Annotated in this window: 36 protein-coding genes (1 of these 36 running past the window's edge); 14 read left to right on the forward strand and 22 right to left on the reverse strand. The window is 52.5% G+C overall.

Features of this window, described 5'->3' with window-relative positions:
• Positions 1-291 precede the first annotated feature (291 nt).
• Entirely contained in the window at positions 292-447 is a 156-nt protein-coding gene (locus Q31b_RS26650; RefSeq protein ID WP_146602726.1) for a BlaI/MecI/CopY family transcriptional regulator, read from the forward strand.
• Between the two features lie 42 nt (positions 448-489).
• Here the strand turns inward: Q31b_RS26650 and Q31b_RS26655 are convergent, their stop codons facing one another.
• The 4 genes from Q31b_RS26655 to Q31b_RS26670 form a co-directional block, all read right to left on the reverse strand.
• The gene (locus tag Q31b_RS26655; protein ID WP_146602727.1) at positions 490-2,349 is read right to left on the reverse strand and encodes a glycoside hydrolase family 97 protein; all 1,860 of its coding nucleotides are present in this window, start codon (positions 2,347-2,349) and stop codon (positions 490-492) included.
• 104 nt (positions 2,350-2,453) lie between these two features.
• A complete protein-coding gene (locus tag Q31b_RS26660) occupies positions 2,454-2,822 on the reverse strand; it encodes a hypothetical protein (protein ID WP_146602728.1) in 369 nt (122 codons plus the stop codon).
• 146 nt (positions 2,823-2,968) lie between these two features.
• Positions 2,969-5,119: an alpha-L-fucosidase gene (locus tag Q31b_RS26665; protein WP_231617878.1), complete on the reverse strand. Its 2,151-nt coding sequence runs from the start codon at positions 5,117-5,119 to the stop codon at positions 2,969-2,971.
• A 1,254-nt stretch (positions 5,120-6,373) separates the two neighbouring features.
• Positions 6,374-6,700 carry a hypothetical protein gene (locus Q31b_RS26670; protein WP_146602730.1) on the reverse strand — a complete coding sequence of 109 codons (327 nt, stop codon included), beginning with the start codon at positions 6,698-6,700 and terminating at the stop codon, positions 6,374-6,376.
• 234 nt (positions 6,701-6,934) lie between these two features.
• On the opposite strand from Q31b_RS26670, the gene Q31b_RS26675 reads away from it, so the two are divergent.
• Complete coding sequence (locus Q31b_RS26675) at positions 6,935-8,542, forward strand: hypothetical protein (RefSeq protein WP_146602731.1); 1,608 nt, start codon at positions 6,935-6,937, stop codon at positions 8,540-8,542.
• A gap of 41 nt (positions 8,543-8,583) precedes the next feature.
• Here the strand turns inward: Q31b_RS26675 and Q31b_RS26680 are convergent, their stop codons facing one another.
• The 3 genes from Q31b_RS26680 to Q31b_RS26685 all read right to left on the reverse strand — a co-directional run bounded on the left by Q31b_RS26680 (position 8,584) and on the right by Q31b_RS26685 (position 13,562).
• Positions 8,584-10,065 (reverse strand): DUF1501 domain-containing protein, encoded by a 1,482-nt coding sequence (locus tag Q31b_RS26680; RefSeq protein ID WP_231617879.1) that lies wholly within the window; start codon positions 10,063-10,065, stop codon positions 8,584-8,586.
• A 178-nt stretch (positions 10,066-10,243) separates the two neighbouring features.
• A complete protein-coding gene (locus Q31b_RS29450) occupies positions 10,244-10,372 on the reverse strand; it encodes a hypothetical protein (protein WP_261343889.1) in 129 nt (42 codons plus the stop codon).
• A gap of 178 nt (positions 10,373-10,550) precedes the next feature.
• On the reverse strand, positions 10,551-13,562 hold the full coding sequence (locus Q31b_RS26685; protein WP_146602732.1) for a DUF1553 domain-containing protein: 3,012 nt from the start codon (positions 13,560-13,562) through the stop codon (positions 10,551-10,553).
• A gap of 252 nt (positions 13,563-13,814) precedes the next feature.
• On the opposite strand from Q31b_RS26685, the gene Q31b_RS26690 reads away from it, so the two are divergent.
• Together Q31b_RS26690 and Q31b_RS26695 are read left to right on the forward strand one after the other, a co-directional pair.
• Positions 13,815-14,537 (forward strand): Bax inhibitor-1/YccA family protein, encoded by a 723-nt coding sequence (locus Q31b_RS26690; RefSeq protein ID WP_146602733.1) that lies wholly within the window; start codon positions 13,815-13,817, stop codon positions 14,535-14,537.
• A gap of 362 nt (positions 14,538-14,899) precedes the next feature.
• On the forward strand, positions 14,900-15,928 hold the full coding sequence (locus Q31b_RS26695) for an aldo/keto reductase (RefSeq protein WP_146602734.1): 1,029 nt from the start codon (positions 14,900-14,902) through the stop codon (positions 15,926-15,928).
• A 195-nt stretch (positions 15,929-16,123) separates the two neighbouring features.
• Here Q31b_RS26695 and Q31b_RS26700 read toward each other — a convergent pair whose 3' ends face one another.
• Both Q31b_RS26700 and Q31b_RS28735 read right to left on the reverse strand, forming a co-directional pair.
• Complete coding sequence (locus Q31b_RS26700; protein ID WP_197172450.1) at positions 16,124-17,950, reverse strand: sulfatase-like hydrolase/transferase; 1,827 nt, start codon at positions 17,948-17,950, stop codon at positions 16,124-16,126.
• Positions 17,951-18,181: 231 nt separating this feature from the next.
• Positions 18,182-19,537, reverse strand: coding sequence for a S26 family signal peptidase (locus tag Q31b_RS28735; protein WP_197172453.1), 1,356 nt, complete (start codon positions 19,535-19,537; stop codon positions 18,182-18,184).
• Positions 19,538-19,818: 281 nt separating this feature from the next.
• Between Q31b_RS28735 and Q31b_RS26710 the strand changes: the two genes are divergently transcribed.
• A complete protein-coding gene (locus Q31b_RS26710; RefSeq protein WP_146602735.1) occupies positions 19,819-21,120 on the forward strand; it encodes a DUF1501 domain-containing protein in 1,302 nt (433 codons plus the stop codon).
• Positions 21,121-21,199: 79 nt separating this feature from the next.
• On the opposite strand, the gene Q31b_RS26715 is transcribed toward Q31b_RS26710, so the two are convergent.
• A complete protein-coding gene (locus tag Q31b_RS26715) occupies positions 21,200-21,391 on the reverse strand; it encodes a hypothetical protein (protein WP_146602736.1) in 192 nt (63 codons plus the stop codon).
• A 33-nt stretch (positions 21,392-21,424) separates the two neighbouring features.
• On the opposite strand from Q31b_RS26715, the gene Q31b_RS26720 reads away from it, so the two are divergent.
• The 3 genes from Q31b_RS26720 (at position 21,425) to Q31b_RS26730 (ending at position 28,030) form a co-directional block, all read left to right on the forward strand.
• Positions 21,425-23,935, forward strand: a complete 2,511-nt coding sequence (locus Q31b_RS26720) for a PPC domain-containing protein (protein WP_146602737.1) — start codon at positions 21,425-21,427, stop codon at positions 23,933-23,935.
• 83 nt (positions 23,936-24,018) lie between these two features.
• The gene (locus Q31b_RS26725; RefSeq protein WP_231617891.1) at positions 24,019-26,475 is read left to right on the forward strand and encodes a DUF1549 and DUF1553 domain-containing protein; all 2,457 of its coding nucleotides are present in this window, start codon (positions 24,019-24,021) and stop codon (positions 26,473-26,475) included.
• Positions 26,476-26,521: 46 nt separating this feature from the next.
• Entirely contained in the window at positions 26,522-28,030 is a 1,509-nt protein-coding gene (locus Q31b_RS26730; protein WP_146602739.1) for a c-type cytochrome domain-containing protein, read from the forward strand.
• 66 nt (positions 28,031-28,096) lie between these two features.
• Here the strand turns inward: Q31b_RS26730 and pyk are convergent, their stop codons facing one another.
• Positions 28,097-29,530, reverse strand: coding sequence for a pyruvate kinase (gene pyk, locus Q31b_RS26735; protein ID WP_146602740.1), 1,434 nt, complete (start codon positions 29,528-29,530; stop codon positions 28,097-28,099).
• 46 nt (positions 29,531-29,576) lie between these two features.
• Here pyk and Q31b_RS26740 point away from each other — a divergent pair, with 46 nt between their 5' ends.
• Positions 29,577-30,506, forward strand: coding sequence for an SDR family NAD(P)-dependent oxidoreductase (locus tag Q31b_RS26740; protein ID WP_146602741.1), 930 nt, complete (start codon positions 29,577-29,579; stop codon positions 30,504-30,506).
• 153 nt (positions 30,507-30,659) lie between these two features.
• Positions 30,660-31,145: a GxxExxY protein gene (locus Q31b_RS29205; protein ID WP_231617880.1), complete on the forward strand. Its 486-nt coding sequence runs from the start codon at positions 30,660-30,662 to the stop codon at positions 31,143-31,145.
• A gap of 157 nt (positions 31,146-31,302) precedes the next feature.
• On the opposite strand, the gene Q31b_RS26750 is transcribed toward Q31b_RS29205, so the two are convergent.
• Positions 31,303-32,286, reverse strand: a complete 984-nt coding sequence (locus Q31b_RS26750) for an ROK family protein (RefSeq protein WP_146602742.1) — start codon at positions 32,284-32,286, stop codon at positions 31,303-31,305.
• Between the two features lie 249 nt (positions 32,287-32,535).
• A complete protein-coding gene (gpmI, locus tag Q31b_RS26755) occupies positions 32,536-34,140 on the reverse strand; it encodes a 2,3-bisphosphoglycerate-independent phosphoglycerate mutase (protein ID WP_146602743.1) in 1,605 nt (534 codons plus the stop codon).
• Between the two features lie 185 nt (positions 34,141-34,325).
• Here gpmI and Q31b_RS26760 point away from each other — a divergent pair, with 185 nt between their 5' ends.
• Entirely contained in the window at positions 34,326-35,699 is a 1,374-nt protein-coding gene (locus Q31b_RS26760) for a glucose-6-phosphate isomerase (RefSeq protein ID WP_197172460.1), read from the forward strand.
• Here the strand turns inward: Q31b_RS26760 and Q31b_RS26765 are convergent.
• From Q31b_RS26765 to Q31b_RS26790, 6 genes are all read right to left on the reverse strand, one after another.
• A complete protein-coding gene (locus tag Q31b_RS26765) occupies positions 35,634-36,701 on the reverse strand; it encodes an SAM-dependent methyltransferase (protein ID WP_231617881.1) in 1,068 nt (355 codons plus the stop codon). The two genes, Q31b_RS26760 and Q31b_RS26765, sit on opposite strands and share 66 nt — an antisense overlap.
• Before the next feature lie 220 nt (positions 36,702-36,921).
• Positions 36,922-38,763 carry a PEP-CTERM sorting domain-containing protein gene (locus tag Q31b_RS26770; protein WP_146602745.1) on the reverse strand — a complete coding sequence of 614 codons (1,842 nt, stop codon included), beginning with the start codon at positions 38,761-38,763 and terminating at the stop codon, positions 36,922-36,924.
• Between the two features lie 199 nt (positions 38,764-38,962).
• Positions 38,963-40,126 carry a DUF1559 domain-containing protein gene (locus Q31b_RS26775; protein WP_146602746.1) on the reverse strand — a complete coding sequence of 388 codons (1,164 nt, stop codon included), beginning with the start codon at positions 40,124-40,126 and terminating at the stop codon, positions 38,963-38,965.
• Between the two features lie 459 nt (positions 40,127-40,585).
• Positions 40,586-43,819 (reverse strand): PAS domain-containing protein, encoded by a 3,234-nt coding sequence (locus tag Q31b_RS26780; protein WP_231617882.1) that lies wholly within the window; start codon positions 43,817-43,819, stop codon positions 40,586-40,588.
• Positions 43,820-44,424: 605 nt separating this feature from the next.
• Complete coding sequence (gene radC, locus Q31b_RS26785; protein ID WP_146602747.1) at positions 44,425-45,363, reverse strand: RadC family protein; 939 nt, start codon at positions 45,361-45,363, stop codon at positions 44,425-44,427.
• Positions 45,364-45,401: 38 nt separating this feature from the next.
• A complete protein-coding gene (locus Q31b_RS26790) occupies positions 45,402-46,001 on the reverse strand; it encodes a hypothetical protein (protein ID WP_146602748.1) in 600 nt (199 codons plus the stop codon).
• 111 nt (positions 46,002-46,112) lie between these two features.
• On the opposite strand from Q31b_RS26790, the gene aroB reads away from it, so the two are divergent.
• The 3 genes from aroB (at position 46,113) to Q31b_RS26800 (ending at position 48,248) form a co-directional block, all read left to right on the forward strand.
• Positions 46,113-47,249 (forward strand): 3-dehydroquinate synthase, encoded by a 1,137-nt coding sequence (gene aroB / locus Q31b_RS26795; RefSeq protein ID WP_146602749.1) that lies wholly within the window; start codon positions 46,113-46,115, stop codon positions 47,247-47,249.
• Positions 47,250-47,738: 489 nt separating this feature from the next.
• The gene (locus Q31b_RS29210) at positions 47,739-47,954 is read left to right on the forward strand and encodes a hypothetical protein (RefSeq protein ID WP_231617883.1); all 216 of its coding nucleotides are present in this window, start codon (positions 47,739-47,741) and stop codon (positions 47,952-47,954) included.
• Between the two features lie 12 nt (positions 47,955-47,966).
• Positions 47,967-48,248: a hypothetical protein gene (locus Q31b_RS26800; RefSeq protein ID WP_231617884.1), complete on the forward strand. Its 282-nt coding sequence runs from the start codon at positions 47,967-47,969 to the stop codon at positions 48,246-48,248.
• Between the two features lie 125 nt (positions 48,249-48,373).
• Here Q31b_RS26800 and Q31b_RS26805 read toward each other — a convergent pair whose 3' ends face one another.
• The 3 genes in view from Q31b_RS26805 to Q31b_RS26815 are tightly spaced (at most 49 nt apart) and all read right to left on the reverse strand, a layout consistent with a single transcriptional unit that may run on beyond the window.
• On the reverse strand, positions 48,374-49,138 hold the full coding sequence (locus Q31b_RS26805; protein WP_146602750.1) for an SDR family oxidoreductase: 765 nt from the start codon (positions 49,136-49,138) through the stop codon (positions 48,374-48,376).
• A gap of 49 nt (positions 49,139-49,187) precedes the next feature.
• A complete protein-coding gene (locus Q31b_RS26810; RefSeq protein ID WP_146602751.1) occupies positions 49,188-49,913 on the reverse strand; it encodes a 4'-phosphopantetheinyl transferase family protein in 726 nt (241 codons plus the stop codon).
• Positions 49,910-57,671, reverse strand: the 3' portion of a protein-coding gene (locus tag Q31b_RS26815) for a type I polyketide synthase (protein WP_197172463.1). It continues 2,375 nt past the right edge of the window; only the last 7,762 of its 10,137 coding nucleotides appear in the window; the start codon falls outside the window, past its right edge; it ends in the stop codon at positions 49,910-49,912. Before Q31b_RS26815 ends, Q31b_RS26810 begins: the two co-directional genes overlap by 4 nt.

Here is a 57,671-nt window from a genome sequence, read left to right on the forward strand (position 1 = left end):
ACGACTTGAGCGAAACGCACGATCGAGACGCTTTCTGGAAACGCCGAGGCCAAAGAAACGATGGTTTCCGCCACCGCTGCCGCAAGACCAAAATCAAGGATTCCTAACAAACCCGGTCATGCACCCACAAAGCAAAGCTAAAAATGATCTAAAACACTATTCCAGTTTTTTGTGTCTTCTTGTGTTTTTCGTGGCCATCAATCCATCGTCATCAGAAACTTTTTCACGTACAGCTTCGTGGCTTTCTCAAAATGCATGTTGACATGGGCATCTTCTTGACGGAGTTTACCGATGGCTAGACCTGTTTCTTCGCAACCGACCGAGGCCGAGTTGGCAATATTGAAGATTTTGTGGAAACAGGGGCAGGCAACCACTCGGGAGATTTACAATGGACTTTCGGCCGATCGCGAGACGAACGACTCGACGACGGTCCATCATTGCGGTTGAGTACCTGCTAACCTTTTCGTATCACCCCGGAACCGTCTCGGGCTATTTCAACGGTCGCAGGATCATGGCGTGTCCGCCGCCGACGGCCATTTTTGCGTGAATCACGTCGCCGCTTTTGACGGTCACGGTTTTGATTTCATAGGCTTCGGAGTTGGAAAGACCGTGCGTATCGGGTGCGTCCTGGTAAAGAGTGGCCTGATAGGTTTTTCCTGGCTCGAGAAAATCGAGTGGGACATCCAAGGTCCGGCTGGTTTGATCGCTGACCGATCCGACAAACCAGACATCAGCGGATCGGCGGGCGGTTGTGATGTATTCTCCGATCTTTGAGTTCAGCACGAGAGTATCGTCCCACGTTGCAGGCATCAATTTAAGGAATTCAAACAGGTCGGCCTTCTTCAGATACTCTTCCGGCGCATCGGGTAGTGTGACAAGACCGGTATAGATCACCAGCGTCCGAGCCACCTCGCTAACAACCGTTGAAACATAGGAGTTCCGTTTTCTCGGGCCTTTCATTCGCTCGCCCGCATTGATGCTGTTGAGGCCGAAGTTGCCATTGGACATATCAAGTGGCCCCGTCAATCCACTCACCATCGCCATCCTGAGAAAGGTTTCCGGTGTGAAAGCGCTTCGGCTATCCTGTTGGCCGTGGCAATATTCTCGCGAGATCAAGTTGGGCATCGTTCTCTCGACGCCCGTCATCGGTACAGGTCCGTCATGAAAATTAATCAGCAAATGGTTTTCCGCGGCTGCATGGATGGAATCGCGAGTGAAATCGGCCTTGTTGCCCATGAAGCCATATTTCATGCCCGAGGCACCGAGTTTCGCATAGTGGCGGAACAGTGTTCTATCACCGAAGTTGCCCTTCTTGCGATCGTAGTAGAGCATGATCTTGACGCCCTTATCTTTGGCGTAGGCCATCACCTTTTCGATGTCAACTTCGGGCGCGACGACCATTTCCCCATCCTCCGCACTCGTGAACCAGAAATCGTCCACGGTAAAGTATTCAATTCCCTGCTCAGCGCAGAAGTCGATGTAGCGTAGGTAACTACGTGTATCGATGTTGTAAACAAATTCGCCGTTGTCGTAGCCGTGAACGCGCCAATCCCACAGTCCCTTGCCCGGCTTGATCCAGCTCGTATCGTCCAATTTGCAAGGGGCGGCTAGGTTTAACGCCACGGTATTGACGCATAAATCTCCTGCCGTTTCGCCGAGCAGGATGACCCGCCATGGGGTCATCTGTCCCTCACCGCTTGAAACCGCTGACTGCGTGGCCGCTAGCGTCTTGGTCGCCGGATTAGCGCCCAGGGCCATGCTCTCGAATCCTGTTGACGAATAGAGATCGGATTCAAGCAATGCCAAATGCAACCCGTCAGTACGTTCTGTTACCAGAGGAACGGCTATCTTCTTCGCCGTTGCCGGATCCCCAACGGTGCCGCCACGCTGTCCTGCGTAATGGGCCGCGCCGTTGAGCACGTTGTAGCCGCTGGTAAATGTCATTCTTTTCCCTTCGGACGCCTCTGTCAGCACAAAGCGGAAGCCGATGCCGGTATCGAAGACCCGGCAAAGCAGGTTGACCGGGATGCCGTCGGCCGTGAGCGAAAGCGACAACTCACGATGGTGGTCACGGATCGTGGCGAACTGTCCCCATACCGGTTCCCAGCTTGTGTCGTTTTCGCGTATCGACTGATCGACCACTGCTATTTCCGCGCCTGCAAAAATCCCCAGCTTGGAGGAACCGATAACCGGCTTGCCGTCTCTCGAAACCGAGTAGAACAACTCCCCATTGGTCACTTCAAAGGCGGCCGCGGTTTGACCATCCGGCGATTGAACCACAACCGGTGCGGCAAACAGATTCGGCACTGCCAAGACAGTTACCAATACAATTGCAAAACATCTCTTCATCTCAGTTCCATTCCTAGACAGGGACTTCTTTCGTATCGATCTGCAAGACTAGTTTAATTCCAGTTACTTGCGGTGAGTCGTTTTTTTGGATTCCTGCTTCGCATTCACTTTTCCCGCTCGCATGGCCGCATCGACCGTTTCCCAATCCTTCCCATTGCTGATGATCGGGGCGTTGGGAATGGCCGATCCCGTTGGCCGCTGGGCAGTGCCTGTATTCGCCGAGTTCGGAGCGCGTCTGTTTCCCCGTTTTCAACATCTGTTTCACAATCTCGGGATGGGATTCCCGCTTCGCCAAACGCCTTGATCATCTCGCCGAACCCCCAATCAAGTTCCGCGATGACGTCGCCACGCACCCCACCTTTGGAGACGCCCGCAAACGCCTTCCCGGCTATAGATGGGGTGTGCGGATCGTTGCGGGCGATAGAGAGGAAGAAGGGTTTGTTGCCGATTCGCTTTGAGCGTTTGGGGTTCATGATTCAGCTTTTTTCGTTGCGTTTGTTCTTGCGCGCCGTAGCGCAGCAGGACCTTCGGCTCGCCTTCACGGGAGCGAAGTTTTCCGGATCGACGCCGTACAACTCTTCGTAAAAGGCATGCCAATGCCACAAGCGGTCATCGCTACTCAAGTAGACGGCGCCAGTTCAACAGCGAGCTCCTGAAAGGCGGTATTTTCACCGCCTCCGCTTTCAGTGACTGGCGAAACCGCCCAGACGATCCATCGGAATTTGCCAAGCGAATGACCTTCGGTGGCACGTAAGGAAGCCGCAGTATAGTTGGCCTCGGCCTTCCCCGTATCGATTGTGCCTAGCGGTGTGTAATCGCTGAGATCCCAGCCGGGATCGGTCGCCGCGTCGCTGGCGTACAGAGCTATCTTTTGAGCCCCACGCTTTCCTTTGTAATCAACGGACCAACTGGTAATCGCTGAGACAGATTGTGTCGTGCCTAAGTCCAGTCTGTAGGATCCGTTCTGGACACCATTCGCGAACACCGGGCCGATGCCTGTAGAAAGTTTTCCGTCGCAGAGTGATCGAAGGGGATCGTTCTTGGTCTGCGGATTTGCGGTAACGGTCCAGGTGGAGGCCTCTGCGAGCGGCAGCTTGGCGAAGCCAGTGGCGCTCGAGGCGGTTTCGATGACCACCGTTGCGCCTGATAGGGTGAAAGGTTTCATGGGCGGATGCCTAGGATCGGACTGGTCGGCTCGTCCTTCCAAATCAACCTCCTTCGTTCCCGTCAGCGCCTGATCCGCATCGTGAACGATGACATTGGGATGGTGCTGGTTCTCGTCGGTCACAATTTCAAAGGACCAGGCATGTTCACTTTGGCCAAGATCCGTTGGGGGGGTAATTTTCAATCCCTGCGGCGTCATTTGATAACTCACCGGGGCATCGGATCCGAGCAAGCGGACGGATGCCACCTTCTCTGCGTCCCAGCCTGCCATACCTGTGATCACAAACGGTGCATCTGGCTTGCTAAGTTTGATCGCATAAAGTTTTTTACCGTTGGTCGTGAAAGCCAATTGCTCATCTTGCTGCTCGCTCTCTTTCCAATAGCGGGAACCGTAGATCGCGTCTCCGTTAATCGACAGCCAACTCTTCATCGCCATCAGACGTTCCATCTGAGGTTCTGGAATGGTGCCATCTGGCTTCGGCCCGATGTTTACTAGGAAATTTCCGTTACGGCTGATTACTTCAACCATCTCGTGAATCACGCGTTCGATGGACTTGTATCGGTCTCCTTCTAGATATCCGAACGAGGTTCCAAAGGTTGTGCAACTTTCCCATTTGGGCCCAATCACTTTGAGTTTGAGATTGTCCTTTTCCAAACATCCAACTCCCGCAGGCCAGTTGCGATTGCCGCCCTTGTTGTTGACGTAGACTTCTGCACCGCGCGCTGCTCCATCGTTCATGAAATCAGTGATCATATTCCGAAAACTATCGTAGAAGTATTGGACCTCCGGTTTGAAGTCGGGAGGAACCGTTCGCGAGTTGTTACCGTTTCGGGTGAAGATCGGTACGTCATCGATCCAGAGGAAGTCAGGCTGGTACTTTGTCTGAATCTCTTTCCAACGCGCCACATAGTCGTCGACAAACTCTTTGCTCAATCCGAAGGGGCCATACAAAGAAGCCGCCTCGGGAACACGTCGGATCTCTTCGGCAATATCATCTTGAGGCACCGCATCGACTTGATAAAGCTTCTTCGCGAAAAAGGTCTGATGGCGCTCACGGTGGTAGGAAGGTGCGAACTTCAGACCATGCGTTTTCAAGGCTTTTCCAAGATCGCCGACGAGGTCCCGTTTCGGACCCATGTCCATCGCGTTCCAGGGAGTGAGATCCGAATCCCAGTTCGCCCAGCCATCATGATGCTCGGCCGTCATGACACAGTATTTGAAGCCGACATCCGCAAAGAGCTTTGCCCATGCCTCGGGATCCCAGTTCTCGGCTTTGAATTCAGGAATGATATCCTTGTAGCCGAAGTCTGGTGGTGTCGCTCCCCACCGATCTTGCATGTAGGGGTAGTAGTGCTCTCGCCCTGAATAGAGCAGCTTGGGGACGTGCTCGGCATAGCCTCGACCTCCTTGGCGGTAGCCAATCACACTGTAGGGACCCCAGTGAATGAAGATACCAATCTTTCCATCATCAAACCAAGCAGGAACAGGCATCTTTTGCAGTGATTCCCAGCTGCCGTCATACGGTTGCTTTTCCTGTGCTCCGAGAGTACGAGCGGCCAGTAAAACGAGGCCGATTATTAAACCGCCGAGCCATTTGTTTTTCATTGTCATGATCTGTGATCTCAATTTACAAGAAGTCTTCTAAGGAATGGATGTTGTTTCTGGATGTTTGGCAAATATAACAATCTGAGCTTTTGACACTGTCGAGTTAACGCTGTGGGACTGTTAAAACGATGGGTTTGACCACAGCCGAAGTTGCCAGACTTGGGACGTCGCTTATCGCGTCGATCCAATCTCTGGCGAGATTGACTAGGCTCCATATGAAAAGGTGCAGGACCACGAGTGCTTTGTCACCGCTTGATTTTAGGCTTGGCATAGAATGGCTGGGGTATCTCGCCCCCGTAAACTGCGACGGGAAGCCACAGCCACCAAAGATGCTTACCCTGATTGATTCTTCGTTGTGACAAAGGACTCGTCTGTCTTTACTGGGGGTGGAATGCGGTTGCGTGAGTATAAAATTCGTTGGTGGGTTGAGCTGAAAGTGTGCGTATCACTCTATCAGATCTCTACGACTCGATGGCATTCTCACGTGTCGCCAGGTGGGAAACCGAGGACGCTGTGGTGGGCAAGCAGGCCGGCCGTGCACAACACGACGTCCTGCAACACATTGTAGTTTCTACTTTTGACGTAGTAAACCGGAGAAACGCTTTTCCGACGAGAGTCGGAGCGAGCTAGGCGGATAGCATGGCGCAAACTCCAATTCGATAACTCGCGTACCATCGAGATCGATGCAGCGATGAGCGTCGCGGTGGTCGCGAGTTTCAGAAAGACTCACCTACGTGAACGCTCCAAGATTTAGAAGTACGAATTTGCAAGTCCCGATAGGAGAAGGAGGACCGGTATACCATATTGGAAGTAGCGGGAAGAACCGTATGGCTATCGCTTTCTACCGGGGCTTGCCGCACTCGCTTTGGCATTCGGAGGACCACAAAGTTCACGATTCGGCGCTAGCCCGGATGATTCATTAGCCGTTTTGGCAATAGCGGCCTGTCGATTTAATCGTTTAACGCTTAGCCGAAGGCGTCAGCTTTTCCAAAAGCGGTCGCCTATGGCTTGGCGTTAAACAATCAGTCGAGTCAAACCGATTATATCGACAGGCCGCTAACGCCAAAACGGCTAATACGCAGACTGTTTTTCGAGCAATGAACGTAAACGCTTGAAGGCGTAGACGTTAGCAAAACAATTTGCAAGCCCATGAATCATCCGGGCTAGGCAGACGAGCGTTTTAATCAAGGCCAAGCAAGACATTCTTCCCGCCCTGACCCCCGTTGTCCCTAGGCAAGTTGCTCCTCAGCAGAGCTAGGCCTCCGGCCTGAAAACAATGCGACGGTGGTCGAGAAGTGATGGATGATGTTCACGAATCGGCCCGTCGTCGGCACCGAGCAAAGAGGCAGAGGGAGGAGTCCAGTATCGCGTACAGTTGCCGCCGTCATTTCGGCGAAACACAAACTCCCCATCGGGCTGATTAATCCAAGTCTGAATCTCAATCTCCGCTGCGATGAATTCCCAATAAAGATAGCGAACCCGCGGATCCTCTCGCATCGACATGTTGAGCCATGCCAACTCCTGTTTGGTGGCCACTTGGTCGCAGACACGTGAAAAGAGGCAAAGCAATTCAGTTTGCATGGTTGGCGATCGAAACGTACGCTTTGCAAGACCTTCGAATATACCTAACTTCTGTCACAACGGAAATTCTGTGATTCTCGTTAGCGAGTTCCTCGGGTTGCGTTATGTTTTGGTATCCTTTGAACTTGGAACACCCGGGGCATGCCCAAAAATCCTCCTTCCACATTGTACTCGTCCCCATTTAAGTTGAACGATCCCCTCCAATACCCTTACCCCGAAATTCACGACACGAAGATGATCAAGCAACCACGCCGAAATCGCTTTCACTACCAAGACAATCGATTCGTATGGAGATCGGTTTGCTACACGCTGTTGATCAGTCTGTTGGGCGGCATCTCACCAATCGCAGCGATGGAAATTGAAAACGATGCGAATCGCAATGCCGACTACGTCGATTATGAATCGTTTGGGGCTGTAGGGGATGGAATCGCTGATGATTTGCCAGCGATTTGTAAAGCGCATGCCCATGCAAACAAGCATGCTTTGAGTGTCAGGTCAAAACCCAACGCAACCTACCATCTGGGGCACCAGGCGATAACCGCCATCATTGCTACCGACACCGATTGGAATACTTCGAAGTTTATTATTGACGATACATCGGTCGACAATCACAAGAAATCACTTTTTGAGGTGCGATCGTTGTTAAACAGCGAGCCGTTAAAGATCACACGTCTGAAGCGAGATCAGAAGCAATTGGACGTGCATCCGGTGCGAGATTGCTATCTCACCGTATTCGACGACAATACCAAACGATATCGACGCAAAGGAAATAACCAAAACTCGGGCGTAGCACAGAGCGATTGCTTTATTTTGCACCGCGACGGAACCATCGAAGGTGACATCGATTGGGATTACGAAGATGTGACTCGCGTCACTGTGCGGCCAATCGATAGTGATCGGCTCGTTCTTCGCGGAGGCGTCTTTACGACGATTGCAAATCGCATGAAGCAAGAGACCGGCTACAACTACTGGTCCAGAAATATCAAGATTTCGCGATCCAATACGGAGGTGATTGGATTAACACATCACGTCGTGGGTGAAACCGAGGTGGGGCATCCTTACTCAGGTTTTATTTCTGTTCGAGATTGTGCGAACGTGACTCTCCGAGATTGTTTTGCAACAGGACATAAAACGTACCAAACCATCGGATCGGCCAATAAGCCGGTTAGCATGGGGTCGTATGATTTCCAAGCGAGCAGCGTCGTCAACTTTTGCATGATCGGCTGCACGATGGACAATATCTTGGACCGTTCCTTGTGGGGCGTCATCGGCACCAACCACTGCAAGAACATTTTGCTGGAGGACTGCGTTTTATCCCGAATGGATACACACATGGGAGTTTCCGGTACTTATACCATTCGCCGCTGTACGCTGGGACACGCTGGACTCAACGCGATCGGACGCGGACGGTTGACGGTGGAAGACTCCACCTTGCATGGACGTTCTCTGATTAGCTTGCGAAGCGATTATGGAAGTACTTGGGAAGGTGATGTCGTCATTCGTAACTGCCGATGGATACCATCCGGCGGCAGACAAACTTGGCCGATATTGATGCAAGTCCGTAACGATTCAACTCATGACTTTGGCTATCAATGTTTCATGCCGACCCGTGTGACCATCGACGGGTTGTTCGTTGACGATTCGAATGTTCCTGCCAACTATCAAGGCATGTACTTGTTTGATGATCCAGATCGAGGAAGAGAGATACCTGAGTCGAAGCGATCTTTTCCTTACACACTGACCAAGGAAGTCGTGATTCAAGGCTTGAAAACGGCCAGCGGTAAAGCGCCCGTTGTTTCGCAGAACAAGCGTCTGAGAGCAAACGTTACGGTCGTACCATAACGAACTCCATTGATCACACTGGCGTTGGGCACGCGGTCTAACTATAGCAAAATCTCGCGAACCACTCGGCTTGATTCGACGCCCGTTAGCTTTTGGTCGAGTCCCTGGAACGGATAGGTGAAGCGATCCGAGTCGATTCCCATTACGTGCATGATGGTTGCATTGAGATCGCGGATGTGAACAGGATCTTTGACGATGTTGTAACTGAACTCGTCCGTTTCACCATGAACGACACCCTCCCGAACACCGGCACCAGCCATCCAAACGGTAAAGCACTTGGAATGATGGTCCCGACCATAGTTGTTCAGCGTCAGTTTGCCTTGACAATAGATCGTTCGCCCAAATTCTCCTCCCCAAACCACAAGCGTATCGTCAAGCAATCCGCGTTGGCGGAGATCGGCTAGCAATCCCGAGGAAGCCTGATCGACATCGCGGCATTGATTCGGTAGATCTTTGGGGAGCACGTCATGCTGATCCCATCCTCGATGAAAAATTTGAGAAAAACGTACCCCTCGCTCTGCCATCCGGCGAGCCATCAAGCAACAATTGGCAAACGTGCCTGGCGTCCGCACATCGGGACCGTAAAGATCGAGAACATGTTGTGGCTCATCGCTAATGTCGGTCAAATCAGGGACGCTGGTTTGCATCCGAAACGCCATTTCATATTGAGCAATTCTCGCATTGGTTTCGGGATCGCCGATACGTTCGGCAGTATTTTTGTTGATCGCCGATAGCGAATCGAGCATCCTGCGACGGACGACAGGATCGATCCCAGCGTGGTTCGATAAGTAAAGCACCGGATCGCCGCTGCTCCGCAACGCTACACCTTGATGTTTGCTCGGCAAGAATCCGCTGCCCCATAACCGGTTGTAGAGAGCTTGGGCTTCTTGGCGTCCTGTCCAGGAAGCCGTCATGACGACAAAGCCTGGCAAGTTTTCGTTGACACTGCCGAGTCCATAGTTTAGCCATGCCCCCAAACTGGCTTTGCCCGGCAATTGATTTCCGGTGCAGATAGCCGTGATGGCTGGATCATGATTGATCGCGTCGGTGTACATTGATTTGATCAATGCGATGTCATCCACTTTGCTCGCCATGTGCGGAATCAATTCACTGGCCATCGTGCCGTTTGCCCCGTGCGGCGAAAATTTGTAGATGCTCGGTGCGATTGGAAACCGATCTTGGCCGCTAGTCATCGTCGTCAAACGCTGCCCCATACGAATCGATTCAGGCAAATCTTTGTCAAACCAATCGGCCATTGCAGGTTTGTGATCCCACATGTCCATTTGGCTCGGGGCTCCCGCCATAAACAGATAAATCGCACGTTTGGCTTTCGGTGGATGATGCGGCAAACCCGGCAATCCACCGTGCCCTTCCATTTCAGTTGCTTTTGCGTTGCCTATCCCGTTTGAGGCATCAAGCGAAGCCAATGCAACCGCTCCAAGGCCGGCGGAAGTACGAGAAAAGAACGCTCGTCTGGTCAACTGCTCTCGTGCGGATTGCCCGGGTTCCATTGCGTATGACATCGATAGAATTCCTAGTGTCTGTTAACATCTATTCTTAGCGTAGTGGATCTTGTTAAAGATCCTTCCGCTCCATCTATTCTTAGTGTAGTGGATCTTGTTAAAGATCCTTCCGCTTGGGGATCTTTAACAAGATCCACTACGGCCATCGCTCGTCCTTTTGCCGAACAAGCACGAGCGTCTATTTGCACAAGACTTCATCGAGGTTGAGTAGCGTACTGGCGGCGACGATCCAAGCAGCAAACTCCGCCGACGAATCACCACTGAGCTGACTCGCCAATTCTAGATGAGGTTCCATTGCGTATGACATCGATAGAATTCCTAGTGTCCGTTAACATCTATTCTTAGCGTAGTGGATCTTGTTAAAGATCCTTCCGCTCCATCTATTCTTAGTGTAGTGGATCTTGTTAAAGATCCTTCCGCTTGGGGATCTTTAACAAGATCCACTACGGCCATCGCTCGTCCTTTTGCCGAAAAAGCACGAGCGTCTATTTGCATAAGACTTCATCGAGGTTGAGTAGCGTACTGGCGGCGACGATCCAAGCAGCTAACTCCGCCGACGAATCACCACTGAGCTGACTCGCCAATTCTAGATGATTTTCGTAATACACCGTCAAATCAGCGATCAACGATTCAATCTCCTGTCGTTCTTCCATCGTGGGTGGCCGCATCGTGATGGTTTCAAATGCCCAATCAATCTTTTTCGTCGTCGTTGAAAGGCCAGGCACAGCGAACACCCTATTCGCGAACTGCTTCGCTGCTTCCATGTATTGCGTCTCATTCAATAGTACCAACGCTTGCAGCGGAGTGTTGGTTCGTTCTCGCCGAGCTGTACACGACTCACGACTGGGGGCATCGAACGTGGTCATTTGTGGTGGTGGACTGGTTCGCTTCCAAAACATGTAAACACTCCGGCGGTAGACGTTGTCACCGGAATCGGCAACGAAGACGGCTGTGTTGCTGGAGGAATACCCCACCGCTTTCCAAAGTCCCGCTGGTTGCGGCGGCCTGACACTCGGTCCCCCCACTTGGTCGACGAGTAAACATGACAAGGCCAACGCTTGATCTCGGAGCACTTCCGCATCGAGACGGAATCGAGGTCCACGGGCAAGCAGCCGATTGTTTGGGTCGATTCTCAATTGGTCCGCATCGGTTTCTGCGGATCGACGGTAGGCGTTACTCATCACGATCGCCTTGAATAGCTGTTTTACGTTCCAACCGCTTTCGCGAAAGTCGACCGACAACCAATCGAGCAGCTCGGGGTGGCTTGGCAGAGAACCTTGGCTTCCAAAGTCCTCGCTTGTTTTCACAAGTCCGGTACCAAATATCTGCTGCCAATACCGGTTCACTGCGACTCGACTCGTCAGTGGATGTGTTTCGGAAACCAGCCACTTTGCCAATCCCAACCGATCATTAGGCCACCCTTTTAACATGCCAGGCAAAAACGATGGCGTTCGCCGCTCGACCGACTCGCCAAGCGAATCATACTGGCCACGATCTAGGACGTAGGCTTGTTTGGGTTCCGCAAGCTCTTTCCAAACCAAGGTCGTTGTTATGCTTTCGCGGATGGAACGGATCGCCTGTTGTAGACCCCTCTTTAGATTGACAAGCAAAGTCCAATCGGGATGCGTGCAATAGACGCTGCGGTAATACCGTTGTATTGCAGCGCTTTGTTGCTCCGATCGGTCCAGCTTCGGAATTCGCAACAGCTCGATCAATTGCGGAGGAACTTCGATGGAGGGCGATCGGAACGCATAGCTAAATTGATTGACGCCTTGATGGTGAACCAATTTGATGTAGAGATCATTGTTGCCCTTCGCGAGTGGTAGATCGATTTTATCCGACAGCGGTTGCGTTCCATCAGGCCCTTCGTGTTTGCTGATTTGGTCTCCGTTTAGATAGACCACATATCCGCCGCAAGCTCCAATCAACAGGGTGGCGATTTCGGGTGACGGTGCGGTGATACGCTTGTGCAGAACCGTTACGCTCGGGCGATCCTCAACGATACCGAGTGAATGGACATCCAAGCAACGCAAGTCGTTTCGCTCGGTCCATGCGAACGTTTCACCATCAAACTCGAAGCTTTGCTTCGGATCAAACGCGGATTGCTGTGAGGCGAACACTTGATCGTAGCTCAGCAGCGTGGTCGGTTGTGGGAAGGGGCCGATAAGATGAGTCGCCCCTAGCGTTACGATTGGCGTATCAGGAAGATTCGATACAGACTGCTCCCATTCGAGCTGAGCCGCGTCGACGGTGTCGATCGGCCCATTCATCTCGTCTTCTAAAGCAGCAAGTTGCTGTTGGGCATCCTCCATTGCGGCGGCCTGCTCGGCGGTGGGAATGAGAATGGACGGCGCATGATTTTTCATGTCGTCGTCCATTGCTCGACCATCGAGGCTATTGAAGTATGCCGACATTGAATAGTAGTCGCGGATGGTGATCGGATCGAACTTGTGGTCATGACACGAGCTGCATCCGACCGTCATCCCCAGGAAAACGGTTCCGAACGCATCCGTTCGGTCGATCACGTTTCTTGCGAAGATTTCATCATAAATCGAGCCCGCTTCATTCGTCGTCACGTTAAGCCGATTAAAACCACTCGCGATTTTCTGATCCACCGTCGCATCGGGTAGCAAATCGCCTGCAAGTTGCTCCGTAATAAACTGATCCAGCGGCATGTTGTCATTGATGGCATTGATTACCCAATCTCGGTAGGGCCACATTTCGCGATAGTTGTCGAGATGCAAGCCGTGTGTATCGCCAAAACGCACCAAGTCAAGCCAATAGCGTCCGACATGTTCGCCAAAATGATGCGAAGCAAGTAAGGAATCAACGAGCCGCTCATAAGCCGAATCTGCAGTGGCTCGATTGGATCGATCACGCAAATAGTTTTCGAGTTGCCCGCGTGATGGCGGAAGCCCGGTCAGATCCAAACAAACTCGCCGCAGAATCGCTCGATCGTCTGCCGGTCCGTTCGCTGTCAGCCCCGCCCGTTCGATCTCACGATCGACGAAGAAGTCGATCGCGGCAGTTGCATCCGCCAGCGGCGTGTTGGAGAACGATTCTTTTTGTGGGGCAATAAACGACCAATGGGTTTCGTAAACCGCTCCCTCCGCAAGCCACTGTCTAATTTTGGCAACCTCTTCGCGAGACAATCGTTTGCCGTCGTCAGGAGGCGGCATGACGAAGCCCGGGTCATCACTCGTGATGCGGGCAACAAGCTCACTGCTGTCAAGATTCTCGCCCGAAACGACATCGTCGAGCCCCACGGCGAGATCAAGACGAAGATCGGCACGACGAGCGGCCTCGTCCGGTCCATGGCAGGCGAAACAGCGATCGGACAAAAGGGGCCGTATTTCTTGAGCAAAGTCGATTGTCTCAGCGGCACAGGGAATCGCACAGAGTCCCCATGCGACCAGCAACAAGAGAGCGGAAACAGCGGAAACAGCGGGAAACCGCCGGGCAAGTGTGAGGCGAAATCGACAATCGATGAATGGCATGAGAGGCGGTTGGTGGGAAACCCTGAGAAGGATGGGATGTTTGTCGCCGATTGCTACCATGATAACATGAGACGCAAGAGATTGCTAAAGCGTGTTTCAGATATTCAATACATAACCCGCCCTGCGTAGTGGATCTTGCCGCTCGCCCAACGTCTGTATCAAGACACGAACATTTGTTTGCGATATACTGTGCGATTCTTGGGTTTCGAATTCAATTAACGCCCAAATTACACTCAAACGACGAGGAACAAGATGAGCCAGTACAGTCCTTACGCTCCTACAGGCGAGATGGCGGCATTTGCAAGCGAATCGGCTCGAGCAACCTTTATCCGTCGCACCTACGCCCATCTGGGCGGAGCCGTGTTGGCTCTAATCGCGATCGAAGTCGTATTGTTTTCGATCGTGCCCGCTGCCACGATGGATCGCTTGGTCGGATGGATGCTCGGTGGGTACGGGTGGCTGCTTGTCCTCGGAGCGTTCATGGCCGTCAGCTGGATGGCAAGAAGCTGGGCCAACAGTGACTCGTCGGTAGGACTACAATATGCAGGCTTGGGGCTTTACACCTTTGCCGAAGCCATCTTGTTGCTTCCGCTATTGTACATCGCAATGCGATTGGACCCGCAAATCCCAGTGATGGCGGCAGTCGTGACAGCGGTCGTCTTTGCAGGCTTGACCGCGTTCGTCTTTACCACCCGTGTCGACTTGGCCCCTTGGGGTAAATACTTGGCCGTCGCCGGATTGGTCGCACTTGGGGCCATCGTCGCCGGGATTATCTTCAATTTCTCGTTAGGCATTCTCTTTAGTGCCCTGATGGTCGCTTTAGCATCGGGGTACATTTTGTACGACACCTCCAACATCTTGCACCACTATCGAACGGACCAGCATGTTGCAGCATCGTTAGCGTTGTTCGCGTCGGTCGCTTTGCTGTTTTGGTACATTCTGCGGATCATGATGATGTTTTCAAGCCGCGATTAAGGACGACGTCCACCGGGCTTTTTGCCGATCCGATCGTGCGGGCCTCGATTCGGTTTCTCGCTGCTCGGGAAGCGACAGAAACGCGCGCATTTTCAATACGCGCGCATACAGAACGCGCGCATACGATACGCGCACGTACAAAAAATGGGCACCCCCAAGTCGATTTGGGGGGCGATGGCACCCGCCACGTTTTTTAGGGCGTCGGCTGAATCGCCCCGTTTTTGTGGGTGAGATGAACGGAAACTTTATTTTATTGGCGCGTTAAGTAAGTGGTACGCGATTTTCACTGGTTGGATTTCAGATCGTGCTCACAAAGTCCGAAGCTGGACTATTTTCGTAAAATGCCTAACAGGAAACAAAACATGAAGAAGCGACCACTTGGATTATCAAATATCGACGCGTCCGTCGTCGGATTCGGAGCTTGGGCAGCTGGCGGCTGGACGTGGGGCGGCCAGGACGACAGGGAATCGATTCGCGCCATTCATGCCTTCTTGGACGCTGGAGGCAATTTGATTGATACCGCTCCGATCTACGGGTTCGGGCACAGTGAAGAGGTTGTAGGAAAAGCGATCACCGACCGTCGTGATCGTGTCGTTCTGGCCACCAAATGTACGATGAGATGGGATCTGAATGATGAACAGAAAAAACGAGCGACAAGGAAATTCTCGACCACCGAAAAAATTTATGATATGCCCGGTGAAAAGTCGGCGAAAAGTTTTGACGTCTTTATCTACGGTGGAGCCGATGGGATTCGTCAAGAAGTTGAACAAAGTCTGAAACGATTGCAGACCGATGTGATCGATTTGTATCAGACCCATTGGCAAGATGACAAAGTCCCAATCGAAGAAAAGATGGGGGTACTGCAAGAACTCAAACGAGAAGGAAAGATTCGAGCAATCGGTGTATCGAACGCGACCGTCGATCAAATCGATCAGTATCAGAGTTTTGGGCAACTCGATACCGATCAAGAGAAGTACTCGATGCTGGATCGCGACCTGGAGTCCTCCAACTTGGCGAAATGTGACCAAGCTGGAATAGCGTTTCTAGCCTACAGCCCCCTCGGTCAAGGATTGTTGACAGGAAAAATTGATCCTGATCGTCAATATCCTGACGGTGATCAGCGAGCAAGCAAAGAGCGTTTCAAGCCACAGAACGTTCGCCGCGTCAACAGCATGCTCGATACCATGCGTTCGGTCGCCGATCAGCATCAGATTTCAATCGCCCAATTGACGATGGCCTGGACACTGGCTCAAACAGGATGTTCGCACGTTTTATGCGGAGCCCGAAATGAGACTCAAGCAACCGATAACGCTGGAGCAGGCGCGGTCTCGCTCAGTGTCGATGACTTGGCGTTGGTCACGCAAGCGGTCGAAAGCTATCACGGAGTTTAGTGAATGGATGGTGCGACCCACTAACCGCGTCCTATCCTCTCGCTAACGCAGCCGTTAGCACAAGTGCAGCTCGGCTTCCGATCGAGCATGGAGACTCGATCACACGCAGCATCGAACGACGGCGAAAGTACAAAAACTTTAACCGATCGGCTGCAACTAGCCAGTTGGTGGGAGCTAAAGTCGACATCGATTGTCTTACATCTCTCCATTCAGAATACATTTTCGGATTCGCTCGACGTTCCCACCCATATCGGTTTTGCATGCTTTAATGGACTCGATATGAGGATCAAAACCATCGCCGGTCCAATCGAGTACATTGAGCACCATTAAAGCCGCGTACGAGTCGTTTTCAAGTAGATCATTCCAACATGCTTGTGCCGCTGCCTTGTCACCTTCTTTGTACACCGTCCAGGCAGCCATGATGCGGACGTGGTGCGAAGGATCGCGAAGTGCCGAGTGCAAGATGACAGGATCAAGTGGAGTGCGTCCTTGAAGATTGAAACAACCAACGATTGCCCAATAGCGAACGCCCGCGTCTTCATCATTCAAGTTGTTATAAAAAACGGACAGGTTCGCCGGATCTTGTTCAAGCGCCAAGGCGGCAGCGTTTTGGTAGGCAGCGATGTCGTACAATGACGGGTCACGCACCATTTCATAGATCGTTTTTCCACAATCGAGCGATCGCCGCACGACCTCGCTTTCGGGAAGCAATCCCGCGTCAAAGATCTCGAGTTGCCATTGGTCGAGTTGTGCACTCAACCGCTTTACCTCTTCACCGTACTCGGGATCTGCAATCAAATTGTCGACATTGTCAGGGTCGGCGACCATGTCGTAAAGCTCTTCCATCGGCTTGGTTTGAAAGAAGCGACCGGTCACGGCATCGGTCTTCCCTTCACGATGATAGGCTTCCCAAGCTTGGGTTGCTTTCATGTTCCAAAGGTAATCTTGATGATGTCCCCAAGGAGCGTAGGGCATGTAGTTACGAATGTACAAGAAGCGTTTGTCACGAACGGACCGGATGTTGTCGATCCGCTCATCCATCCGGCCTCGGAAACTAAACTGGTAATCGCGTGGTTCCTTTTTATCGCCCAGAAAAACCTTTCCCTGCATTGCTCTGGGAGGGTCAATTCCGCATATTTGCAGCCAGGTTTTTGGCATGTCGATAAAACTGACTAAATCCTCGATTTTCGTTCCCGGCTCCGCTGGCCGAAGATGCTTGAACTTTTCAGGAACGCGGATGATGAGCGGGCAATGAATTCCGCTGTTGTAAAGAAAACGCTTACTACGAGGTAGAACACCTCCGTGATCGGAGTTGTAAATGACGATCGTATTATCTGCCATCCCGCTTTGCTCAAGCTTCGCAAGTGCATCGCCGATATCGGCATCCATCTTTTTTACTTGATCGTGATAGTGAGCGTAGTTTTTGCGGATATCGGCAATGTCAGGATGGTATTTGGCAAGTCGGACTTGCTGCGGATCGTGTTCGGTTTGATCGATATCACCAAACGCCTTCGATTCATGTGACTTGGTTGTATTGATAACCATCATGAACGGCTGGTTGTTCTTTAGCGATTGCCAATCAACTTTCTTTGTATCCCAAGGACTGCTGTCTTTGCGGCCTCCAATGTTGTAGTCCGTCTTGGTGGAATTTCCGACGAAATAGCCTGCCGCCTTTAAGTGGTCTGGATAGTACTTGATCGATTCATGAGGTATCGGATAACGGCTGCGCATGGGATGGGTTCCCAACGAAAGCGCATAAACTCCAGTGATCCAAGTACAACGCTGTGGCGCACAAACGGGCGTATCAGAATAGCAATTCATATACTGAAAACCCTCTCGAGCAAGTTCGTCGATATGAGGGGTCTCCGCATAGGGGTTTCCGTAACATCCCACCCAATTCACATTGTTGTCTTCGCTGGTCAACCACAAAATATTTGGTCGATCGCCTGCGACCGCAATAGCCGTCGTGGTAATGAGTAGCAGGGAAGCAAGGTGCATTCTAATCATGAGCTGGCGAAACATGATGCGGACTCTCTTTGGGTTGATATCGGTTAGTGTTTTGTCGCAACGAACGAATGAGGGAAAGCATCTTTCGTGGCTGTGGCTTCCCGCCGCAGTTTACGGAGGCAAGATGCCTCAGCCACTCTTTTGCTAACCCTGAAATCAAGCGTTGGCAATGCACGAAGCAAAATCCAGCACTCTTCGAAGGCTGGAAAGGCTGTGAGTTATTCTGATCCTACACCATTTCCATGTTCATTGGACGGTGCTTATCGGCTCAACTTTGCCAATGAGTTGGTTTTCGTCGATGGGGCCGAACGTCCGACTGTCGACCGATACCGGGACATTGTCTCCTACGACAAAGTACTGATCCTCCGCCAAGCGGAGCGGAAAGCCAGACATATCGTCTTGGGGGCGAACCCGGTACTCTATTTCGCGAAATACGTTCAGCTCCAATCGGAGCCCCTGATACCCTTGACCGTCTTCCCATGCAAACCGAATGGCGATCGGGTGCGTCGGAGCCACCAAGCGACTGACATCATCCATCGCCACATTTGATGGACGATCACTTTCATTGTCGTTCCGCTCCTCGAGCCCAATGCGTCTGTTCCGGGGGGCGATCGGTGACGCGTGCCTGTCGTTGGACGCTGTCGACTCGGTGAGCTGACCGAGATTGGCTTTCGATGATTCCGATGAGCGGACAATCGTCGATGCTCCACGAATGAGCGATGATTTCATGACTCTGACACCGTCCGGATTCCAAAAGAGTGTCTCCAGTACAATCGGCCGTTCTGAATGGATTTTGTTGTCATCATGAACGATCACTTCAACGGCCAAATGCTCGGCACGATTCAAACGCCGGACGATCGATGAGTTGATCGGGTAATCGTCCATCACGGGCGATGCCTGGTTTTGGCGGTATACCGCAAAGTGGTGGTAACACAACCAATCGTTGATTTGCTTCGAGGGCCCGTGCTCCCAGGTACGGTTCACGCGTTTCCAATGCGATGCATCGCCACCCGCACCTGGTAGCCACCGCGATTGGCTGCGGTATCGATCCGAGTCGACACGAACAAGCGGTGCCAATGTTGGAAAAGATTTCTCTTGAACTCGCAAACGCGTTCCATCGAGAACGATAATATCTCCTGGCAATCCGAGGATACGTTTGACTCGCATGCGACCATCGACATTGATAGCCACCATATCGCCAAGTTCGAAGGATCTGGTTTCGTCATTGATGCGAACTTGATCGCCTGGGATCAAGTTCCCGGACAATTTGACTTGCTCCGCCGAAACCGACGCACCGCAGTGCCAACATACGATTCCGCTTTTGGGAATCGCGGGGGTCGCACCATGGAGGGGAACGAGTATTTGGATTTGGCAATTTGGGCAATGAGAACTGAAGTGTGCCCCCATCAATGAGGGGGCCATTGATTCGCCGACCACTTGGCTGATTTTTTGATGGTGCTGTGGAAGTGGTTCCATAAATTGGAAGTGTCCAACAGAGAAACCCACCACTCCGACAAGTAGGCCGACCGCAGCGATAAACCAAGCGATTTTCGGCCTTTTTGCTTGTGCTGGGCACGCTGATTGGGAGGTTTGAATCGTCATTCCGTCGTCGAAAGCGTTTGACTCGAGTTTTTGGGTGCGGTAAAATGTCACAATCCAGCCCGTCAGTTCAGTAACACCCTTTCGCAGCATATTGTGAAAGACCCGCCTTGTCAGGTTGAAAGTTGATTGAAATTCTACCAATTCAACCTGATTATTAACCCACCTTCCAATCAATTCTTTTACAGCTCTGCCAAAATTCCACCGCGAGAATTTCGGGCGGTCTGTTGATGCTACAAAGCTCCGTACTCAAAGAAACCGTACTCAAACAAGAAGGTTTTCACATGCGTTGTCACGGAAATCCCTTTAGTCGCCGCGGCTTTCTTGCCGCGGGAACGCTTGGTGGACTCGGGTTATCGCTACCCGATTTGCTTATGCGACAAGCGGCTGCAGAACAAAAACACTATGACTTTATTGAAGCGAAAGCCAAGAGTGTCATTCATATTTTTCTGCCGGGCGGATTGGCTCAGCAAGAATCGTTCGATCCGAAACCCTACAGTCCTCTCGAGTACCGAGGCGAGATGGGGACGGTCAAGACGAATACGGGGGAAGTGTTCTGCGAATCGATTCCCCAATTGGCAAAGCGTGCGGACAAATTTAGCGTGATCCGGTCGATGTCCCACGGTGAAGCGGCACATGAACGGGGAACGCATAATATGTTCACCGGCTATAAACCAAGCCCCGCACTGAGTTACCCCAGTTTTGGGGCTGTGGTCAGCCATGAATATGGGCCTCGAAATAATTTACCCCCTTACATTTGCATCCCCAAAGTGCCCAATGAATATGCGGGAACGGGCTACTTGCCGAGTAGCTATGGGGCTTTCGCTTTGGGCGCCGATCCCGCACGCGATGATTTCAAAGTTCGTGACTTGGACTTGGCGGGGGGAGTCGACCAAGAGCGTTTCATTCGACGAAAATCGGCACTCGAAATCGTGAATCAACGTTTTGCCGAACGTGGTTCATGCGATAGTGTTGATGCGATGAACACGTTCTATCAGCGCGCTTACGATTTGCTCGATACCCCTGCTGCAAAAGAAGCGTTCGACTTGTCGAAAGAAAATGCAAAGATGCGAGACCGATATGGTCGCAACGAAGCGGGCCAACGCATGCTGATGGCTCGCCGCTTGGTCGAAGCAGGATCGCGGTTGGTAACACTTACCTATGGCGGATGGGATATGCATGCCAACATTACCGCAGGCGTTCGAAATTTGATGCCCCGTTTGGATGTTGCCCTGTCAGCGTTGCTCGATGATTTGTCCGAACGTGGTTTGCTGGATGAAACGTTGGTGATGCTAACAAGTGAATTCGGTCGGACCCCGAAAGTCAATGCGGACGCTGGTCGTGACCACTGGCCGAAGGTGTTCAGTGTCATGTTGGCTGGCGGTGGTATCCAAGCAGGGTTGATCCATGGTGCTTCGGACTCAACCGCATCGGAGCCGGAACTCGACCCGGTCTCACCTGCAGACCTAGCGACCACGATGTATCGGTTGCTTGGTATTGTCGCCGACAAAGAATTAATGGCGCCCGGTGACCGTCCGATCGAGATTGTGAATGGCGGAAAACTGATTACGCCGTTGTTGGCTTGATATCTCTTGTAAGAAATGAGTCTTCCAGTAGTGGATCTTGTTAAAGATCCTCAAGCGTCAGGATCTTTAACAAGATCCACTACCTGAGAATTTGTGCAGGATCTTTAACAAGATCCACTACCTGAGAATTTGCGTCAGGATCTTTAACAAGATCCACTACCTGAGAATTTGCGTCAGGATCTTTAACAAGATCCACTACCTGAGAATTTGCGTCAGGATCTTTAACAAGATCCACTACCTGAGAATTTGTGCAGAAGAGCAAATCAGCCACTGTTTGATTCGATCCTCTCAACCGAACCGACTTATGATACACAGCCGATTAAAAACCACGTTGGCGTTCTTGGCTTTGGTGTACTTGCCGATAACGGCGATCGCATCACTTCCGGTCGTCGAGAGGCTCGAACCACGCGGCGTCGTCCGAGGTGAGGAAACGACGATCTCGCTAGTTGGCAATCGACTGAAGGACGCTCATCAAGTTCTTTCCGATGTCGATGGTCTAACCATTCTCGACGTCAAGCCTATCGATAACAAGAAGGTCGAGATAACGATCAAGACCGACCCCACAATCGCTCCTGGCCTCTACCCAATTCGCTTGGTCACGAAATCAGGAATTGCCAACCTACGCTTGCTAGGCGTGGGAGCGATGCCAATCGTCAAAGAGGTCGAACCGAACAATGGGATTGAAACTCAGCAACCGATTGAGCTCAACACGACAATCGAAGGCGTGATCGAACGCGAAGATGTGGATCACTATGCGGTCAAACTTGCGGCGGGGCAAAGTCTTCAGGTCGAGATCGAAGGTATCCGGTTGGCCTATTCTTTGAACAATCAGAACATCCTCGATCCTTACATTGCCATTCTCGACCAAGGGCGATTTGAATTGGCGACCAGCGATGATTCAGCGTTTCTTGGGCAAGACGGTGTTTGTTCTTATACGGCCGAGTCCGATGGGGTTTATACCGTTTTAGTGCGAGACAGCTCGTTTGGTGGTCATCCAAGCTGCAGCTATCGGTTACATGTCGGAACTTTCCCACGTCCGGTCGCGGCCATTCCAGGTGGCGGTGTGCCAGGATCGACATTGAATGCCAAGTTGATTCACTTGAGCGGTGAGACCGAAGAAGGATCCGTTGTCTTGCCCAGTGAGTCCAGGAGTCGCTACGCCGTTGTTACCGAGAACGAGGATGGTATTTCACCATCGCCCAATTGGATTCGTGTCAATACGCTACCTGTGGTCATGGAGGATGAACCGCAGAATAACAATCATCGCAAGGCACCATCCGTGACGGTGCCTGCTGCACTTTGTGGCGTGATTGGTCAACCGGGTGATTTCGATGCCTTTCAGTTCGAGTGCAAAAAGGGGGAACGGTACCGTGTCAACGTTTTCGCTCGCAACTGTCTGCGTTCGCCACTCGATGCGGTATTGAACGTGTTTGGTCCCGACTACAAAACGATCGTCTCCTCGGACGACGTGAATGGCAGCGTTGATCCGTCGCTTGAGTTTGCAACGAAAGTCGACGGCGCACATACGATTCGCATCTACGACCACCTGCGCGGCGGAAGTCCCCTACATCAATACCGGATCGAAGTCGAGAAAGCGAATCCGACGTTTGCGCTAACTCTCAAAGAAGGACGCCGTGATCAAGCGGAAGTCATCTCGGTCCCCATCGGGGGGCAAACCGCTACCGTCATCACGGCTTCGCGCCAAGGTTACAACGATGCAATCGAGCCCCACGTGCTCGGCCTACCCGAAGGAGTGACCGCAACAACGTACCCGATCCCCAAAGGACGCTCAGAGATACCCATCTTGTTTACGGCGTCATCCGAAGCCAAGCACGACGCTTCACTTTTTAATATCGAAGCAACCGGGGATTCGAAGCATGCCGATGTTCAGGGAAACTTCGCTCAAACACATAAATTAGTCCTTGGCCAGAACCGTCGTGGTATGTGGAGTTACGATTCCGATCGAGCTGCAATTGCGGTCACCGATGCGGCGCCGTTTTCGATCGAGTTGGTCCAACCTAAAACGCCGATCGTTCGCAGCGGCAGCAAGGATCTGATCGTTCGCATCGTTCGTGATAAAGGTTTTAATGGCGCTGTTTCGCTCCGCACGCTTTACAATCCGCCTGGCATTGGCATCAACAATAGCCGAAAGATTGAAAAGGGAAAGTCGGAAGTGAATATCCCGATTACGGCCAATGGAAACGCCGCAATCGGCGTTTGGCCACTCATCATGATTGCAACCTATCCGACAAGTAACGGCAACGCCGAAATCGCATCGCCGCCGATCGAATTGGAAGTTCAAGATTCGTTGTTCAAGTATAGCTTCCCAAGAACGACCGCAGAGCTTGGAACCGAAGCAACCGTCGCCGTCGAAGTCGAAGTGTTGCGTGATCTACCGTCCACGACCGTTGTCGATGAAAATGAGGTAGCAGCCGATGCGAATGCTGAGGGTACGGGATCGGACGCAGCGGATGCGGAGGTCGAATTGGTCGGCATCCCCAATGGTGTGACATGTGCCGAGCCCATCCAAAAGGTTTCCAAGGATACAACGATGCTAACCTTTCGCATCGTGGTTGCTGCTGACGCAAAGCCAGGCAAACACAAGACGCTCGTTTGCCAATCCAGAGTGAAGGTGGGTGACGAAATCATTCACCAAACCAACGGAACGGGTGAATTGCGATTGGATAAGCCGTTGCCCGTGAAAAAAGTGGAACAGCCAAAGCCAAAAACGGAAGAGAAAAAAGCCGAACCGAAGAAAGCAGAGCCGAAACCGCTCAGCCGACTCGAACAACTCCGACAAATGAAGCAGAATTAATCATGGACTATCGAATTCAAGCTCGACCGCGCGGGTCTATTTTCGCTGCAATCGTTTGCACCGCATTGCTGCAAGCTGCTTGCATGACGCCAGGGGCGGTTGCCGCATCGGCATCGGTCACAGGAGCGACTTCGGAAAAGCCTAAGCTTTCGGTCTACCCGCCGGAGATCAAACTCAACTCGGCTCGAGACTTTCAATCTTTTGTGGCCGTACTTTTGCGGCCTGATGGAATTACCGAAGATGCCAGCGATCGAGTCGACTGGTCAATCGATGACCCGAAAATTGCCAAGCTTGATGGTTATCAGTTGTATCCACTCGCGGACGGCGAAACCGATTTGGTCGCCCGCTATGCTGGTTCGAGCGTGCGTGTGCATGTTACCGTTGCGGGGGCATCGAATCGACCTGAAATCAGCTTTAAGAACGATGTGATGCCCGTTTTGACTCGATCGGGTTGCAATACAGGTTCTTGCCACGGAGCGGCCAGCGGTAAGGATGGTTTCAACTTGAGTTTGTTCGGGTTCGATCCCCAAGGCGACTATTTCAGGATCACTCGCGAGATTGGATTTCGGCGAGTCAACCTGGCCGTTCCCGAAGAGAGTTTGCTGCTAAAGAAGGCAACCGGGGCGGTTCCGCACACCGGTGGCAAACTCTTTGATGCCGAGTCCGATTACTACGCGACGATCTTAGAGTGGCTGGAAAAGGGTGCCAAGAATGATCCCGCCGATGCAGAGCCGCCAGCCGTCGAGTCGGTTTCAATCTTGCCCCCGCAAGCGGTCTTGGAAGGGGAGGGGACGAGCCAGCGTTTTGTTGCCGTTGCAACCTATAGCGATGGCTCGACTCGCGATGTGACTCGTCTGGCTGCCTTTAACTCCAACAATTCGTCGACGGCTGCAATTGATGACGCGGGAATCGTGACCGCGGGACAACGGGGGGAAGCATTCGTGATGGCTCGCTTCGATACCCACACCGTCGGCAGCCAAGTGTTGGCATTGCCAGCCGATTTACAATACACGCCGCCCGAGATTGCGGGTGATGAAATCGACCAATTGGTTGGCAAGAAACTGAAGCAACTACGGATTCTACCAAGTGAGCGATGCAGTGATGAAGAGTTTATTCGACGAGTGACAATTGATATCACCGGCTTGCTACCCACTCAACAAGAATTCGATCACTTTGTCGCGGATTCGAGTGAAAACAAGCGAGCCGAGCTGATCGACCGATTGCTTGAGCGAAAAGAGTTCAGTGAAATTTGGGCGATGAAATTTGCTCAATTACTGATGATTAAAAGTAGTAACGACGTGAGCTACAAGTCGGCGTTTTTATACGCCAACTGGCTAACAGACAAATTTGCTCGAAAAGTACCGATCGACGAGATGGTGCGTGAGTTGTTGACAGCGACCGGGGGCACGTTCACTTCGCCCGCAACGAATTTTTACGAGGTCGAACGCGATACGCTAAAGACGGCCGAGAATGTCGCCCAAGTGTTCATGGGAATTCGAACCCAATGTGCACAATGCCACAATCATCCCTTTGATCGTTGGACCCAAAACGATTATTACGGCTTCGCCTCCTTCTTTTCGCAAGTCGGCCGCAAGCAAGCCGAAGACTATCGTGAAAAAATTGTGTTCAACCGCTTTAGTGGCGAAGTCAATCATCCACTGACCGGGAAACCCCTTCCTCCAAAGTTCCTCGGAGGCGAGACGCCCGAAACGAAGGGGAAGGATCGACGTGTAATCCTTGCGGACTGGTTGACCGATGCCGAAAACCCATTCTTCGCATCCTCGATTGCCAATCGTGTTTGGGCCCATTTCATGGGCGTCGGCCTCGTTGACCAAGTCGATGATATTCGGGTTAGCAATCCGCCGAGCAATCCCGAGTTGTTTGACGCGCTTGGCAAAAAACTGGTCGCCTATGATTTTGAATTGAGTGCGCTGGTGCGTGACATCTGTAATAGCGATGCCTATCAACGATCCAGTGTGGCCAATGAATCAAATGCCCACGATACTCGGAACTACGCCCATGCGGTTGTCCGACGAATTCCGGCGGAAAGTTTGCTAGACTGCATCGTCCAAGTCACCGAATCGCCCGACAAGTTCCGTGGGTTGCCAATCGGGGCCAGTGCGGTGCAGATCGCGGACGGGGCGACCTCGAACTATTTTCTCGATGCGTTTGGTCGCTCGCCCAGAACGACCGTTTGCGAATGCGAAGCCTCGACCTCACCCTCCCTGTCACAAGCCTTGCACCTGTTAAATGGAAACTCGATTAGCAACAAAATCAATCAGGGAAAAGTGATTCAGCGGTGGGTCAAGGAAGATAACTTAAGCTCCGAGCAAGTGATCGATCGAATTTATGCTCGTTGCTTGTCGAGATACCCGACACCTGAGGAACGTGAAAAATTGATCGCGAACGGACTCGATCTACCGACTGGGAAGTCAGCCGGCAGTAACGGGAAAAAGAATCAAGCGGATAGTAGGATCCCGCAATTGACCGACATCTTTTGGGCTGTCCTCAACAGCCGCGAATTTGCATTTAACCACTGATTGATCGTAATCCCGGCCAAGTCTCCATGTTTCACCATCAACAATCATGAACCGTCATTTACTCACTCTCGTTGTTTCGGTCAGCTGTTTGCTATCGAGCCAAGCGGACGACAAAATCACCTACGAAGATCATGTCAAACCGATCTTCCGCCAACACTGTTTGAGCTGTCACAACCAAAGCGATCAAAAGGGTGGTTTGGCGCTCGATTCGTACCTGTCGCTCGTTGAAGGGGGCGGTAGCGGCGAGGTGGTCTACGATGATGGTGACGCGTCGGCGAGTCGGCTTTGGCAATTGATCAACCATGACGACACCCCCGTCATGCCGCCCAATCAAGATAAGATCCCCGCCGAACAGTTGACGACGGTGCTGAAATGGATCGAAGGAGGGATCCTTGAAAATTCGGGTTCAACAGCCAAGAAGAAAAAGCAGAATGCGTTGTCGTTCGTCGCATCGGGGGGCGGTAAGCCAGACGGACCGGCGGCGATGCCCGAATCGATTCCGCAAACCGTACCCGTCGTTACCAAACGCGCGGCGGCAATCACGGCAATTGCATGCAGTCCCTGGGCTCCGCTCGTCGCTATCGCGGGCCAGAAACAGATTGTTTTGTATAACACCGATACGGCGGAACTTCTCGGAATCTTGCCGTTCGAAGAAGGGATTGCCCAATCATTGCGGTTCAGCGGTGACGGGCAGTTCTTGATTGCTGGCGGTGGCGAGCATTCGTTTTTAGGCATTGCTGCCATTTACAACGTCACGACTGGTGAAAGAGAAGCCACAATCGGCGATGAGCTAGATGTCGTCCTTGATGCCGATGTCAACTCGTCCATGAGTCGGGTTGCGATGGGCGGTCCACAAAAAATGTTGCGTATCTACGACGCGTCGAGCGGCGAATTGGTGTTCGATCTTAAAAAACATACCGATTGGATCTACGCGGTCGCGTTTAGTCCCGATGGAGTCCTCGTCGCTTCCGGGGATCGCTCGGCAGGTCTCGTTTTATGGGAGGCCGATACAGGCCGCATCTACCTGGATTTAACCGATCACAAAGCAGCCATCAACGCAGTCGCCTGGCGTGACGACTCGAACGTCTTTGCCAGTGCTTCGGATGATGGAACCGTCAAAATTTGGGATGTCGTTAGCGGCAAAGTCATTAAGTCTATCGGAGCACACGCTGGAGGCGTTACCGATGTTGCATTTGACCATCAAGGACGTTTGATTACCGCGGGCAAAGACAAACGTGTCAAACTATGGGACACGAGTGGCAACCCTATTCGAGATTTCGAACCAATGAGTGAAGCCGTATTGGATGCATCGGTTAGCTATGACGGGAAGCGGATCGTGTATGGAGATTGGTCCGGGAAAGTTTTCGTAGCCGAAACAGAAACACCAAAGTCGAAACAGACTCTCGCGGCGAACCCACCACCGCTCTCAAAGCGAATTGAGCAACTCGAAAGCCAGATCGCCGATCTCGAAAGTGAAGATCCGACGACGGACGAAACGGCAACTCGGATTGACCAGCTGATAGCCAAATTGAAATCGCTCCAGCAAGCGGAGTAGGCAGTTGTTTACGGTTTCTGTACCTCTTCGCTCGGGAGAGAAACGAACTCGTTCGCCAAGTTACTTCTACTCCACACTATGCACGATTAGCATGTTGTGTGCTTTTTGAATGACGCCCGTACCGGTGACAAAGACGATTTGATCACCCCTTTTGATGTCCGTACTCGCCTTTGCCCAATCGCAAATCTCGTCAATGAACTCGGGCGTGTGATCGATCAAGTCGGAACCGATTGGCTTGATGCCCCAGAGCAGTGACATTCGACGAAGGGTCGCCGCACAATCACTAACACCCAACGTCGCAATGCGGCTTCGACTTTGGCTTTTGATCCACGCGGTGTTGCCGCTCTTGGTTGCGATCACGATCAATTTGGCATGGATGGCCTCGGCGATGTAGGTCGCTGCGACGGTCACGGCAGTCGTTGTTTGTTGAACTCGGCTATTGTTGACGACTTCGTGCGAAGATTGCCGTAGCAATTCTCGTTCGGTACACAACATAATCCGATTCATCATTTCCACCGACTTTACCGGATAGTTTCCAATGGCGGTTTCCCCGCTCAACATACAGGCGTCCGTTCCATCGAGGATCGCATTGGCGACGTCACTCGCCTCCGCACGCGTTGGGCGGCTGCTGGTGTGCATTGACTCGAGCATCTGAGTGGCCACGATGACCGGTTTCATCTTTTCTTTGCAAACCGAAATAATTCGCTTTTGAGCAACAGGCGTTTCGGCGACATCAATTTCGACGCCTAGATCACCACGTGCAACCATGATGCCGTCGGCAACGTCGACAATCTCTTCAAGGTGGTCGAGCGCTTCTGGTTTTTCGATCTTTGCGATCACGACCGCGTTCGATTCATAGCTTAACAACAAATTCTTTAGCGTCTGGACGTCGCCCGGTTTACGGACAAACGAGAGGCTGATGAAATCAATCCCATTCTTTGCGGCCCAAATGGCGTTGTCGACATCTTGTTGTCGCATCGCAGAAACGGATAAATTGACACCTGGAAGATTGATTCCTTGGCGACTGCGCGTGATGCCACTCGCGGTCACAACACATTCGGCTCGATCCGCCGTCGACTTGGTGACTTTTAGAGAGACCAGCCCATCGGCTAACATGACACGGTCGCCAACGTTCAGCTCATCGACTAGCTTTGCATAGGTGCTCGTCAATTCATGGTCCGTCTTGGGGTTGTCGCCTCGTATAAAAGTAAAGGTTGCACCGATTTCACAGTTCATTGGGTCGGTGACAAGCTGGCCAAGACGAATTTTGGGGCCAGCCAAATCGAGCAGGATACCAGGATCATAGCCCGTCTTCGTTGCAGCTTTGCGAATGTTTGCTACGACTTGCTCGTGTTGTTGCCGATCACCATGGGCGGTATTGATACGGAACACGTCCGCTCCCGCTTCGATCAACTCAACCAATTTGTCGACGCTATCGCAAGCGGGACCAACGGTTGCCACAATTTTCGTCGATGCATCTTCGATTCGGGGACGAGTCATTCAGAATTTCCTTTAGAGTTCAAGATGCCGACAACGGCTTCATTTGATGGTAATTTATCGTTTGACCGTTTCCCGCCCAGTAGGCTTGGAGACAAGATGCTTAACGCCTAACCTGTTTTATTCAAACTTCACACATTCTTTATTTGGGAATCGATCGACCTTGTCAACTGCAAAGACGAATCCTGTAGTTCTAGTTACTGGAGGCTCCGCGGGGCTAGGGCGGGTGATTGCCACAACGTTTGCCTCCGCCGGGTATCGCGTCGCCATTGTGGGCCGGAACCAAGAACGTTTAGAATCCGCGAGAAGTGCGATCGGAACGACCGAACAAACGCTTTGTTGTGCCGCCGACCTTACAATCGAAGCGGACGCCGTTCGAACCATTCGTCAGGTCGGTGATCACTTTGGACGACTCGATGTGTTGGTTAATTGCGTCGGGACGAGCGACCGAGGAGCGATCGAGAATCTGACGAGCGAGCGAATGATCGATTTGGTTGAGCAGAACGTTTGTACGACCCTTCATTGCTCCAAAGCCGCATTGCCGCTGCTGGAAGAATCGAGTGGCGTCATCATCAACATCGGCTCCCTGGCGGCCAAAGTGGGCACTCGCTACCTCGGCGGTTACTGTATTGCCAAACATGCACTGGCAGGCATGACCCAGCAAATGCGACTCGAGTGGCTATCTCGTGGTGTCCATGTCGGGCTAATCAACCCTGGACCAATCCGTCGCGACGACGAAGGTAGCCGTTATCAATCAAAGCTCGATGGCAACATCCCCGTTGAAGCAAGTCGTCCAGGCGGTGGAACCAAGGTCAAAGGCCTCGCCGCCGATGAAGTGGCTGCCATCGTTCTCGATTGTGTACGCCGCCGCCGCCCCGATGTGATTTTGCCGCGTTACCTTCGGCTCTTGATCACGCTCGGTAATCTATCCCCAAGACTAGGCGATTGGTTGCTACTAAAGTTTTCCTCATCGAAGTAGCTAGTAGACGCAAGCTGCCATCGAGGCGGATCTTGCCGCGTTGGAACTTCCATTTGCGTGGGCCGCCGTCGGTCCAGTAGAGCGTGATATCCTCGATCACGGTCGCCAGGGCGGCCCTCAGCGTCGCGGGATCAGCCTTGGCGTCGTTTGTAGGTGGACCAGTTCCGCCGCGACAGGGGCGGCCTCGCGGTCGGGTGCGGCGTTGTCGATCCACTGATCGTCCAGGTCCTTTCACGCTTGACTGAACGCCTTAATGCGGTCACGCAAGTTGTCGTTGAGCTTAAAGCAAAGTCTGCTATCCATCCGATCGACAAAGCGCAAACGCTCTCCCAATTGAGATTGACGGGGTTGCAAGTTGGGCTGCTGATCAATTTCCATGAAGTGAAGTTGATCGACGGGCTCAAATCGCTCTCCGGCGGTGCCGACAAGATCGCGGGCCTGATCCCCATGGTCTTCGATAACGCCTGCAACGCCTCGAAGCCGTCGTCGCTAACGTCACGACCGCCTAAAACTCCGTGCCTTCGTGCCTCTGTGAGAGCCCCGCCGTCCGGCAATGAATCGCTCACAGAGGCACGGAGTCACAGAGATAGTCAAGAGACCACTCAAGCAGATACGGCATCGTTTTGCTCTCAGAACTAGCGATGGTTTGAGCGTCGGTCTGCTTTCCGTAAGATTCTTTTCGCCGAAGGCGTTAAATGATCGTGAGTGCGTTACGCGCCCGCGGCTAATGGCTAGAAATCACGATCGGGTTAGAAACAGCATTGGCAATGACCAAGCCTTGAGTCGCGGAATCGGATCAACCCTCGGTTAGTTTTCGGTGAGCCCATGCGGCAGCCCCCATGGCGCCAGCATCGTCTCCCAGTTTCGCAGCGACGACTTCGAAGACGTCTTTGTAGACCGACATCACGTTTGCTCGAGCGGTTTCGCGGACGGTTTTGACGATCAAATCTTCCATCGCTTCGACCATGCCGCCGCCAAGGACAAACCGATCGGGTGCCAACAAATGGACGAGGTTTGCAACGGAGACCCCAATGCTTCGCGCGGCCTCTTCCACTAATTGACGGACAACCTTGTCGCCATTCTTGATCGAATCAGACAATGCTCCACTGCGAATCTCGCTAATGTCGGTTCCTACGGCGTCGTATAAATGAGGTGCTTCACCACGCAATGCCGCCTTGGCCGCTTCCGCTGCGATCGTCAATCGACTTGCCTCCGCTTCAAGGGTTCCGGTGATTGCTGAACCCGTCACTCTGGTGTCGCCCGAAATTCGCATATGACCGATTTCCATACAACTGAACTTTGCACCTTGCAGGATTTGACCGTCGTAAACACAGCCCCCGCCGACGCCTGTCCCCGGGAAAATGCCGACCGCACAACGGGCACCTTTGGCAGCACCGAATTGGTACTCACCATAAATCCCAGCATCAACGTCGTTCACGACGACGACGCCGCAATCGAATCGCTTTTTCAGAAAGTTGCCGATTTCAACGTCGTCCCAACCAAGGTTAGGAGTCATCAAGATCCTGCCCTTTGCGAGGTCAATCGGTCCCGGGCAACCGATGCCGATCCCCGCGATCTTCTCCTTCTTCAATTGCGCTTCTTCGAGCAATTGTTCGATCGTCGTGGCGATGCGCTCGCAGCCACTATCCGAACCACTGCGGCTCTTCGTTTTCCGGCGTCTCCGACCAAGAATCTTCCAGTCTTGGTCGTAGGCTATCGCAAGCATTTTGGTACCGCCAAGATCAAAGCCAATCCACACCGATTTTTCATCCGCTGCCATGCGACTCACCTCGTTAGAGAACAACTGAAAAGAATTCCGTAGTGGTTCTTGTTGGGATCTTTGACAAGATCCACTACGGGATAGATGGGATCTTTAACAAGATCCACTACGGTTTTGTTGGGATCTTTAACAAGATCCACTACGGTTTTGTTGGGATCTTTGACAAGATCCACTACGGTTTTGTTGGGATCTTTAACAAGATCCACTACGGTTTTGTTGGGATCTTTAACAAGATCCACTACGGTTGGCTTAAACCTTTAACAGCGGTTCGCCCGTCATCTCTTTTGGAATTGGCAACCCCATGAGTTCCAAAAGTGTCGGGGCGATGTCAGCCAAACGACCGCCACTGCGTAGGGTTTTTCCCTCCAGTCCGGGTTCGACCACAATCAATGGTACCGTGTAAGTTGTATGCGCCGTGTGCGGTCCGCCCGTCTCGGGGTCAATCATTTGTTCGCAGTTCCCATGATCGGCAGTAACGATTAAGGAACCTCCCTTGGCGAGCACGGCATCAACGACTTGGCCAACACATTCGTCGACCGTTTCAACCGCCTTGATCGCTGCTTCGAGAACACCGGTATGGCCGACCATATCGCCATTAGCATAGTTGACGATCAGCAATTCAGCGTGCCCGGACTCGATTTCGGCCAACACTTTTTCGGTAATCTCATGAGCCGACATCTCAGGTGCTTGATCGTAGGTCGAGACGGTTCGGGTCGAAGGAGCCATTTCGCGATCCTCATGAGCAAACGGGGCGTCACGGTAATCGTTAAAAAAGAACGTTACGTGAGGATACTTTTCCGTTTCGGCACAGCGGAATTGGTTCAACCCCAGCGACTCGACGTACTCACCGAGGATGTTTGGCATCTTGGCCAATTTCTCAAAGATCACGTGCACGGGCAATCCCGTCTCGTAACCGGTCATCGTGGCGAAGTACAGGTTGTCAATTTTTTTGCCGCGGTCGAAGCCACCCCCGTCGATCTTTTTCCAGGCATCATCATCAAACGTAAACGCCTTGGTAATCTCACGCGTTCGGTCGCCACGGTAGTTAAAGAAGATGACGGCATCGCCATCGGAAACAACGGTTTTCTTTCCATCATGCAGGATCGAAATCGGCTCGATAAACTCATCCCCCGTTCGATTCGAATCGGTTGGGTTGTCATAGTAACCTTGGATCGCTTCGCTGGCCGAGTTCGCGGTGACTTGAGACCCTTGAACCATCGTTTGATAGCACGCTTCCACCCGTTCCCATCGCAAGTCGCGGTCCATTGCATAGAAACGCCCCATGACGGTCGCAACGTAACCAACCCCCTGTTCTTTCATCGCCTGTTCCACTTTCGCGACGTACTTTAGACCGCCGGTTGGCGATGTGTCACGTCCATCGGTGATCGCGTGGAAAGCCAAGCCGTCTTGAGCCAAGTTGTTACGTTTCGCCAATTCAACAATGGCGATTGCATGATCCAAATCACTGTGGACACGGCCGTCAGACACCAATCCGAGGACGTGCAATTTCCCACCCGTCTTCTTGACATGCTCAATCGACTCGAGCAATACCTTGTTCTCGAAGAACGCTCCTTCACGAATGGATCGGGTGATCCGCATCACCTCTTGATCGACAATTCGTCCGGCCCCAATATTTTGGTGCCCCACTTCGCTGTTACCCATCACTCCATCCGGCAATCCAACATCCTCACCGGATGTCGCGATCAATGTGTTCGGGTAGTTTTGCATCAACTGATCGGCGACGGGCGTTTTACCCAGGTAGACTGCGTTACAATCGTTCCACTTTGGGTCAGGATTTTGGCCCCATCCGTCGCGGATGATGAGGACAACGGGTTTGCGGCGAACTTCAGTCAAGGTTCTTACTCTCGTGTCGAATGGAATAGGGTGAGGCTGTGACAATGAACTACGCCTCTGTTTTAGCCAATTGATGCTACTTTCGAAACTGCCCCATCGGTTGTCGAGTGGTCAAACCGGCTACCGATCGGCTAATCTGCTGGTTCGAACCGTTTCTCTACACACTTTTCACCTTCGGCCAATCGATGAGTCTATTGCGTTTTGATCCTAGCGGTGCCCTTACGGGCGATTATGGTGTGCCGGAGCACCAATTCGCGGAGGCAGCGATAGCGTTTGAGAAAATCCGCTCCGAAATGGCAAACGCCAACCGATTTCCATGCGACAACATGCCGCTAGCGCCTAAACACGCTCGCTGCATCCAAACGCCTTTTTTTCGGTTACCCGAAACCGAATTAGCCGATTACGTCGCTCGCCGTGAAGAATCGCTACTCGGACGTATCTTCAAAGTCGCCAACTCGATCGATGCGAAAATCGATGCGGTCGTTATTTTGGGCAACCGAGCGACGATTCGTAACATCAAAGCGATCACGAATGCTTCCTGCGAACCCTATCACAACGAGTTGTCGAGGGCCGAGCGAGGCAGCCGACCTCGCTTATACTTCGCGGGCGACAACTTTGATAATGATGCATTGTCAGCATTGATAAGACGCCAATCGATTGGCGGCTATGTTGACACCTTGCCCGAACGTCGCTTTGCAGTCATCGCAATCGATCGCGATGAGGGCAACGGGCAAGTCGGCGAGGCACTGCGTCACTGCATTAAAACATTCGAACGAGCAGAGACAACCGTCTCACCCCAGCACGAACCTGAATTTCCGTTGTCCGAAGCACTCATCCCGATCCTAGGCGATCGGACAAAACTCCGATCGCTTGCCAATCATATCGGCTGCAGTGAAATCTACGAGATTGCCGACGGAGTCGATGATTGGTTTTCAGCCTTGTCCTCGGTAACGCTTATGCCAACCGCCCTGCTCGGACTCGACTGCATGAGACTACTCGAAGGAGCCGCTCGAATGAACGAGCATTTTTTGGCGGCTCCTTTCTCCGAGAATGTTGTGCTTCAATACACAGCGATCAACCATTTGGTCGGTCGCGGGCGAACCGGTAGCCTGCGGGCGATGAATGTCTGGGTCAACGCGCTGCAATCCACAGCTGAGTGGTATCAAGGACTGCTCACCAAGCATTTGCCAATGGTGACGCCGCTGAGCTGGGCGTTTCAGCGTGAGACGCCGAAACGAAACGATTTGATCGTCAACCACGTCGCCGTGGATTCATGGCGAACCGATGCGTTGCCAAGGAATGAGCCCGATTGCCAGCAAGATGAACGCTACACGCTAGCTGATCGAACCAAGCAGGCGATCGCAGAGGCACAACTGCAAGCTGCAGCCACAGGCCAGCCAACCACATTGTTGACGCTCCCGTTAATCGATAGCGACACGATAGGTCAATTGCTACAGATGTTGATGATATCCGCAGCAATCGAAATGCATTTGCTACATCTCGACGGCGAAGCAGACTTCGCATCGGTTGCGGGCAAGTTGTCGGACGCGGACACTTGATGGATTCCATGATTCGACGGTTTCCATCCATTGGTCAATTTTCTTTGCAGCCTTGTAATCGCCTAACTTCAGTGTGATCAGCAGGCCGCGAACGTCACTGTACCGACTGGTCACTATTTTCCCGACCGTCGAGAGCGTTTGTTCTGGCTTCGCCGTCGAATCAACCAAGATCCATTTGACACCTCGATACTCACGGCGAGGTAAGTCGTCGGCGCGAGCTTGGATGTAACGAAAATTTGGATGCGATTCGATTCGCTCGTCCATTTCCGCTGGATCAATCCCGATCACCCGCAACCCAAGTTCCAGGAGTCTGCCACAGGCGCCGCCTGGTGCGGCTCCAATCTCGGCCGCCAAGTCACCTCGGTGCATATCGAAACCGCTCCACACGATCGACTCGGCTGCCTTAAAATAGGCACGCGACACGGGTGGCTCGGCCAAATCGATCGGCTGGACCCCGCCCGGCCATCGCGACGGCCAGCTTCGTGCTTGGTGTGTTCCAAAGAACCAATGCGAAGGCTCGACCAAGACGACATCCAAAACGGACTCATCCGGCTGGGCGACACGGTTGACCGCATCGGTCCGCAGACGACTGGCCGCGAGTCGATCATAAATCGCTTCTCCGACGGCATTGGAGACCTCGTCGATCCCTGGCTCAAAATCGAAACGCCCGATCGGAGCGCGGTCCTTGGGCCAAACATGGATTTGGTCAAAACGAAAGTCAGCTGGGTATTTCGCATCGATCGCTTCGATCAGCTTATTGACAAGCTCATCAAAACTCTCGCTCCGGGCTTGCCCGATCGATAAAGAAGAGGTTCGAACGAACGTCCCCTCGGGGGGCGGAACCGATTCGTCATGCTTGGCGGTTACGAATCCGGGACGTGAAAAAGCTAACCGCCATCCCTGTTCCGAAATCGTTTCTTTCACAATTTGCTCCGCTCCATAAGCGCAGCCAATCATTGCAAACGTAGGTTGAGGATCACTTGACTCGGAAGGTTTTGACACGTTGAGTTGGCTTTGAAGACTTGGTTCTTAAGAGACGTTTCGATTCTGGACCGATGCGAACGGACCGTTTTATACATCGGCAGTCCCGATTACGCAAAGGCGAGGGTGTCTAATAAGAATTGCAAGGATAAGACTGCACCAATGGACCGAATCAAAGATCTATTAAAACACTGGTAAGCCGTGAATACTGGTAAGCCGTGACTGTCGGGCCTACGTCGATTCAACGACGCCGGCGACGTCGTGTGGACCAAGCCAGTCCGAGGACACTAAACAGACCCAATGAGGTTGGTTCGGGGACCGCAGAAATTCGATAGTTCAAGAACAGTTTCGAGTCCTGACTGCTGACCGACCAGGCGGCATCGACCGCTGTTGCATTTTGAAAACCACTGGCATCGATATCGAACAATGCCGCATCAAAACCGGTCAACAAATTTGCTTGAGCGAACATTAAACTGTAGTCGGCATTCAGATCAAAATTCAACGCTTCCCCTGGAATTGCTCCGCTGAGTGAAGATACCGAAATCAAATAGTCACCAGCACCCGATTCGGTGAATACCAGTTCGTCCGCTGTGAGCAGATCCCAGGTGCCGCCTTCGCCGCCTGGCGCGAAATCATTGATTTCAAACTCAAACGCCCCGCCACCTTGCCAAGCCACGACAGTGGCCTCAATTTCGCCGACGCTGTTTCCGGGTGCGAGTGTGGATCCAAATTTGATATTCAATTCATCCATCTCTCCGATGCCACTGACTCTTCCTCCGGTTTCGTTGTTCAGAGTTCCAATCAACTCACCATCGATCCGCATGAATCCGCTGTTGTTGACGTTTTGGCCTGTCGCATCGAGCGTCCCCATGGCATCGATCATCGTCGTGCCAATCGCACTGTTGGTGAAGGTGTCACCAGATTTAAAGGTTGCAAAGGCGTCGATGGCCAAAGTGCCGCTGTCCAAAGCTCCCACGGTAACCGTTCCGGTTGAATCGAGCGTATTGAATGCTACTTGCAAATCGCCGGTGCCGTTGGAGCCACCAATTTCCAAGCTACTGATGGTCGTGTTGTAACGAGAAACCACGCCTTGAATGTTGTTTAGTTTAACATCGGTGTCGACCACGGTGATGCTGGAGAGACCGAGATTGGCGGGAGTCGGTCCCGGAAGGCCTGATAAAGGTTGATAGGCACCTGTATTCACATCGACCGTTCCGAACTGATTGTCATCTTGATAAAAGACGTATAGCTCTTGAGCATTTCGGTCGACTCCGCCAGCCATCGCGTCTACATCAGTGCCTGGTAGATCAATGAGACTCGTCGAAGAAGTAGGCGCAAAAGATGGTGATAAATTCCAGCGATCGAGCCGGCCGGTGTTTCCTGTGTGGCGAACAAATTTGCCATCTACAATCGATCCTAGACGCTCATCACCCACTGGGGACGTTAACTCGTTAAGCGAAAAGACTTGAGATCCAACATTGGTAAAATCATTTAGATCAACTTCCACAGCCACTGTTGCAGTATTAAGACCAAGAATGTAGCGGTTCGAGAAGGGATCGTAGTCGCCTGTCGCGTCAACCTCTTGCAATCCGTCGGGAACAGGATCGTCGATGACGACACTTTGCCAATTCGAAATGGAATGACTGTAGCGATGAATGGTCGATGACCCCGAGTCGGACAATAGGAAGTCGCCCGAATTGGTAACTTCTAGATTTCGTAAATTGGTAACCGTTGGTATCGTGCCAACGGTAGAAATCGTCGAGAAAGAAGCTGGACTTCCTCCGATGCCAGGTACAAGCCTTTTGATGGTGGCGCCATCCATCGTAAAGATGTTGCCAAGGATATCAGCAGCGAACTGAGTGTCCGACTCGGCAGCCGTTACCACGCCATAGTCGACATCCCAGCTGCCCGTCGTGCTGTCCGTTTTTGTATAGCGGCTAATCGTTGCGTCGGACTCGTTCCCTAATTGGTGCCCGTAAACATAAACTTCGGCCGTAGCCTGCTGCACCGACAGAAGCGAAACCGCAAGGGCTAAGGAAAGTTTGAAGCAAGCTCGAGCGGCATCAAAGCACAGACATTTCATTTCATCGTTCTCAAATCAAGTTGGTTCGAAATCTCAGGTAGCTATACGGTGTTGCGTTGGAGTCTAGCCTTTAGGCGATTTCCAAACAGCTTTACTAATACGCAGAATGGTAATCGGCTAAAGCCTGGACTCCAACGTTACTCAAGTTCATCGTGGGGTCAGCTAAAGCCTAGGCTCCGGTTTTTTTCTCTACAAGTCTCTAAAAGTCATCGTCGGAGACAACAAATTCGGGCCAAGGCACATCACTGCTTTTGCCGCGAAGGGTCAACAAAGCTTGGTAGACTCGGTAATCAATACTCTCAGCGATGAAACGTGTTCCTCCATCTGCCATCGATGCGTTGACTCCGTCGACATGTGCAGACGAAGGCCGAGCATAATCGCTTGCGTAGTCATCATCTGTCATCATCGCCGTAAAAACATCGGGACTACCTGCGTTGACGCCATTGATTCGATGAATGGGCGCGACCGGCGAAGGCTTGCCATTACTCCACTGCGTAAGGTCCGAATCGAACATATCAGGCGTAGGATCTTCATAATGCCATACCATCCCCTGAGTAAATTGAGAGTATCTCAAACTGCTATAAGCTGGTTTCGGAGTGTAACCGCCTGGTTCGAGGTCAGCGGCATCAATGAAACCGGCACGATGCCATGGAAGACATTGGACGTTTTCGGAAAACAGGATGGTAAAGCCTGGGCCGTCTTTGAAATCATCGAGTCGCACAGGAGCCCCACAATGAACGCCACTGCCATCATCGTACGCATTCTTAAATGCCCCATTTGCTCGCTCCTGGCAATTCGCAAAGGTGACGGCATTCGCACCATTTGAGAAATCGACCGTCCCGTTATTCGACACATAGCTATTGAGTCCATCGTTGCCGCGGGCGACCGGGTTGCTCGGGCACTGCATAATTGCCATGTTGGGGGCTGCGAGCGAATGAAAGCCTTCGCCTGAATCACCCGTCGTCTTTTCGTATTCGCCGCTGCCATCCGACATGATCGGATAACGGTCTTCGGTCCAATGCTCGTAGGTCGGTTGTCCGTCAAGCCATGGTAATAAGGCAACGGCCCAAGTGCCAATTTTGTAGTGGGTTGGAACCGTGCCAGCATAGTTCGTTGGGTCGGAGGGATCTGCCCCCTCTTCGAATTTACCGAACTCTTGTACCCAGCCGGGGAGATGGCCTTTTGCGTTTTCGTATTGGATTGCCGCTAAGGCCAAGTTCTTGATGTTGGCATTGCATTGGTTACGACGAGCGGTTTCGCGAGCCGCATTGACGGCTGGCAGTAAAAGTCCCATCAAAATGCCGATGATCGTGATTACGACCAGCAATTCCACCAACGTAAATCCAATTTTTGAACGTTTCATCGTAGAGATTCCCCCAAGAACGAAAAGGTCTGCTCGCCAATCCGAACGGATGGAGCATGCATAAGATACGAGTGTACCCCCCTGACCAGGCTGGTGCAAACATTCTGGATGAGAAAATAAAAAAAATGTGGAGATATATCGGCGTTTTGGCTGATGCCAAAGGCTGTTCGAGAGTCGTATCGAGCCGGCGTTTCGGAGAGACGCCGGTACGGTCGGTCGTTGATTCTTATTGCTCCAGCCTGGGACGTTCAAATGACGCGGTTACAAGAACGCTAACCTGCATCGTTTTTGTTCCCTACCTCAACGGCGTCGAGAAGAATACAGGGAACAAAAACTGCATCAATTGATCGATCAACTCGACCGCCCTTTGATAAACCGCGGGCCCCATTTGAGAAGTATGTTCAGAAGTCTCGACACGGACGACCGGATTTGCTTTGTTCCATCTTAAATTCGCAATCCTTAGCCCTGCTGTTTTTTAAGCACATCCACTAAACGCAGGCAATGTTCCTCCACTTGCGCAAACGCTTCTTGTATCTTCGTTGGATTGCCCGCACCGATCACCGATTCAAATAATTCAATGGCCTCGTTGATTGCTTCGATGCCAAAGTAACCGGAAGCGCCTTTGAGTGTGTGAGCGGTTCGCGATAACGTTTTCCTATCGTCGGATTCGATCGCTTTTCGCATTTGGCTGAGCAGATCGATCGCTTCATCAATGTATGCTTCGGAGATTCCGAGGAGTAGTGTTTCATCACCCCCGCAATTCTTTAACAATTGCTCCCACTGGAAACCGTTGTCGGCGTCCTTGGTCGGTTGTTCGTCAGCTTCCGTATTCTCTTCAACCATTTTGTTTGATTCTCGATTGGGCCGATTGGCATGTTGCTCAAACTTCGCACTCTCGTCGATCACTCTTCTCAGGTCCTTTAAGTCGAATGGTTTTGAAACATAGTCGTCCATGCCTGCATTGATACATCGTTCACGATCTCCTTTCATCGCCTCGGCAGTCATTGCGACGATATAGCGATGCTGGCTTGTCTCTTTTTCCATTTCGCGAATTTGAGCGGTCGCTTCGAAGCCGTTAAGCTCAGGCATTTGAATATCCATTAAAATCAGATCGTACGACTCCGCTTTTACCTTCTCAACCGCTTCGCGACCATTGATTGCAATGGAGACTTGATGCCCCCACTTATCCAAAAAACCGCGTGCAACCCGCTGGTTGACCACTCCGTCTTCCACGAGCAGTATTTTGCGTGGCGTTTGCGGTTGCATTTCAGGCTCTGCCTCAACGGTTGCTTTCGCATCGGCAAAGCCCATCACTCCCAGAACTGCCTCGAGTAGTTCCGACGCAATCACGGGTTTGGTCATATAGCGTTTGACACCCAATTCTTTCAATGTCGGCGGATCGAGTCCGCTCATCGAAGACGACAGAATGATGATCGGCCCGTAAGCACCGTCGCAGTCCGCCTTCAATTTCTTGGCAAACTCCATCCCATCCATTTCAGGCATATGGTAGTCGAGCAAGATCATTCCAAACGGTTCTCGATCCTCCTTGGCTTGGGTGACGATATCGATCCCCCTCCGACCATCCTCGGCCAACACGGGACGCATATGCCATTGCATCAGAATCTCTTGCAAAATACGCCGGTTGGTCGAGTTGTCGTCAACCACTAGAACGTGCATGCCGGCCAATCGAGACAACTCGGTTGGCTGACGTGGAGTCTGATCGGCGACGATGCCTAGGCGGATTTGGAAATGGAACGTCGTCCCCAATCCGGGTTGACTTTCAACCCAAACGCGACCATCCATCAACTCGATCAAGCGAGAGGAAATGGTCAAGCCCAAGCCGGTGCCACCAAATTGACGAGTGGTCGAGGCGTCGGCCTGCGAGAATTTTTCGAAAATCTGCTTCTGTTTTTCGATCGGGATTCCAATTCCGGTATCGCGAATGGTTACATGAAGCCGTACGGAATCATCGTTGAATTCCTGTGGATTGACGTCGACGACGACTTCACCGTGATTGGTGAATTTGATCGCGTTGCCGACAAAATTGACAATGATCTGTCTCAGCCGGCCTGGATCACCGATCAATTCATTTGGAATCGAAGGATCGATTCGGCCTAGCAGTTCTAAGCCTTTTTCGTCGGCTTTGAGTGTCAAAAGTTTGATTGCTTTGCCGATGCAATCACGAAGATTGAACTCGACTTCTTCAAGCTCCATCCGTCCGGCTTCCATTTTAGAAAAGTCCAAAATGTCGTTAAGCAGTCTCAGCAGAGACGCAGCCGATTCTTGCACTAAACCCAAGAATTCACGTTGCTCGTCGTTGAGGGAAGTCGCAGAGAGAAGCTCGGTCATTCCGATGATGCCATTCATCGGCGTTCGGATTTCATGGCTCATATTCGCCAGAAATTCGCTCTTGGCTCGGTTCGCAGCATCCGCAGCATCCTTCGCTGCACGTAGCTCTTCGTCAGCGCGTTTACGACGAGTGATGTCGCGGCCAATGCCGACCATGCCGGTGGCGTTTCCCTCGTCGTTGCACAATGGAACCTTGGTGGTGGAAAGCCAGATCTCCGTCCCATCGGTGCGCTGAGACGCCTCTTCCTGAGCAAGCATCGGTTCGCACGAACGCATCACGATTTGATCATCGGCAACACTGTTGCAAGCCATTTGGGTGGGTAGAAAATCGTAGTCGGTCTTTCCAACCAATTCATCAACCGATTCCAGTCCAAAGTGTTCGAGCAGGGCCGCATTCCCGGTAACGAATCGGCCATGACGATCTTTGATATAAATCAGATCGGGGATGTTGGTTGTAATGGTTTTGAGCAGGTCTCGTTCATGAGCGAGTTCTTGTTCAGCGCGGATCTCTTTGGTTACATCACGAGAAATGCCAAACGTGCCAATGATTTTTCCATTGGGATCATAGAGCGGCAACTTGGTTGTCGAGCACCATGTGTCCTCCCGATCCGCGTAATTTTCCCGTTCGATCTGCGCGATCAATGGTTCGCCGGTCTCCATGATTTTGCGTTCGTCATTGAACGCGCCTCGGGCGTGTTCGTCACCGAAGAAATCAGCATCCGTTGTGCCAATTGTATCGGCTGGATCTGACAAGCAGAAGATTCGAGCAAGAGCGTTACTGATTCGAATGAAACGACTTTTCTGGTCCTTAAAGTAGATCGCGTCCGGAACATTTTTTAGTAGTGTGTCGAGCAGGAAATCGGATTGTTTCCATTTCGATTCCAACGTCTTTTGATCCGTGATATCCCAGCAGATCACTTCGATCCCATTGATGTTTCCATCGTCACGGAAGGTCGGACGTCTCAGTACCTCGATATAGCGACATGTGCCATCGACAAAGTGATGCGCTTCGATGACGTGCTGGCTTTGTCCATTCGCCATGACCTTTTGGTCGAGTTCGACAGATGCTTGAGCGGCCTTGTCGTGAAAAAGATCGAAGTCCGTCTTGCCCACTATGTCATCTTTCGACCGACCAATCATTTGGCAAAAGTGGTCGTTCGCAAAATGAATATGCCCCTGACGATCCTTTCGGACGACGCACATCTCAACGAGCCGAGCGTTCGGCTTGGTGATCTGAATCGACTTCAGCTTTCTCGGTTTCTTCGGGCGAGAGCGATGGACGACGATTTGCTCTGGCAGATCGATTTCTTGCGGGTTCGGCTCGCCAGAGGGTATTTGATTCATAAGGAGCCTTTGCCTGATCCCGTCGGTCTCGATAGCTTGTTGGCGGCGTTCAAGCCGACATCTTTTTGAAACAAAATAGACAAGTGTGTCTCTCTTTACCTACAATGTAGCTAGTGGTCCCAGGGTCAGCAAATTTTATTCCGCCGATGGAATAACTGCCGACACTGCGGCGTCGGCTGGCTCTGAGGTGCTCAAACGCTGCCGTATCCTGAAATTCATCCTACTCCGTTTTTGTTCCAGGTATTCCTCCCTACGCCAACGGGATTCTACGCCAACGGGATTTGCTAGTGCATTTTGATTTTTGACGTGGCTGGGGCTTCCAGCCCCAGTTGAGAAGAACGCTGTGGCTAGAAGCCACAGCCACGAAACACGCAGCCTACGGCATTCTGCAAAATGCTCTAACGCCGTTGGCGTAGGGAACAAAATCGATGAAAGTTAGGGTTCTTGTAACGATGTCTTTGGAGCACCCCACGTTGGGGTGAGTTATTTTTATTGAACGACGCAGGGCGGCTTCGCTACAATGTCGCTCAGCTCTGCAAACGCAAAGCTGAGGGTCTCCCTCTCGGAGAGACGGAGCTACGAAAGAGCTACTAGAGAGGCGGCGATTACTGCTCGCGGATACTCAGGCTTCGTTCGGAGGCGACGACGATATGATCGAGAACCGTGATGCCCAAAAGCTTACCCGCTTCGGTCAATTGATCGGTCACTTGATGGTCTTCTCGACTTGGTGTTGGATCGCCACTGGGGTGGTTATGCACCAACAGAATCGCGGAAGCCGAATCGCGAATGGCTGGCCGGAAAACTTCTCGCGGATGAACCAAGCTAGCGTCGAGTGTGCCGACCGTGATGCGGTGGGTTCGAATCGGTTTGTGTTTGGTATCGAGTGACACGATGTGGAATTCTTCTTGTACCGCGTCGCTAGCCAGACGTGCAAACTCTTGTGAACAAAATTCAATGGCCGCTTGGCTACTGGTGATTTTCGCTTTCGCTAGGCGGTTATTCGTCTCCGCTTCGGCGACGCGACGGCCGAGTTCAATGCCAGCCATGATTTGGGCGTAACTTGCCTTGGTCACAGCTCGGCTAACGTCCCTTAAATCCTCTTTGTGGCACTTCGGCAAATCTTGCAAACGAGCGGCAAAGCGATTGGCGATCAAACCGCCCCCGACGACTGCCGATTCGCCCCGAACACCGACGCGAATTAGGATCGCTAAGAGGTCGGCATTGCTAAGCTGGACTGCACCGTCGCGAAGCAATCTTTCCCGGGGACGATCTTGTTCGGGTGTCTGAGTTACTTGAACACCATGAATTTGTTGGTCGATCCATTTCTCCGGTTCAAAGTCAAGCTCTTTACACCATCGATAGCGTGAAATCTCGTCTGCAACCGTGTGCTCTAAATACCCTTCGCGAACCAGGTCCTTGATCGTGTCGTGAACCGTTCGGGTAGAGGATTCACAGGTTTCTTTAGCTTCTTCGATCGAAAACTGAGGCAACTCAGCGAGCGGCTTCAAGACTCGGGTCAAACGTTCGCGTCGAGATACTGGCATCGATACGGTCGCCTTTTAGCGAGAGGAAACACACGGTTCTACTCTCTAAAATCATAGCGTTTTTGTTCCGAGTGGATGACGGTGTTGAAGAAATTTCGCAATTTCGGCGCATGATGCCCGTCAAGGCGAACGCTCTTGGTTTGTGCGGAATCGCCGATCCAGCCATTTGCGAGGTTGATATCGAATTCCACGGTTTCAAACCGTTTCGCCGTCGGATCGGTGAACCGCAAACGAATCGGTTGCAGTGAATCCCCGCCTCCGTTTGCTGGATCCGACGTCCATCGAGACTCAATCGGTTCCTTGGCGCTTGTCGTCCAATCGTAACTTCCGGATTCGAGCAACAAATGGCGGAGCAAGCCCAACCCGGGCATGGCCGTCAGTTCGACCGTCCTCAAGATCTCCTCTGATTCCGACGGTTCAATATCGAGCCGTTCGACCTCCACCCGTTCGCCTAGTTGGAGTGCGGTAATGACATCATCCCCCCAAAATGCCCGGGTCTCGACCAATCGAGTCTTTCGCTGGGTAATACTAAAATAAGCACCGACCATCGCCAGTGCGACAACAAGGACTCCGATCAGAATGCCGCGGCCGGTAATGGTTGCTCGAGGGTCGTTGTACTTGTCTTCGTGGGTAGCCATGGTTGTTTGCAGGTTTGAGATTAAATAGAGAGGTGAGTTCCGCTGGTGGAAAAACAGGTGTAAACTGTCGCACGATTTTGCTTGACTATTGATAACGAATTGAGTTTATCCATGCTATCCGGTTCGCAAACCCCTGATTCCTCTCTTGTTGAAGTCTCTCTCGATAATCGCAGCTATCGAATTGAAATTGGAACCGATTCGATTGGAGAATTTTGCCAATCCATTCTTTCTGCATTGGGGGATATGTCGCATGCAATGGTGATTTCCGACGAAGCGGTTGAAACGCGTTGGGCGATGCCAATCGCCAGCAGCATTGCCAAGGCGAAGACCGACTCAGGCGATGAGGTTCGCGTTAATTTGATCTCCATTCCCTCGGGCGAAACGAGCAAGTCGTTCGAACAACTAGACAAATTGTGGCAATGGATGCTGGAAAGTTCCTGTGATCGTCGCAGTGTGGTGATCGCGATTGGCGGCGGCGTGATCGGCGATTTGGCTGGCTTTGCCGCTGCCACATTCACTCGCGGTATTCGGTTTGTCCAAGTCCCTACGACGCTGTTGGCAATGGTTGACAGCAGTGTTGGTGGAAAAACGGGAATCAATTTGCCGACAGCAAAGAATATGGTCGGGGCCTTTTGGCAACCGTCATTGGTGTGTATCGATACGGCAATCCTCTCGACACTTCCCGATCGTGATTTTCGCAGTGGCTTGGGGGAAGTCGTCAAGTATGGTGTGATCGACGATGCCGAATTTTTCCATTGGCTAGAAAACAATGCGTCCGCTTTGGCCGATCGCGATGACGATGCGGTTCGCTACGCCGTCGCCAAAAGCTGTCAATCGAAAGCAAGCGTGGTGGGGGAGGATGAGCGAGAGACGACTGGACGACGGGCAATCCTCAACTACGGACACACGTTCGCACATGCGATCGAAGCAACCGCTGGCTACGGTAATGTTTTGCACGGCGAAGCGGTCGCGATTGGGATGCAGATGGCAGCATCCTTGGCAATCGAATTGAAACTCTGCGAACCTGACCTCCTTGACCGGCAAACCAAATTACTCAAAGCGTGTGGATTGCCAACAACCTTCGCCGCAGCCGATCCCCAAGCGATGCTTCCCGTGATGAGGCGGGACAAGAAAGTGTCTCATGGTAACCTTCGCTTTGTCCTGCCCGAACGGATCGGGTCGGTGTTGTTACTCGGAGACATTCAAGAATCAGGCGTCATCAACGCGATCAATGCTTGTAAAGCATGAGTCGTGTCCAATCCTAAAGGAGGCGTCCGTCAACCTCGAATCCCTGGCTGGATTTCCTGGCCAGATTTTCTGGCGGTTGCAACGTTCGCGGAACTCTTCCTGGAAAGTCTTGGTTCGATGGTGAGCTGCTTGATTCGTGATGTGCCGTTTGACTCTCCGATTTGACGCCCCAAGGTAACGTCCTGCTGGCTACCGTGTTCAATGATAATTGCTGAAACTTTGGGGGGCCGCTTGGACTTCGCAATAATGGATCGGAGATCCATTGCGAAGTCCAAACGCCCAAAGTTTAGTGTTTGGTAGAAGCTATCAGGTGCGATCGTCCATCTCTACAAACGGACCTGCCGGCGATGTTTCCTGATGGGAAATGACCATGTGTCTGGCAAAAACTTCGATCACCGATAAGTTTGGATCGAAGAGTACCTGAAACGGTTTTCGCAAGCGTTCAGCATGGATTGGCTAGCGTTCGCGATACGGTCGAAACATTTACACGTGATTCTCAGATCGCGGCCGGATGTCGTCGCGACCTGGAGTGATGAGAAGTCGGCTCGGCGCTGGTTGATGTTTTGCCCCCATCCCCGCAAACCAGACGGATCGCCTTTGCCGCCAAGCGAGCCAGAGCTCAAATCGATCGCGGGTTGTCCGATGAAATGCCAAGAAATCCGCGAACGGCTATGTCGTTTGAGTTGGTGGATGCAGCGATTGTAGCAACGAGTTGCAATGCGAGCAAATCGTGAAACGCAGGAATCGGACCGATTTTTCCAAGATCGATTCCGGGCAACTCGGCTGGTCGATGAAGCCTCGCTTCTGGCGTGTGCTGCCTACGTCGACTTAAATCTGATTCGAGCCGCGATGGCGGAAACGTTGGAGCAAAGCAAACGCCCGAGTGACAAGGGTTTCTTGGCAATGCAGCTTGTCGATTACCTAAATCTACTTGATTGGACGGCAAGGCAACTCGTCCCGGGCAAACGTGTGAAGATAGGCACTCGTTGCGGCGGCTGAGCCGGAAACCCTCTGTATCCGAACGTCATTCGCCTTTTTTCAGACGATCGAGGTAATACGCAAAACAAAAAACTCAAAGAGGTTCTATCGGGGCAAACCTACACCACCTCAGATTGCCGTCTGACCTACGCGTGTGCCGCTGTACCACAATCAACAGTCAGCGTTTCGCCTTGTACCAAATCACTGAGGGGACTCGAGAGAAACAGGACAGAATCCGCTACATCATCCGCGGTCAAGAATCGATCGCCGGTCATGCTTCGTGTCCCGCGACCGGCAAACATGATGTCGCTAAACGGCATTTTGCGAGTCGAATCGGTTTCCACCAAACCAGCTCTCAGAATGTTCACATTGATGCCTCGACCACCAAGCTCCTGCGCAAAATGCCTCGCATAGCTCTCCAAGGCCGCCTTGCTACCACCGACGGCACCATACATCGGCAGTGCCATGTAGGCGCCATGACTCGATAGACAAACGACTTTCGCACGTCCCTCTGATTTTTCGAGTAGCTTGACAGCTGCTTGCATCAAATTGATCAGAGCCATCACATTGGTCTTCATTGTTGTTACAAAGTGCTTTGGCTGCGTTGAAAGCAGTGGCCGAAAACCGCCTGTCGCAGCATTGTTAACAAGTATGTCAAGCTTGCCCCATTGTTGATCGATGAATTCGCACATGCTCGTAGCGTCATCGGGTTCACTGACGTCCGCCTTTACCACGGCGACGCGTCTACCGAGCTGGCGAATTTTCAGGGCCACTTCATTCGCCGCCGTTTGGCTGGTGACATAGTTCAGCACAATATCGGCACCTGCTTCGGCCAAACGTACAGCGCAGGCATGTCCGATACCGCGAGAACCGCCAGTCACAAGGGCTACTTTTCCAGTTAAATCGATCATCAGAACGTCTCGCTTCGGAGCGGGTGAAAGGCTAGGGAGTGTTTCAAATTCAATGAGGTGACTTCGTCGGCAACGCTGTTGCGACGACGGCCCATGAGTCTCTTCCAACAGGGGTCAGTTCAACCTGACATGAGGTGTTTTGATTTGCATAGTGGCATTGCCAGACATCATCGTCGATTACGCGGACTTCCAACGCGGACGGAACGAATCGCTCGCCCAGCTGCAATGCCTTGTAGCTCGATTCCTTCGCCCCCCAGAACCGCATGGCAAAATAACGCTGTGTGCTCAAAAAGTCTTGCTCTTGGGCGGTGAACCAGAGCTTTAGGAATCCGTCGTTGACCGATCGTCCGTCAACGAGATCGACGCCAATGCGAACCAACGATCGATCGGCGATTGCAGCGAGAACGCGGCGATCAGAGTGCGAAATTGAAATGCCAAACTCTGATTCGACACCATTGACAACGAGTCGAGGTCGTGACGGGAGCGAGTTGACGAAATCTGGCAAAACTTCAATATGTGTTAGTCGGGGAGTGGGGAAAAGTCGGTTCGACAACCTTGACGCCACGACAATATAGACCTTTTTCGCCATCCAACGACCGAGCAACCAATCGTCGCGACGCGTTCCGTCGCGAAGCCCCGCCAATGCGTCACGCTCGCGCTCACTGAGCCAGTTGGTCGGGTCACCCGGTATCTCGCCGCGCAGCACCCCCTTCGCCGCGTGATGAGCACTCACTGGCGGACGCGGAGTTTCAACGAGGATGTCGCTCGCGTTCATGCTCCACCCACGAGAATCGTTCGGTAGCCTAACGCTTGCAGGATGGGCGTTTGGTCTTCACCAAAAAGTGTAAAGTTGAATCGCGAATGACGTCCTTCTGTACCAAGATAATGCAGCCTAAGTAGCATCGTTTCTCCTTCAAGCGGTTGTCGCACCATCGTTAGGGAATCGAATCCGTGAGGGACTTCGAGACGCCCACCGAACAATACCCAGCAATAACTGCCACAACCAACGACGCATGCATCAAGCACCGAAACAGGATAGATCCATCCGGTCGCTGATCGCCCCTCGGCCAATTCTTCCAATTTCGGTGCGACGATGAGTCCGTATCCACCCTCACGATCGAAACCACACTGCTTCATCGAGCGAAGCGCTTCGCCATGGTATAACAGCCCGTCATCAGGATAATCGTGCTGACTCCAGCCCATCGGAGGTTCGCCCGGATAGGGTTCGTTGATCACCGCTGACGCATCGCCGAATTCGAAACTCGCTTGAGAACAGACACGTTTGGGGTCAACCACGATTCCTTTGCGATTTTTCAATTCGGTACTTAGCGTACACTGCACACCTGTTTCAGTAGACGCAATACTCACACGTGCTTGCATCGGCGTCATGCCGTCGTGGAACAACAACCCATTGATGATTGACACATCATTTAGACGAACGAGCGTTTTGTTTGGCATCGCAAGCGATGCCGCCTGGGCCAAAACTTCCAATCCTGCCACGCCAGGTAGGAAAGGTTTACCACGCAACAGGTGTTGTTTCAAAAAAACATCTCGAGTCGGATCGAAATGAACCTCGGCGGTCCAACCGGATGTATCGGTGTCCGCGGCAATAGACTCGATCAACGGTCGCTTGGATTGTGATGTTGCCGATGAAGCGAGGTACTGCTCATGATGCGGGTAAAAGATCTTTTCAAAGTGTCCATCAAAGACGATCACCTCGGCGTGAGGCAGCCCGAGCCGAATTTCTTTTTCCAAGTGGAAAACCCCTTCCGCGGCCCGCATATACTCCATTCCAAGTGTGGATTTCGCACCAATCGCGGCATCGTGTTGGACGGCCATTCCGGTATCGTCCCACGATTGCCAATGAATGACGGACGCTTGGCAGTCAGAGCGTTTGCCGCGATACCACTTGAACAATTTTGCCATCAAATCGTTCGCTGCGGCGTAGTCGCTCATCCCAATGCCGCCGAATCGGCCACTGATCGATCCAAACCCGATGAAGTGCTTAACTGGATCGGACATCGTATGCAGCATCAATGCCAGGGTCCCATCCGATTTTGGGCCAAAGACTCGTGGCGTTACCGTCACATCGAGCACATTGGATTTGACCGGCTTGGTCAATCCTGCACCATGCAAAATCCCTTCGATTGGGCCGCTCATTTGACGGACCTCTTCGAGAGTCTGCTCAACCTCACGCCACTTGCCCATATCGCATTGGTGGTAATGTGTCTCAATGCCGCTGTCGCGGTAAACCTTCAGCGAATCGAAGATCTCGATGTCTTTGCGGATCGGTGTCCAGGCATCATTGACTGATCTGCCTTCGCGAGCCGCTTGCCGAACAACGGTCGATTTGTACTGTTTCAATTGCTCTGGTGTCATCGAACGCCACGGTGGGGTCTCTTCCGGTGCAGGTGCGGTACCGAACAAGTGCAGTTTCAATTGGTAACGTTTTGCCAGATGCAGTGCTGATGCACAGGTGATGCCACGAGCGCCGCCCGATACAACCCAAACACCTCCACGGCGTGGTTCATGTTCGGGAAGACCATCACTTGGCTTTTGTTTGGACCGAACAACACAGCGTTTGTTTCGTTTGTACCCCACTTCGACTTCCGTATCTCCTGAGGCCAGCTCCGAAACAACTTGCGCTGCGATCGTTCCAGCATTCTCATTGGTCGCAAAGTCAATTGCTTTAATCAATGGCTTGTCGGAAGGACGACGTGATCCTTCGAGATAGATGGCCTTGAGCAGTCCCGCTAGTGCTCCGCCCTCGGGGACTTCCATGCCATCCTCACCAAAACCGAAATCCCCACCGAGTCGAGTAATGGCAACCAACGATGGCGGTGATGCTTCGTCCGCGGATTGTACCAAACCGAGCCAGCGATGGATGACGTAGGCAGGGCACAAGATTCCGCGAGTCGTTCGCTCGACGCAACTTGCCGGATCGTCTAGCTTGTCGGCGTCGGCGTCCCAGGAAGTTGCAACAAATAGATGTCGTGCTGGGTACGAACTCCAGAAAGCTTCCAGCCGCGCAACGGTCTCATCAGGATCATCGCTGACCGAGAGGAGCGACGCGGGAACGCCGAGCGAATGTAGTTTCTGTGCAAGTGCCTGACCGACCGCGTTATCACCAACAATCAAGGCGCCGCCAGGAAGCGAAATTCCCTCGGCTGGGATCGCCGTCAACGGTTTCTCGGTTGCAACCGAAACCCACCTTTGCGCGATGCAGTCAACCTCTGGCTTGAGCGGTTTGACAGAGACGCTCGGTTTGTCTTCGATGATGGAAGTCGCGGTTTTCGTTTGAGGTTTTTCCGTGCCATAATACCGATCACGGTACTCTGAAGATGTAATCAGGACTTCCGTCCTTGGAGTTTGGGTGTGAAGCTCACGCACCAGATGCAGAACACCTTCTTTCTTCGGCATCAAAACGGGGCCACCCAACTTTCTTAACTGCAGCTTCACTTCAGGAAGAGCCGCCATGCCGACATCGTCCCAAGGGTGAAAGTGGAAGCCGATCGCATTACAACTTGGACGTACTCGGCGATACCATGTTGCAAGTTTGCAGAGCCAGTCGTTTGCGACGCCGTAATCGGTTTGTCCATTGCCACCAAAGCGACCGGTCACGGAACCGAGACCTACGAAATGGGATGGCGGATCGTCTGCCAATAATGTCATCAAGTAATATGCGCCGTCAACTTTACTGCCAATCGTCGCCTCAACCGACTCTCTTTGCTTTGCATCAAAACGACATGCGCGATCGACGCCGGCACCATGTAACACCCCCTCAATTCTGCCATCGGTTTTCCGAATGTGATCGACTACCCGCTGTACGGATTCGAAATCGGAAACGTCACAGCTATGGTAAACGAAGTTGATGTTCTCCTGTTCGTAGCTCGAAAGGGCTTGGTCGATTTGAATCGACTTTTCGACAGTTGCCCATTTTGCTGGCGCGTTTTCACCCGCATCGCGTGCTTGCCGCATCACTTGCGTCTTTAGTGCGTCACGCTCCGATTCCCCCAAGTCTCGCCAGGCAGGGTTTCGAACGGGCAATTCGGAGCTGCCAAGCAGATGCAGTTTCAAGTGGTAGCGTTTGGCAAGCTCCAATGCACAGGCAGCCGTAATGCCTCTTGCCCCGCCTGTGATAATCCAGGTAGCACCTTTCGTGATTGCGGTTTGTGGTTCGTCGGACGCCGTCTCGGATGCCGCGTAAGGAAAATACCGTCGATCGCCTTGATAGGCGATTTCGTAAGGCTCAGTCCTGCTGGCGATTTCGCGGCAAATGTTTTTTGCAAGTATTTCTGGGGCTTCGTCGGCGCGAGCATCGATCGCCTTTACGATGAAGTTCTTCTTTGATTGAACATAAAAGTACTCGATGCATAAACATTTCATCAAAGCCGTGATCGCACCACCTTCGGGCTGATCGAAATGACCAGCAAAGCCAAAGTCTCCACCTAGACTCGTCGTCGCGACAAGCGAGCCATGATCGTGCAGCTTCGATGCCATCAACAGCTGGATCCATCGCTGGGCGAAAAAATACGGTGCAGTGACACAATGGAATCGTCGTCGTTGAAATTCGTTGGGGTCAAGCAGATCCCCGAGTGCCTCATCACGACCCGACATCAAAAACAGATGGGCGATCGGCTGCGACTGCCAAAGAGTGTCGAGTTGCGAAAGCAACGAGTCCAGATCGGATCCAACCGTGATCCGATTGACCGCCACCCCCGCCGTTCGCAGTCGGGTTTCTAAAGCTGCCGCGGCAGGGTTGTCCCCCAAGATCAACGCAGCGCCGTGGATCGTGAACATCTCGGGCGTGTCGGCGGCAAGAGGCAACTCCATTGGCTCCAAACGGTACCGTCGACAAAGCGGATCGTAAAGCTTGACGGGTTCACCCGTAGTTGCATTCCGTGGGGATATCAACGAGCCGTTTGAGGACACCCCGCCTAAAAGCGGTTTGAGGTCAAACGTTGATTGTGCCGGTGTGTCAAAACGCCGGTCGCTACCGCCATCGACAACAAATGTCATGTTCGATGGCTGGATCCAGAAACGCAGATGCGAGGCTGATTCGTTCGCCAGCGTTGCCTTCTTTTGGGACGTCACGTTCGCATCTGATTCGGATACTACGCTTAGCGATGTTCCATCACAATCGACTCGGTACACCCTGCCGTCTTGAAGACAGGCCACCCAAGACGTAAAGGGGCCTCGCGACGCATGCGAATCCAACACATCCACCGCTCCCTGTAAATCGGTAGCGGCTTCCAACACTTTGGGGACGATCATCCGCAGCGCTAATTGCTGACTCAGCGAACCATTCGCAGCTGATGCCAACGAGACACTGATTCCCTTGGCATTGATTCCCATAACACTACCTGGCAAGCTAGCGATGCGGGCAGCAGCGTAGGCGAGACCCGATGCAGGATGATAAATATCAATCAACGGTTCCACTGCCGCGGCGATTCCTCCGGATAGGGGCAGCCGAATTGCGATCACGTGTGCCGCGTCTCCAAACGGACTTTCTGTTGTGGCAAATGCGGCTTGCGCTTCGGCCGTGGACAAGTCCGACGCCAATGTCTCAGCCAATGCCCAGATATTTTCGATGGGAACGGAAGCCTCGGATGCACTCGCTTGCAATTCCGCAAGTACCTCGGGCGCAAGCCCCGGCGGGATTCGCTTGACATTGCGGCGGTCAGCACTCATGCGATCTTCGGCGCAATCCGCAAATCGTCGCAAGGCACGTCGAAGTACCGCAGCACGACTTGGCGATGCCACGCTGGCAGCGCCAGACACAAAACCATTTCCACAAAGCGACGTGGTTAATGTACAGTTGCTTGCTGTCTGGAATTGGCCTGAACGCTCGACGGAATCATACGCGTTCAGGCCATGTGACGGGGGGAGGCTAGCTTCCTCCTTGCCATTGGACGCCGTTGCCATCTCGGGTGGCGGTCCTGGTGGAGGAAGCGGGGATGTGCCCGTTGGAGACGTCTGGGAGCTGGTTTCTGAAGTCGCCTGGTCCAAGAACCGGACGATGTGACGAAGCGTCGGGAACTGATCGAGCGTTAAGTCCTCGCTCGTCTCGACATCAAAGTATTCTTGCAGTTCACCGAAGAGCTGGGCCTTCTTGATCGAGTCGATTCCAAGATCGGCTTCTAAGTCAGCATCGAGTTCAACCACTTCGGGTGGATAACCGGTTTGCTCGACGACAAAGTTGACCATGAACTTTTCAAGGTCCGCTGTGTTGGATCCGCTGGTGTTGGGCTGTGGGGTCGCAGCAACCGGAGTCGGGGGAACTGGAGCCGTTGGGGGCAGGGTCGTTGGGGGCAGGGTCGTTGGGGGCAGGGTCGTTGGGGGCAGAGCTGCAACGACTGGCTGCGGACGGATCGCCACAGGGGCTGGTGCAGCAACAGGTGCCGGTTTGACGACAGGTGCCGGTTTGACGACGGAAACCGGATGGGCAACAGGAGCAGGAGGAACAACCGCTGTAGGTGTTGACGTCTGCGCGACGCTTGATTCCCGCTCTACATTGGGAGGAATCGGTGTGGGAGCCGCAGGTTTCTTACCTGTGGCCGCTTGACGCATCTTGGCGCGGCGAAGCTCCGTCGCATCGAAATGCATGATTTCCCCCGCACCAGAAGAGGCTGCGGGGCGTACGGTTGTTTGTCGTTGGGTCTCTGCAGACATCTTTGGCTTCAGTGCGCCAACACATTCCAAGAATGCCTTTGCACCGAGCAAGCTTTCTTGAGCCGATCGCTTTGGATGGTCCGTTGCCACTGAGATGTTCGGTTGACCTTCCAAGATTTTTTGGTGTAGACGTGTCAAAGTTTGCTGCGGTCCGACTTCGACCAATACCGTCGGCTCGTCGCTGACCAGTCGCTGCACGACCTCCATGTAGCGAATGGGTGACATCAAATGATCTACCAAATTTTGGCGGATGTGGTGTGGGTCCGCGACGTAGGCGGTTGTCACCGCACTCAGTGTCGGAACGCGTGGCGGTCGGATGTCGGCGGCGTTAAGCGCTGCAACCAAGGGCCCTGCAGCATCTCGCATCAGCGGCGTATGGAACGGAGAAGGAACCGGGATAATTTTGCCTTGGAAACCTTGCTGCTTCACCAATTCTAAAAACATCGGCAAGATTTCGGTACGTCCGCCGACAACGGTTTGATTGGGTGCGTTAACGTTGGCGATGAAGACTTGACCGGCCACTTGCGGCTGAGCCGTCAATGGCTCCACGATACTGGCCGGAGCATTCGTCGCCAGCATCGTGCCTTTGCTTGTCGTACAAGCATCAATTCCGTTGCAACGTTCGCGTGTAACCGCCAGCACTTGTTCGAACGTCCAGGCCTCGGCGCCTAGCAGCGCTGTGAATTCACCATAGCTATGGCCTGCCACCACATCTGGTATAATACCGATTTCGGTCATCGCACTGAGCACAATCGCATCCGCCACGAGAATCGCCAGTTGCGTCGTCCAAACGTCGGTGCCAAGCAGCGGGTTCTCTTGCCAAGCCATCTCAGCAAACGTTTGATACCCATGACGCTTGAGCACCCCATCCATGCTCTTCATCGCTACATCGGCACACGGCGAAGTCGAAACCAAATCGCGTAGCATTCCGAGATACTGTGAACCCTGGCCGGGGAACAGAAACGCGATACGAGGTTTGGTACTGCTTCGCTTGCGGAAATAGACCCCTTGTTGATCCATCAAACCGTGCGATGCGGGATTGTCGATCTGATTGATCGCCAACTGAGCTTTCTTCTCAAGTGTTTCCGGCGAATCGGCAACGATTGCCAAGCGATACTTTTGCTCTGGGTCGAACGGACGATCGGCAAGGGTGAACCATCCCCGAGGGTCGTTCGACAGAAGCCCCAACTTGGTCTTGAGCTCCGCTAGGTTCACACCGCCACAGCGACACAGTTTCCATGTGGAAGTAGCTGCTTTGGTGGTGGGTACGGATGGCACCGTGTTCGCTGCAGCGGCAGTCATGGGAGAAGTCGCACGTTGAGGCATGGCGGGTGTGGAAGTATGTGTGGAAGGTTGCAAAGCGGCTGCCGGACGCACTGGCAATTTTGTTCCGCGTTCTAAAATGACGTTATAAGCCAATTTTTTTACGACGCTGCTAACCATCCCCAAACGCCGACCGTCGGGTGTTTGGTGTTCGATGGCGATTCGTGTTGGCGTCAACTGCGCGAGTGATGGGGTATCCTCAAAGATCGGCATCGGAGTATTCAATCCTGTGGTCCCAGGCATTTCGCCCGATTCGAGCGACAAGGATGCCTTGATCAATGAAGCCATCGCAACACCGCCCGCGTTGTGCCCGAATTGGCTCGACACGGAACCGATTAGCGCCGGCTTTTCACGATTGAGGGTTTGCGATGCAATGAAGGCAGCGGCTAGCGATTCGTCGGACTCACGCTGCCCCGACCCGACCGATTCCCAGATTGCAATATCATCTGGTTTGACTTTCGCCACTTCACATGAGCGTGAAATCGCCAACTTCAGCGCGTCACCCCAATCGTCTTGATGAGCCGCGGCAGTGCCGCGA

The organism is Novipirellula aureliae (genome assembly GCF_007860185.1).
GTDB classification, from domain to species: Bacteria; Planctomycetota; Planctomycetia; order Pirellulales; family Pirellulaceae; genus Novipirellula_A; species Novipirellula_A aureliae.

Excerpts from the sequence above, each read along its gene's own strand:
- aroB (WP_146602749.1), top strand. The coding sequence starts at position 46,113 with ATGCTATCCGGTTCGCAAACCCCTGATTCCTCTCTTGTTGAAGTCTCT.
- Q31b_RS26725 (WP_231617891.1), top strand. The coding sequence starts at position 24,019 with ATGACGCCAGGGGCGGTTGCCGCATCGGCATCGGTCACAGGAGCGACT.
- Q31b_RS26775 (WP_146602746.1), bottom strand. The coding sequence starts at position 40,126 with ATGAAACGTTCAAAAATTGGATTTACGTTGGTGGAATTGCTGGTCGTA.
- Q31b_RS26760 (WP_197172460.1), top strand. The coding sequence starts at position 34,326 with ATGAGTCTATTGCGTTTTGATCCTAGCGGTGCCCTTACGGGCGATTAT.
- radC (WP_146602747.1), bottom strand. The coding sequence starts at position 45,363 with ATGCCAGTATCTCGACGCGAACGTTTGACCCGAGTCTTGAAGCCGCTC.
- Q31b_RS26805 (WP_146602750.1), bottom strand. The coding sequence starts at position 49,138 with ATGATCGATTTAACTGGAAAAGTAGCCCTTGTGACTGGCGGTTCTCGC.
- Q31b_RS26790 (WP_146602748.1), bottom strand. The coding sequence starts at position 46,001 with ATGGCTACCCACGAAGACAAGTACAACGACCCTCGAGCAACCATTACC.
- pyk (WP_146602740.1), bottom strand. The coding sequence starts at position 29,530 with ATGACTCGTCCCCGAATCGAAGATGCATCGACGAAAATTGTGGCAACC.
- Q31b_RS26720 (WP_146602737.1), top strand. The coding sequence starts at position 21,425 with ATGATACACAGCCGATTAAAAACCACGTTGGCGTTCTTGGCTTTGGTG.
- Q31b_RS26655 (WP_146602727.1), bottom strand. The coding sequence starts at position 2,349 with ATGAAGAGATGTTTTGCAATTGTATTGGTAACTGTCTTGGCAGTGCCG.
- Q31b_RS26740 (WP_146602741.1), top strand. The coding sequence starts at position 29,577 with ATGGTAATTTATCGTTTGACCGTTTCCCGCCCAGTAGGCTTGGAGACA.
- Q31b_RS26675 (WP_146602731.1), top strand. The coding sequence starts at position 6,935 with ATGATCAAGCAACCACGCCGAAATCGCTTTCACTACCAAGACAATCGA.
- Q31b_RS26700 (WP_197172450.1), bottom strand. The coding sequence starts at position 17,950 with ATGTTTCGCCAGCTCATGATTAGAATGCACCTTGCTTCCCTGCTACTC.
- Q31b_RS26670 (WP_146602730.1), bottom strand. The coding sequence starts at position 6,700 with ATGCAAACTGAATTGCTTTGCCTCTTTTCACGTGTCTGCGACCAAGTG.
- Q31b_RS26750 (WP_146602742.1), bottom strand. The coding sequence starts at position 32,286 with ATGGCAGCGGATGAAAAATCGGTGTGGATTGGCTTTGATCTTGGCGGT.
- Q31b_RS26665 (WP_231617878.1), bottom strand. The coding sequence starts at position 5,119 with ATGAAAAACAAATGGCTCGGCGGTTTAATAATCGGCCTCGTTTTACTG.
- Q31b_RS26680 (WP_231617879.1), bottom strand. The coding sequence starts at position 10,065 with ATGTCATACGCAATGGAACCCGGGCAATCCGCACGAGAGCAGTTGACC.
- Q31b_RS26710 (WP_146602735.1), top strand. The coding sequence starts at position 19,819 with ATGCGTTGTCACGGAAATCCCTTTAGTCGCCGCGGCTTTCTTGCCGCG.
- Q31b_RS26810 (WP_146602751.1), bottom strand. The coding sequence starts at position 49,913 with ATGAACGCGAGCGACATCCTCGTTGAAACTCCGCGTCCGCCAGTGAGT.
- Q31b_RS26685 (WP_146602732.1), bottom strand. The coding sequence starts at position 13,562 with ATGCCATTCATCGATTGTCGATTTCGCCTCACACTTGCCCGGCGGTTT.
- Q31b_RS26650 (WP_146602726.1), top strand. The coding sequence starts at position 292 with ATGGCTAGACCTGTTTCTTCGCAACCGACCGAGGCCGAGTTGGCAATA.
- Q31b_RS26800 (WP_231617884.1), top strand. The coding sequence starts at position 47,967 with ATGCGAGCAAATCGTGAAACGCAGGAATCGGACCGATTTTTCCAAGAT.
- Q31b_RS26780 (WP_231617882.1), bottom strand. The coding sequence starts at position 43,819 with ATGAATCAAATACCCTCTGGCGAGCCGAACCCGCAAGAAATCGATCTG.
- Q31b_RS26660 (WP_146602728.1), bottom strand. The coding sequence starts at position 2,822 with ATGAACCCCAAACGCTCAAAGCGAATCGGCAACAAACCCTTCTTCCTC.
- Q31b_RS26695 (WP_146602734.1), top strand. The coding sequence starts at position 14,900 with ATGAAGAAGCGACCACTTGGATTATCAAATATCGACGCGTCCGTCGTC.
- Q31b_RS26770 (WP_146602745.1), bottom strand. The coding sequence starts at position 38,763 with ATGAAATGTCTGTGCTTTGATGCCGCTCGAGCTTGCTTCAAACTTTCC.
- Q31b_RS26690 (WP_146602733.1), top strand. The coding sequence starts at position 13,815 with ATGAGCCAGTACAGTCCTTACGCTCCTACAGGCGAGATGGCGGCATTT.
- Q31b_RS29450 (WP_261343889.1), bottom strand. The coding sequence starts at position 10,372 with ATGTCATACGCAATGGAACCTCATCTAGAATTGGCGAGTCAGCTCAGT.
- Q31b_RS28735 (WP_197172453.1), bottom strand. The coding sequence starts at position 19,537 with ATGACGATTCAAACCTCCCAATCAGCGTGCCCAGCACAAGCAAAAAGG.
- Q31b_RS26730 (WP_146602739.1), top strand. The coding sequence starts at position 26,522 with ATGAACCGTCATTTACTCACTCTCGTTGTTTCGGTCAGCTGTTTGCTA.